Origin of the sequence: Chitinophaga sp., assembly GCF_039596155.1 — a bacterium.
Classification (GTDB): domain Bacteria; phylum Bacteroidota; class Bacteroidia; order Chitinophagales; family Chitinophagaceae; genus Chitinophaga.
Genome location: NZ_JBCNKF010000003.1, coordinates 230,687 through 288,357, shown reverse-complemented (window position 1 = coordinate 288,357; position 57,671 = coordinate 230,687). Strand labels below are relative to the sequence as shown.

Sequence of the window (57,671 nt, the reverse complement as noted above, 5' to 3'; positions counted from 1 at the left end):
TTAATCTCTCTGCCAATTATGTAAGTGAATATTTCAAAAAGAAAACGGGAGAAAGTCTGAAAGAGTTTATTCTCAAATCCCGTGTAAATGTAGCTTACAGCCGGATCCAGCATTCCGGCAAGTCGATGAAGGAAATAGCCTGGGACCTGGGCTTTACAGATGCAAGCCACCTGTCCAAGATGATTAAAAAATATTTTCCACCAGACCCGCAACAAGCTACCGGCAATACAACCAGCTGTATATCATCCTTATAAAAGGAGCTTTCTGGCAGCATCCAGGTGATCAGGTTTACCTGTAGTTATAATTCTGTCAATGCAGATAGCAGGTCCAGTGCTTTCTTGATCACATCCTTTTCTGCTGGTGTATATTTCTCCGATACCATGAGTGCCAGCCATTCTTCTCTTTCCCTGCGGGATAGCTCTACTTTTTGTTTGCCTTGTTTGGTAAGGGTCACCAGTGTTTTGCGGCCGTCAGAAGGGGCGCTTTTCCTGGAGATGTATTTCAGGCCTTCCATCCTGTTGAGGATCTGAGACATGAATTGGGAGGATATGTTCAGCTGACCACCCAGTTCGGAAGGAAAAGCTTCTTTCTGTGTCATGAGAATGCTCAACACATTGAATTCAGCGATAGATAATTGTTCCGGGTTGCTTATCTGCTTACGCAGGCGCCTGTTCATGATAGTGACCAGATTGCGGATTCCGTAAGCAATTTCTTCGTCCTGATTAGTAAACATAGCCTATTAAGTTAACTTTGCAAAGTTACTTTGGTACTATCATATAAACAAGGGAATTACCTACCTTGCAGCATCCAATTACTCAACTCAAATACTATCACATGAAATTCGCACTTGGAACCTTGCTTGCCATACCGGCAGCAGCGCTCTTTATGACCGCATGTAACAATCACTCGTCGTCGAACACTGATGCCACCCAAGACAGCACAAAAACACCTACTGTACAGGTAACGGATGTTACCATCGACGCCAGTGGTGTACCTCTGAAAAGCGTTGTCGCATTTAATGACGACACGGCTACCAAAAAACCGGTGATTGTAATCGTTCCGGAATGGTGGGGCCTGGATACACATGTAAAAAATGTAGCACAGCGACTGGCTGACCTCGGCTATTTTGCAGTGGGTCTGGATATGTACGGTAATGGTAAACTGGCTGACAATCCTGATTCTGCAAAAGCATGGGCAACTCCTTTTTACGCTAATCCTAAGATGGCGTATGACCGTATTGCAGCAGCTATTGCAAAAGCAAAGACGTATGCACAGGTAGATACTTCACGTATTGCAGCCATCGGCTTCTGCTTTGGTGGTAGCTGTGTACTGAATGCAGCACGCCTGGGTATGCCACTGAAAGGGATCGTGAGTTTCCACGGAGGCCTGGCTACTTCCCTGCCTATTACCAAGGAGTTGTTCACCGCATCGGCACTGATCTGCCATGGAGGTGCTGACAAATTCGTATCTCCTGAAGAGGTAGCTACTTTCAAAAAACAAATGGACTCTGCAGGAGTAAAATATGTATTCAAGGAGTATGCAAATGCAACACATGCATTTACCAATCCTGCGGCAACAGCTACCGGTAAGAAATTCAACATGCCAATTGAATACAATGCTGCGGCTGATACAGCCAGCTGGAATGACATGAAGGCTTTTCTGGGTGCTGAATTGAAATAATCTTAAGGGGCCTGTATCTTATATCCGGATACGGGCCCTTTTTCTCGTGAACTTGTTTTCATTCCCCGCTTTCCTTTTCATATCATTGCCGCCCTTCACTATAGCATTGATTATCAACATAAAATAAAATACTCCATCGCCAACACATCATTATGCCCTAACTTTGCAAAGCCAATTAGGACTTAAAGATCAAATTCATGCGCGATAAGATTATCAGGGTCAATTACTATAAATTGGTGATTGCCTCGTGTTTTGCTGGTTTACTTTCGGCCATCCTGGCCAGTGTTTTGAAGCATATTACAGAGTATTACGAAGACCATTTCTTTGAATCGATCAGACCTTACTCCTTCCTCTTTATTATTTTTCCGCTGATCGGCCTGGTGCTGATTCATGTATTACGCAAATACGCTTTCCGAAAGAAACCAAATAAAGGTATTAAAGAGATTTACCTCACAATTGATACCCGCCGTAATGAACTTCCGGCGTATAAGATCCCATCTCACTTTATTAATGGTTTTCTGACAGTCATCTTTGGAGGTTCAACCGGTGTTGAAGTGTCTACAGTTGTATCTACTGCTACCATTGGTGCCGTAACCAGACAAAAAGCAGGCATTGCTAACAGGTATAAAACAGAATTAATCTGTGCAGGTGTTGCAGGCGGCCTCACGGCTTTGTTCGGTAGTCCTTTTGTAGGGATGCTGTTTGCCCTTGAAGTGATCGCTAAGAAAGTTTCCAAAACAATTTTGATCAGTACGGGTATTGCAGTAATAGTAGGATGGGGATGGTTACTTTTATTCCATGAGCACGCTTTATTCGGTTTAAGTGCATTTCCATGGAGATGGCAGGCGGTGCCTTATATGATCGGCATGAGTGTGATAGCAGGAGCCATTTCTGTATTTTTCACCAGGACAGTAATCGGCATCAAGCACCGTTTTGCTGTTATGAAAAGTGAATATGTGCGTATCGGTCTGGGGGCAGCCATTGTCGGTCTGGGGATCTTTGTATTCCCTCACTTGTTTGGAGATAGCTATATGGGAGTTAAATCAATGATCGAACAATCCAGCCATGCACCGCTCTCCTTTACCTTCGCATTGACCATTCTGGGTATCGTGATCCTGAAACCGATCATCTCTTCAGTGACACTGGGTGCCGGCGGTGATGGGGGGGTGTTCGCGCCGAGTATCGTCGTTGGCGCTTTGCTGGGTCTGCTGGTCGCCCTGACATGTAACCAGTTTTTACATACACAACTGGTGGTGAGCAACTTTATCATTCTTGGTATTGCAGCAGTGTTAAGTGGCGCCATTCATGCACCACTTACATCTTCTTCGCTGGCAGTACGCTTGTCGGGCAGTTTTATACTGACATTTCCTATTTTAATCGCCAGCCTGGTAGCCCGCTATACTGCCGGGAAGATATATCCTTATACTGTTTACAGCTATAAGGACCAACATTAATAACCGTAGCCTAGCTGATCGGAACGCCGCTCCCCAAGTACACGGTAATCCATTTTGTCCAACGCATCGGTTACTTTAGGTCTGTCTTTGTAGATGGATTTGTGCTGGAAGTTGTAAAATGCCAGTCCGGTGTGAAAGAAGAATCCACAATAGACAACCACCCTTAAGACTTTCAGCGCCACTGCCTTTTTTGAGATCAGCCATTCGTAGCAATAGAAGCTGTAGATCATGGGCAGTGGCAATAAGATGTAGAAGGTATGTGAAGAAGGCCCTTTGATAGAAAAGAAAAAGCTGCAGAACAGTAACCCATAGGAGCAGATATTCAGCCAGCGCAATTTTTTCCACTCCTCGTTCTCTGTTTTAATAAAGAACCCGATAATTAACAATCCCACCTGTAGAAAACCAATTACCAACAGGAATACAATAAAAGGAATCATCCAGTAATGGGATTGGAAAATGACTTCTTTGTCATGAGAATCGCCCAGTACATAAGGCACTTCGTACGTAGCAAAGGACAGGTAACGTAGTAAAATGGTAACGATATTGCCGAAATTACTCCAGTTGAAAACGATATTCTCCCCTACTTTACCAGCCATCGGATCGGGGTGCAACCAGGTTGGAATGAGGGTGAGTAAGCCCATCAATCCGCCCAGCAGATAAAAAAGGATTGCCTTTTTATTGGTAGACTTTACCGTATAAGCCATAGCCACCAGGGTATATGGTACCATCAGCACCCATGACATATGCAACTGCATGATGAAGGTAGTAGTGATCCCCATAATGAAATAGGCCAGCCCTGGTTTGATCAGCTTTTCAGTATAAATAGGCAGCAATTCCAGCACGGCAATGAAGAAGGGGATAGAGAAAACCAGTACGTAGGAAGGATTCACGACCCTGGTGCTATAATATAATGTCCAGGGAGTGGTCATACACAGGATCCAGACGATCCATTCCGGCACCCCTTTCACTCTTTTGGTAATGTACCATGCCAGCATACATAAGCTACTGAACGATAAGACATTCAAAATAAGGGTAGGCAATTCCGGCAGTTTCCAGAGATAAAATGGTAATGCGACTAACAGGCCCTGCAGGGCACCGGGAATCTGTGTGTGAGTATATACAACGTCAGGGCCATAAAAGGGCCAGGTGCCGGTAGTATAAGACTTCAACCCAATCAGGTAGATCTGCAGTTCATCTGCAAACCAAAATTCCGCACATAGGCCATAAATCAGCCTGAACATAAACAAACCTGCCAGCAGCAGATACAATTTCTTTTTCTCCATTATTAAGTATGACAGCGTAGGAGAACAAAAGTTAAATGGATGACATAGGGATTTCAAAACCGGGATAGCCAGTTTTTTTTGATTTCGTATCAAAGTAACACATTTCTACGATGTCATTATATAGACCATATTAAAAAAACCACTTTTTCCTCATCAAAATAAACCATCATGAAGCACACATTCATGACACTGGCAGTAGCAATGATCGCTTTGACCAGCTGTAGTAAAGAATCCACGCAACAGGCAGCGACCCCTGCCTCCGCAATCGCTGGCAGTGCGGAAGCAAACGCAGCAGCATCCACTATTTCGTTTAGCGGGTATACCTGGACGGTAAGAACCGAATCGGGCACCTCTGGTCCGGGACCTAATTACTGGAGTAATAGTTCCAGCAATGTATGGGTAGATAGTAATGGCTTTCTCCACCTGAAGATCAGAAAAGATGCCAGCACGGGCAGATGGCTTTGTTCAGAAGTAACGACTAACCAATCCTTTGGTTATGGAACGTATGTATGGCAGGTAGAAGGCCGGGTAGATTCGCTGGACAGGAACATCGTTTTCGGTTTGTTTAATTACAATGCCGGAGATGACGGGCACCATGAAATGGATATTGAATTTGCCCGTTGGGGAAATAATGCCTGGCCTAATTATAACTATACCGTGTATCCCCAGACGGGTAGCGGGAATGCCAATTATACTGCCGAGCTGAAGCTGAATGGTACTTATAGTACGTATCGATTTGTACGGAATAGTAAAAGCGTTTCTTTTACCGGGTTTCATGGTCATACACAGGCAGCTGTGAATGCCTTTTTTCCATGGACGACACCAGCAGGGTATAATGTGAGTACCATAGCGATGCCGGTGCACATGAATCTTTGGTTGTTTAATGGCAATGCACCGTCAAATGCCAAAGAAGTGGAACTGATTGTCCATTCATTCACTTTTACAGCGCTTTAGTAGTAATAGGATCAAAACCAGGGCCGGCCTTCAGACAGCCGGCCCATTTATTTTTCAAGAAAATAGCTGGCTTGTTATAAGGGGAAACTGTTTCTTTATTCAGAAGTGTCAGCAATCATTTCGTCTGGTATTAGTACCTCCGCTTTATCGAAACGACACTATCTACACATTATAGATCTCCTCGATGATCTCCTTGTACTTTTCCAGTACCACCTTCCTCTTCAAACTCATTTTCGGTGTCATCTCACCCCCCTCCACGCTCCACTCATCTGGCAGCAAAGCGAATTTCCGTACCTGCTCCACGTGATTAAACCGGGCATTATATCCTTCCAGCACTTCATGGTACTTTTCCAACACTTTCGGTTCTTTAATAGCTGCTTCATTGGTTGTAAAAGTAATCCCCTGCTGCTGCATCCATTGTTTTAAATAAGGGAAAGCAGGGACGATCAGGGCACTTACAAACTTTCTGTCAGCGCCTATGACCATCATCTGTTCGATAAAAGGATCTTCTTTACATTTATTTTCAATCGGCTGAGGTGCTACATATTTTCCCCCACTGGTCTTAAATAATTCCTTTTTACGGTCTGTAATCTTCAGGAACTGGCCTTCCTGGAGGATACCAATATCCCCAGTCAGTAACCAGCCATCTTTTACCACCTCTGCGGTCAGGTCGGGTCGCTTGTAATAACCGACCATTACAGAATCGCCTTTAACGCAGATTTCCCCGTCTTCAGCAAGTTTTACCTGAAGTCCTTGCAACACAGGTCCTACGGTGCCAAATCTGACCTCCTTTCGGGTATTTACGCTAATGACAGGACTATTCTCTGTCGGACCATATCCCTCGTATACGGGGATCTTAGCGGCCCAGAAAATGCGTAGTAATTTTTCCTGGCAGGCAGCACCGCCTGTCACGATAAAATCTACTTTGCCACCGAGGGCAGCCCTCCATTTACTAAAAATGAGTTTATCGGCCAGTGCGAGCTGGAGATTGTACCAGGCGCCGCCGCTTTTTATATTATCATAGCGGGTGGCCAGGCCTACAGCCCAGAAGAATAAAGTCTTTTTGATACCAGTGAGTTTATTCCCGGTAGCAAGGATCTTATCATATACTTTTTCAAGGAGACGGGGTACGGTAGTAAAGCCGTCCGGTTTGATTTCTCTGAGGTTATCGGCGATGGTATCCAGGCTTTCAGCGTAGTAGATGCTGGTACCACTGTAGAAGTAGATGTAAGTGACACACTTCTCGAAAATATGGTTCAGCGGAAGGAAACTGAGTGCTTTTTTAGCGGGATCGTCGTTGAAAGGGAACGAGACCTTGCCCATAAAGGCATTACTCACAATGTTATGATGACTCAGCATGACTCCTTTGGGCGTACCGGTGGTACCGGAGGTATAGATGATGGTAGCGAGTTGCCGGGGCGATATTCCTGCTTTGACGGTCTGGACTTTCTCCAGCAGTTCGGGTGTCGCCATGTTGGTGACAGCCGACCAATGCGACACGCCGGGTACCTGGTCGAAGGTATAGATCCCTTTCAGGTAAGGCAATTGGGGGCGTATGCTATTGATCTTATCAAATAATTCCTGGTTACCGATGAAAATGTACTTCACTTCGGCGTCATTGAGGATAAATTCCAGTTCCAGGAGGCTGGTGGTGGGGTAAAGCGGTACGAGGACCGCTCCGGTTTGCTGAACGGCCAGATCGGTAAAGATCCATTCTGGCCGGTTGGAGCTGATGATAGCAATTTTGTCTGCTCCGGCGGCAGAGCCATCGTTGCCACTCACACCCAGTTGCAGTAACCCGGCACTGAATTTATCGGAAATTTCTCTTACGAAAGCGGTGCTGTAGCGGGTCCAGGTGCCATTCACCTTGGCGGCCAGCATGTCTTCTTTAGGGAATTTTTCCAGTTGATAGTCTACGGCATCGAACAGCCGGTCCTTACGTGAATGCATCATAAACGTGAAAATGCGAAAATACCCACAAGTTTTTTGAAAAAAATTTTGAATTATTAAATAATTGTCTACCTTTGCAATCCCAATCGCGAAATGCCGCGTTGGTCAATCGGCTAAGACGCCTCCCTTTCACGGAGGAATGACGGGTTCGACTCCCGTACGCGGTACAATAACAAAAAGGAACATCTTTCGATGTTCCTTTTTCTATTTAATATCTCTGCTTTATAAATCTTAATCCCCTTTATTACTTATCCAGCAAATCTTGCATAAGATCCGGCAGAGAGATAGCAATCACCCCTTCACTTAGCGTGAACCTTTCATGACCTGAGTAAATTACATAACGCTTATCTGCCTTTATATCTTCACAAGCAATATAAAAGCCTTTCGATAGAGTAGGTGCGGAACTACGTTTAATTTCTATTGCCCATTTCTCATTGCCGGAAAAATCAAGAACTAGATCAATTTCCGCACCATTGGATGTACGATAGAAAAATGGTAATGTTCCTGATGGTATTACTGATAAAATATTTTCAACAACAAAACCTTCCCAGCTACCGCCAGTAACCGGATGGCCAAGCAAATCATTATAGGCGGAAATATTAAGTAAGGCATGGGTAATACCACTGTCACGAATATAAACCTTGGGGGCTTTTACAAGACGTTTACCGATGTTTGAAGTCCAGGGTTGTAGACGTCTGACTAGTAAAAGATCGCACATTAAATCAAGATAGCGCCCGATTGTTGTAACAGAAACTTCCAGATTATTAGCTAGTTGAGAAGCATTAATAATACCAGCCTGATTATGAGCTAACATGGTCCAGAACCGCCCTAATGTTTGCGCCGGAATGCGGGGGCCTAATTGCGGTATATCACGCTCAAGGTATGTTTTGATAAAGTCTTGCCGCCATTCAATACTATCAGCGTCTGATGTTGCTAATAGACTTTCGGGAAAACCACCCCTTAACCAAAGCTCATTAATTTTCTCTGGCTGCCGGTTTGCATATTCCAGTACATCAATGCCCTGCAGTTCTATATAAGCAATTCTTCCTGCAAGTGATTCACTGGATTGTTGCAGTAAGTCAATCGAAGCAGAACCTAAAAATAGAAATTGCCCTGCTTTGTTACCTTTTCGTCTCTCTTTGTCAATAATTCCACGTAAAGGAGCGAAGATATCTGGCTTACGCTGTACCTCATCCAAAATAATAAGGCGATCCCTGTTTTCTGCATGAAACACAGCTATATCATGAACTTTTACCAGATCAAGAGGATTTTCCAGATCGAGATATACAGAAGATATTGACTCAGCAATATCTAAGGCAATGGTTGTCTTGCCCACCTGACGTGGCCCCATTAAAGCAACTGCGGGGCTTCGCTTTAATGCATTTTGGATTTTGACTTCTAATCTCCTTTTAATCATCCATGCAAATTTAACATTTAATGTTAAATTTGCATGGTAAAAATTGAAATCAAACAGTCTTTATTTTTTCTAATATCTCTACATCCACTTTATCAACACAATAAATAACAAAACGCCAAAATATCAAATTGTTCTGTTTTGTTTTTCAAGCTCAAATTGTTCATTTTCCAGTCCACAATACAGCATCATGTTGGCTCATCTATTATAAATAATCCTGAAATTGTACATCCAACAGTTCGACTTCCGTCTCCTTCCCTGTACGAAGTTAGAAAGGTCACCTAATGGTGACCTTTTTGATTTTTATTCCCTCCCAAATCTCACCAGTGTTATATCCTCTTTTATTCCAATTAAAAACAATATCTTCCTCTTTTTTATAGCTCACTTGTTAAGAAATCCATCAGGTTTTTTTGAATTATTCCATTATTATCCTGACCAATTAATAAATCATTCAACGTAATCACATACTTAGGATAATTGTCTTCTATTTTTAACAGATTCCCGAATTCTCTGTTGGCAGTACTTTCATCCATAATAGTAAGACAAACCTGAACATAGATTTTAGCCCCATTTTTATCTGCAACAAAATCTATCTCTTTATCACCTAACTTCCCAACAAAGACTTTATAGTTTTGCTGTATTAAAAATAAGTAAACAGCATTCTCCATAAGTTTATGAATATCCGCACGTTGATTAAAACCAACAATTGCATTACGCAGACCCAGATCTTCAAAATAATACTTCTCACCGATTTCAAATATTTTCAGTCCCCCAATTTCTGATCTTACCACTTTATGTACAAAGAAGGTATTGCACAACGCTCGCAGATAGTTAATAGTTAACTGCGGAGAGATATCAACTCTTTGGGATTTAAGATACTTACTGATATTGCTGGCAGAAAATAAACTGCCTGTATTGTCTGCGAGATAAGTTACCAGATTTTCTAAAAATGAAACATTCCGGATATTCTCACGGGCTACAACGTCTTTTAACAAAATAGTGGAATAAACATTTCGCAGATATTCATAAGGTAGATCTTCCTGCAATCCGATATTGCTTAAAAAGGGCATTCCTCCATACCTGAGGTAAAGTATTAATGATTCGAATTTATTCTCAAGTTGGTGAAATTGCAGAAACTCCTGATAACTGAGACTATGGATATTAAATACTAAATATCTGCCAGACAAAAATGTAGCCAATTCACCTGATAGCATATTTGCATTACTACCCGTACAGTAAATATCACAAATACCCTTTGCCAGCAAACTACGAAGGGTTCTTTCAAATTCCTCTACTTCCTGTACTTCGTCTATGAAGAAATAATTATTGCCGCCAACTATAAATTTATCTTCAAGATAAGTGCTTAAATCAACATGGGTTTTAATGTGGATATAGTCATCCAGTTCCATATTAATGTAAATAATGTTAGCATTCTGATCAGTATTACGAATATGTTCCATTAATTGGAGCATCACATAACTTTTGCCCACCCTCCTTTGACCAGTCAACACTTTAATTACCTGCTTGTTAATGAATGGAATTACCCTTTCAGTATATAATGGTCTCTGTATAAGTTTCATGTATATCGTAAACTTTATACAAAATTACTAAAGTTTCATGTATATCGTAAATACAAATTATTATCTCAGCAAGCATTAAATAAATTGACCATTTTTTCACATTATTATATATATACAAATTACCATTCAAAAATCAAGGAATTGATAAACAGACAGTTACGATAATTACATAAATGTATTTTGCTTGCAAATCGAACATTTTGTGTAATAGTTCCAAGGAAGATAGCATGTTCAAACAATAATAATATCCACTCTATCCAAAGGATTGCTTATAGATTAAGGGATATTCAGCCCACAAATAGATTCAAGCTCTATCTGGAACAGAGCATTACTCAGGCCGCTAACAATGTGGTTGTATTCGCGGATGAACTGATAAATTCATAAAATCCCCCATCCAATAGTTCGACTGCCGTCTCTATCCCTGTACGAAAGAAAAAGGTTGTCCAATTTGAGCAACCTTTTTTATTTCCATTCACTCCTACCAGTCTCTAATTGTTAATGGGCAGATTTTTTGTTTAGAAACATTTCTTCCCAAATATCCAAATCAAGTGCAGTTTCCTCTTTTTCATCATCGAAGACAATCCAACACCCACATTTGCGAGCTAAAGACCACAACTGGTCAATTTCTTCCTGCGTAAGAACATGATGTCCATAACGTTTATCACCTCCATTTATAATATGCCAAAGCACATGAATAACCGGCGCTTGCTACCTGCAAATCTAAACCTGTCGCTGCTGTTATATCTAAGTTCACTTTAAAACACCCCGATACACCAAATCTCCATACGTATATGTAACAATTGTTACAGTCATTCTCATTTTCATACCGGATTTTTACATCTAGCTAATGAGAATATGATGAATAAAATAACAAAAAACTGGAACCTCTTCAGGATCATCCGGCTGATCGCCGGTATATTGCTAATCGGTATCGCAATACTGACAAAACTTGTGATCCTCGCCATATTTGGCGTTATGATCATTATCCAGGCATTGGTCAATACTACCTGCTGCGATAGCTGTAACAATGGATCTTGCAATACCCGGTAAGGCACTCCTTTCGGGTTTTCCTGGCCACAAACCTGGTCTATCTGACAATCCTCCGGTAAAGTTTCCAGAACATCTTTTTTTGATGCAAAACCAGCTGCATGCCCAGGCTGCTTGTTTACGCGATCGGAAAAGAATTTACGTATTTGGGAACTTGTTCCATATCCCTAACGGATAGTTTCCCTCTTTGTAAACATCTCCTTCCAGGTATCTAAAGCAATCGCAGTTTCTTCAGTGTCGTTATCGAAAACAATCCAACACCCGCATTGCCTGACCCAATACCGTAACGCTTCAATTTCTGCCTGTGTAACATCATGATGCCCATAACGCGTTTCTCCTCCATTTATAATCCGCCAAAGGTCATACTCAAGATCCTGCATCCATCCTGCGTAAAACCCCTTTTCCGAAATGCCACTCATGACTTCAGCCAACAACAACTGGTTCATATCTAAATCTGTCCGCATCACCTAAATTTAAAAACAAAAGGGGCAATACAACCGTATTCCCCCTTCTTTATTTCCAGCCCTTCCAGGCTTATCATCCATATTAAAAATGATACAAGAACACCACATCCCCTACATAAGCAGGCTTCTTCTTATCCTTTATATTCAGCGTTGCTGTAATCACCACCTTTGTCACCCCCCTCAAATCTACGATCGACTTCAATTTCGCATTCAACTGTACTTCATCATTCACTAACACCGCCTGCCCAAACTTAAAACTCTCAATCCCATAGTTTATCTCCATCTTCACATTGCGGATGTCTGCAATCTGCTTCCACAAATAAGGAATTAATGACAAAGTCAGGTAACCATGCGCAATAGTCGCTTTAAATGGCCCCTCATTCTTTGCCTTTTCCTCATCGCAATGAATCCATTGATGATCAAGCGTTGCATCGGCAAATCGATTGATCTGTTCCTGATCTATTTTATGCCATTCCGAATTACCGATTTCTTTACCTTCGTACGCCTGATATTCAGCGAAACTATTGACGATGACCATAATTTTTCTTTAGTTATTAAAGTTAAAAGAAACTGGCGATTCACAGGATGTCACCAGGAAACGCGAATTTATAACTTACAACGCATATTTTCATAATACCTTTATATTGGGTGATCATCCCCCCCGGAAGACAACAAAATAGAGCTTCCACGCAATCACATTTGAATTAATTATCATAACTTATTGATCTTTAACGAGCTCATGAAAATCTACTTACCTTTACGCCAGGTTTTAAAAATACCGGGCGCCTTTTATGAGCTTCGTCCAAGTCAAAAGAACAGCACTCAGAACATTGAAGATTGCAGGCATTTCTATTGTATCTCTTTTCCTTTTATTATTCCTGCTTCCCATTCTCTTTCCATCAACTGTTTCCAATAAAATTAAAACATGGACAAACAACAGTATTACCGGTGATCTCAACTTTTCCAAAGCAAGATTGTCCTTCTTTAATCACTTCCCATCGCTGACCCTCACCCTCTACGATTGCAGCCTCAAGGGTGCCGCTCCTTTCGAGAAAGACACACTGATCGCCGCTGACGAAGTAGCCCTCGGCGTTAACCTTGCCAGCATTTTCTCCAGTGCCCTCAGCATTGATGAAATCTACCTGACCAAAGGGAATATCCACATAATGGTAGATGCTGCAGGCCATCCCAACTATAACGTCTACCAGGCCCGCCCTTCGTCTGATACAGCTAAAACAGATACCGGCAGCGCCTCTCTGAAAATTGCCCGCATCCAGCTGGAACAATGTAATATCATTTACGATGACCAGTCCCTCCCTCTCTATATCAAAGCTCAACAGGTGGACTACCTTGGGAAAGGCGACCTCAGCAAAGCCCAGTTTGATCTCTATTCCCACCTCCGGGCCTCGTCCTTCGATCTGGCCTATGGCAACACCCCTTATATCCAGAACAAAAAACTGGACGGGGAACTGATCACCCGGGTCAATACCAACTCGCTGGACCTGGTCTTTGAAAAAAATGACCTGAAAATAAACGAACTCCCTGTTCAGCTGAATGGGAAATTCGGATTCTTAAAAAATGGCTATGCCATGGATTTTAAACTCATCTCCAGGGAATCCAGCCTTAATGCCATCTTCAGCGCACTGCCACATGAATACACTACCTGGCTCGAAAAGACCCACATTGAAGGAGCCGCAGATGTAAATGCTACCCTCATTGGCCAATACATTGCGGGAACGAATACCATGCCTGACCTGACCTTTAATGTGCAGATCAGGAACGGAAGCATCTCCAATGAAAAAGCACCCGCTCCTGTAAAAAATCTGTTCCTCAACTTCCAGTCACAATTACGCCAACTGAACACCGATAGCCTCATTGTGAACATCGACTCTATTTTCTTCAATATCGACAAGGATTATTTCAGTGCTATCATGAAGTTAAAGGGCCTGACAACACCAGATGTGCATGTAAAATTGAATACTGATATAGACCTGGAAAAATGGAGCAAGGCCGTTGGCTTACAATCCTTCGAAATGAAAGGTCGCCTGCAGGCACACCTGCTGGCAGATGGCAGGTATGCAAAAGGTGTCGTATACCATGGCCTGCGCAAAAAGGCGGACACTGTTATTACCAGCATCCCGACATTTATGTTCCGGTCTTCCTTACATAATGGGTCTGTCAGGTATGCCTCCCTGCCCAGGCCTGTGGATCATATCAGCTTCGATATGCAGGCCTCCTGCCCCGATAGTAATTATGCACATGCAATATTTGCCATCAGCAATATCAATGTAAATGTGCTGAGTAACTATATCAAAGGATATTTCCAGGTCAGCAATGGCAACAGCCCTCTTGTCGATGCCAGCCTGGATGGCATCCTTCATCTGGACGACGTAAAACAATTCTATCCACTGGATAGTACCTCCCTGGCGGGTGACCTGCGTATCCACATCGTTACAAAAGGTAGTTATGTACCTGCAAAGAGATTATTCCCAGTCACCACCGCGACCCTGACGATGAACAATGGCGTGGTGCAGACAAAATACTATCCGGCCCCACTTGAAAAAATTAATATCGACGCAGCTATTACCAACTCCACAGGTACTTTCAAATCTTTAGATGTACAACTTAAACCTGTTTCCTTCGAATTTGAAAGACAACCATTTGTATTGAAAGCAGACCTCAATAACTTCGATAACCTGCGCTATAATATCACTTCCAATGGCAATATCGACCTGGGTAAGATCTATAAGGTATTTGCACCAAAAGGCTATGATGTAAAGGGGTTGATCAAAACCAACCTGTCACTCCGCGGTACGCAAAGTGATGCGATGGCGGGGCACTACAACAAGCTCTATAACAAAGGCTCCCTTATTGTAAAAGATATTACCTTATCATCAGACCTCTTTCCACTCCCCTTATATATCACGAATGGCGTATTTCGATTTGATCAGGATAAGATGTGGTTTGATCAGTTCAATGCTCGCTATGGCAAATCTGCCATTCAGCTGGATGGCTATTTAAGCAATGTGATCGGGTATGCCATGCTTAAAGATCAGGTGCTGCATGGCACCTTTGACCTGAAAAGTAATTATATACTGGTAGACGAGCTGATGGTTTACAATAGTCCATCTGCACCCACTGCCGCCCCTTCAGGGGTAGTGATGGTACCGGCTAACCTGGCACTTACCTTCAACGCCAACGCCGCACGTATCGAATTCAACGGTATCGGCATCAACGGCTTCCAGGGACAGCTGGTGATAGACAGCAGTTATCTCCAGCTGAACAAAACCAGCTTTAACATCATCGGTGCGCCTGTAGAGATGGATGCTAAATATACCAGTATCAATCCCCGAAAGGCAACTTTTGACTACCATATCAGTGCCGGTGAATTTGATATAAAACGCGCCTACAACGAGATCAGGCTCTTTCATGATATGGCTACCTCCGCAGCCAATGCGAGCGGGATTGTAGGTCTTGACTATCATTTAAGCGGGAGACTGGATGAAAACATGCACCCGGTTTATCCCTCCCTGAAAGGTGAAGGTGTATTATCGGTCAAAAAAGTAAAAATGAAAGGCTTCCGGTTATTCAATGCCGTAAGCAGCGCTACAGGAAAGGAAGATGTGAGAGACCCGGATCTTTCAAAGATCAATATCCGATCCAAGATCAATAATAATATCATTACGATTGACAGAACAAAGATGCGGGTAGCCGGCTTCCGCCCAAGGTTTGAAGGAGAAGTAAGTTTTGATGGGAAGTTAAACCTGAAAGGCCGCCTGGGACTGCCACCATTTGGGATACTGGGAATACCGTTCAGTATAACGGGTACACAAAGTAATCCAAAGGTTAAGTTGAAACGGGGAAGGGATAAAGATAAACTTGAGGAAACTGAAGACCCCGACGACCAGGATGAAGATTATCAAAAATAAAAAAGAGGAGTTATCATACCTGCGCATTTGTAAAATCTCCGGATAACAAGAGCCTGTATCAATAGAATGATACGGGCTCTTTTGCTTTTATAACCGGTACCATCTGCCAACCGCGCAATTTCATTACTAACCGTGAATTATTCCTACTCTTCTAGCGCATCCCTTCCACAAAATCCCTCCAAATACCTGCCCGTCCTCCATGGCATATATTTTTCCCTTCTACCAGTAACCTAAACTATCAATTATATGGGAAAAGATAAACATGGCAAATTCATACCACCAAAAGAAAAACCCACAGGCAATGGAGAGGGAACCGGTGTTAGCTATATGCTCGAGCCTGACGAAGATCTGGAGATCTCTGACAAATATCTGGAAAATGAAGAAGAGCTGCCTGCTGAATAATGTGATCATTCAAACCCTGCAACACAGGGGCGAGGTATTCCTCCCGGATAAAACACAAATGCTGGCAGCTAACTTAAGATATGCTTAACCTTAAAAATTTATCAAATGGAACTGCTTAAAGGATCTATGATCCATTCCAAACTGGACGATTTCTTTGCCACTATGTTATCTGAAATGTACTGGTCAGAAAAAAACCTGATCAATGTATTGACCACAATGGCCAATGCCGCTACAGAAACTGAATTGCAGGAAGCTTTTAATGCCCATAAAAGTGAAACAGAAACACATGTCCGGCGATTGGAGCAGGTGTTTACATTATTGGGTATTCCTGCCGAGCCTGTACCCAGTATAGGGTTACAAGGCCTGTTCGACGAAGGCTGGCAGGTAATAGATGAAACAGATGAAGGCTCCGCACAGCGGGACGTAGCACTGATCATCGCGGCACAAAAAGTAGAACACTATGAAATGTCCTGTTACGGCAGCCTGGTTACCCTGGCCAGAACCCTGGGACAAAAAGAAGCCGCAGACCTGCTGGCAGAGACATTGCAGGAAGAAAAAGAAACTGATGCCAAACTGACCATCATCGCTGAATCTCATATTAATGAGGAAGCAAGTCAGGAACCCGCTGCTGCAGGGCACTAAATGAGCTTGTATCAATGTAAAATGCCCCCCGGTATTGTCTAATATCCAGGGGGCATTTTTTTTGAACAAGAGAAACAGATCCATACCTCCTTTACGTGATAAATACAAATCTCTCAAAAGGAGAATGAATCGTGGATCAATTTATAATTTCTTAATAGAACTGATGCTAATCCCTCTAAAACAATCATCTGCACATTTCCTTTCTACATATCCCGCGTTTGATATCATTCCACTATTCTTCGCCTCAAAATACACATCAGCATCCTCCCTCTTCTTCAACCATTCCTTTTGTGCCCGCTCATACACATCATCCAGGGTCAACATCGTAGCACCATCAACGTGCGTTCCCAGGCTATCTGCCCCCTCTGTCCACTCCCTGACCACTACGGGCGAGCCGCCACTGGTGATGATCTGTTTAGCTACATAAGAACGCCCCACTACCTTACCATTCTGAATAGTCATTGTCGTGGCGGTACTTGACCCAACCCAACTACTGGTGATCACCACATACTCATAATTGTTCTTCGATGATGCCTTAAAAGCAACATAAACGTCCTTACTCCTGGTAAACTCATCACCATGCTCTATTTTACTACAGCTGGTAAACAAGAAGAGGGTCAATAAGAGGATAACCGGGTATACATTTCTCATTAATATAGGTTTAGAGATAAAACGGTGCACCAGCCACAGAAGTTACACCCCGGCCCGAAGCCTGATATTAACCTTTATTAAGATTTTCTCATATTTTTGCCGCTATGAAAAACGTACCATACATCCTGCTCTATATCCTGCTCGTCATTTTATGGAGCTGCCTGTTCTATAATTATTTTACAGTTGAAAAAAGTGGCTTTGCCATGTTGCTGTTATTTGGTGCAGCTGTTTTCTTTAGTGGAATATGGGCAGTACTGGCTTCACTCTCTCACAAGTGGATTGGCTGGAAAGGATATGGTATGCTATTGCTCCCTCCGGTTATCCTGGTTGTATTCATCTTAGGCGTAGATCAGACTACGTTCAAGTATGCATTGGGACTTACTGCCATCAGTGAACTCGTCTCTTTGGTAAAAGTCTACTTTCACAGGCGAAAGCTCCTTCGTAACTAATTTATATAGGAATTATTGCCAATTTTGTTTATTACATCCGTAAATCATACGCTGCAAGACGGTATCCGGATACTTACCTGCTTTACGGAACTTCTCTTTACCTGTTCCTTATATGAGGTCATGGACTATCTGTAGGTTTTAAACAACCTGTCCCAGATACTGGTATAAAAACCAAAATTATGCTTTACATCCCGGTGGTGATGATGATGAAATGTAGACGTTCCTAAATATTTAATCACCGGCCAGTTCCTCACCCGCCCGGGCAGCGGCTCTATGCCCAGATGCCCCGTCAGTCCGAAGATCACATTCACTACCAGGTAAACAATGATTGCATAAATATTAAACCCATATACCATCAGCAACAACAACCACAAACTACCAAATCCCATCGTCTCTACAGGATGCAATACAAACAGGTCTATCGGCTTCGGATCTATCGCTTCATGATGTAATTGGTGCACCGCTTTATACAAAAATGTCCGGTGTATGAAAATATGAAACACATACATCAACAGGTCCATCGCTATAAACAACGAGACAAAGTCAATCATCATCTCCCATGAGACCTGCATCCCAATCTTGATCCAACCATGCTCCCACAACCAAAACCCGCTATATGTTACCACCGTATTCAACACATTCGTCACCACACACATCCCCCATTCCTTTGCTGTATACCCTCCTTTATAAAAGAACTTCCCTATCACCAGCACTACACAGGTGATCATCACATTTTCAATAAAGAAAATAAGCCATACCCAGCCAATTGGCATATGCAACAAATATTGTAAAACGTTATTGATCATCTTCATTTCATCTCTTAGTGGATGGGTTGCCTTTAATTTACCGGGGGTAAAACTATTTCAAATATAAAATCTTTAAATTTATTACATGAAAAGACACCTGTTATACCTCTGCCTCCTGCTGTCAGCACACACTGCTTTCGCAGCCACACCCGCCGATACTACCGGCACCTGGATCGACCAGCTCAGAATCCTCCGGGATGCTATCTATCACCGGGATAAAGCAACCACTAAAACCTTTTTTACCTTCCCCTTCAAAGATGATCAATTCTGGGCATTCACCGCAACAAACCTCTATGATAAAAAATCGCCCGTCACCGAACAACTGTTCGATCGCTACTTCGACAAGATCTTTCCTAAACAATTCATCGACGCATTCCTGAAAATAAAAACAAAACAACTGTACGAAACCGGCGAGGATCAGACAAGACTCCAGACCGACGACCAAAAAGAATCTTATCTCCTGACCGCTAATTATGATAAAACGGAACAAACCGTATCCTTATCCTACATCGTCAATATCAAAGACAAAGAAGAACCTATCGAATATGCCATCACCTACATCTTTAAAATTGTAAAAGGAAAACTCAAATTCGACCATTCATTCATGGCAGGCTAACCCCCATGCCCACACAAATATTTTATCTAAATTTACCACATGAAAAAAACCATACTTTACCTCTGCCTTCTGCTGTCTACCCATACAGCACTCGCACCCTCCGACTCCACCGGTACCTGGATCGACCAGGTACGCACCCTTCGCGATGCCATCTACAAGAAAGATAAAGAAACCGCCAAAACCTTCTTTACCTTCCCTTACAACAACCCCGAATTCTGGTACATCTTCGACGTGCCTAAACTCGCCGAAAAAGAAGCACCACTCACCGGGGAATACTTCGATCGCTACTTCGACAAAATATTCGATAAGGCGTTCATTACCTCCTTCCTGAAAATAAAAACAAAAGACCTCTACGAAAAAGGTACCGCCCAAACAGCCGAACTGACAGACGATCAGAAAGAATTCTATAACATGGAAGCCACTTTCGACAAGACTGCCCAAACAGTTACGCTCCATCTCAGCGGTTACAATAAAAAAGCCGACCCCGAAACGGGCGGCGGCGAATACGCTATCTTCTACGTATTCAAAATACAATCCGGAAAACTAAAATTCGATAAGGTCTACATGGCTGGCTAATCACCCAAGTCCACTAACAAAAAAGCAGACCTCACGGTCTGCTTTTTTGTTAGCCAATTTCAATCAATCTTGGCCCCTGCTTTTTCGCTTCCTCCTTCTTAGGAATAGTCAACAGCAATAACCCATTCTCATACCTCGCATTAATCTTGTCCGCATCCACTACGTCTTTGGGCAGCTGAAAACTCCGCTTGAATGACTGATAACTAAATTCCCTCCGGGTATAATTTTCTTCCTTCTTCTCTTCATTATGCTGCTTCTCAGATGAAATTGTCAGCATGGTGCCATCCAGTGTAATATTAAAGTCCTTCTTCTCCATACCAGGCGCCGCTACCTCTACTTCAAAGGCCTCTGCAGATTCCTTAATGTTTACTGAAGGAACGGTTGTGTTACTTGCAGAAAAGTTGTTATTACCCCAGTTAAACAACTCACGGCTGAAAAAATCATCAAATACTAAAGGGAACGTGTGATTTCTTTTAATGATAGACATAGTTAAACTCATTTTAAAAGTTAAACAATACCATATTTTTCAACACCCTTATTCCTTCAAACCCGGTGCCAGCAACACTAAACTGATTTTTTTGCAGGAAAACTGACATTTTTATCAAAGAAATGTGAAATTATTTCAGTCCCCACCCCCAAGGTTGTTATTAAAATCAAACTTCCTTACTTTTGAGCTTGTTAATGTTCGTAAGCAATCTTACCGTTGCCTCATTATTTAATTAAAAACGGATCATCCATGCCATCACCCATTTTCATATCCTTACTCGAAAACAGCCGACTGGAACAGCAACTAATCAATATTTATATTACCCACGCTACCCTACAGGGTGTCGTAAGCAATCTGTATCCGGACGTTGTTGAGCTTAGAACGCATGATGGTAAAAGATGCGTCGTCGACTTAAAAAAGATCGAGGCCATTATTTCATTGTAAGCACCCTTTTTATATCAGCATATCTTTTAATTGAAAACATTATGGACAAAACCCAACAATCCCTACCGGGACTGATCAGGCAGGTACTGGGTAGCCTACACGCGGAAACTGTGATCAAAGCGCAAATTCTGCAGCTGGCCAAAAGCCACCTGCATGAACCGGAAGTCATCACCGCCCTGTTGCAGGTATTACCTGATCTGAAAGACAAAAAGTTGCGGGATGAAGTCATGTTCTTCCTCTCCTCCCTGAATACCTCCCGCTTTCCACAGCCACGCGTGCTCTTCGATGCCCTGCTCCAGTTCTTCAGACAGGAAAAGGAAAGAGATACCCGCGTTGCCCTCTTATTCAGGTTACAGGATAGTATTCATCAGGACCAGCAACTGGTAGACTTCTTTATCGAACTCTCTGCCACTCCACATCTCAGTGAACCCGAAATGGTCGCCATCCAGGATACCCTGGCCAACCTGCCACTCATCACCGAAGATATGGCCGTTTCCGCCCTGGAGAAACATCGCAATTCCCCCACCCTGCTACAATCCCAGGCCCTTACGCTGGCTGAGAAATGCACCCGCTGGAGCGATAAACTATTTGCCGCCGCACAACCTTACCTCGATATCAAAAACGATCCGGACATCCGCCTGCGCGTGATGCGCCGCCTCGCCGATAATAAACAAATGAGCGATGCCCAGCTTATTACTTTGGCAACAGCACTCTCCAATACCGGTACCAATGGTATCCGTTACGAACTGCTGGAACTCATTAAACCATCTATGCGTATCCCGGAAATCAGGCTCGCTGTTGCAAATGCCTTCGCTGCCAATCCCTCCGTATACGACGATGGAGAATTTACCGCCATCACCGATATGCTGGCCCCCTACATGGGCAGAGATGTACACATCAGCAATATCATGCTGGAAAGCCTTAAAGACCTGCCTGTACCTGCATATAGAAGGAAAGTACTCGCACTCGTCACCAGCCGCCTGAAAACGGAACAAATACTTGATCCCCTCTTACACCTCTTTACCCGCGAAAGAGATGAAAGTATCCGCGAAGTATTGTTCAATCAGGTGAAAGCCCTCTCCGTAGCCCGTCATCCACAACTGGTTGACGCATTCGTTACGGAACTCACTGAACCCGGTTCTTCCTTCAGGATCACCTGTGCCGGCCTGCTGGCCAATGTAGCAGAGATCTACCCCCAGGTGATCCCCGCACTCGAAGATGTACTGCGCTACGATACCGACAGGGAACTACTGCGCCTTTGCCTCGACGGCTACCTGCGCCCGGGTATTACCCAGCACTTCGATGTACTGCTCACCGTAGTACGCAATGAACTAATTGATACACTCTCCAGGCAAAAAGCCCTGGATGCTATTGTTAAACTGGACCTGGATGCGACGCAGCAACAAGCACTCTCCGACGCCCTTTCCGGTATTAAACCCAACGTATTAAAATATGAGTAAGACCACCGATGAGATCAGGGAAAGAAGAGCGGCACACGCCTCCCAGACCCTAATGATGCTGGATATGGTGCCCCTCTCTGATACTGATACTAAATATTCTCTGCTATCAGGCGCCACCCGCTATCTCCATGACCCCGCTATTGCTGAAAAATGGCTCTCCCTGATAGCCACCGAAACCGATACCACCCTGAAAGCGGATATGATCCGCCAACTGGCGGCTACCGGCCTTCGCCAGTTGAACAATACCACTGAGCTGATCAACGTAATGATTGCCTCCCTCGCACAGGATGATGCACGCGACCTGATCCTCCCCATCTTAGGCAGATTGTCTATCACCAATCAGACGGCAAGACAACACCTGATCAAATTCTATCGGCAGCAGGAGAATGCAGATACCAGCCGGCTTATCCTCTCCTGGTTATTAATACCTGTTGATGCCGGCCCTGAAGACATTGCCTTCTACAAAGAGATCATGCACCGGGCAGACATCACAGATAAACTCGTCATTGTCAACAGATTGCTACTACAGGATACCCTGGACATAGCTACCATCGCGTCTCTATTAAGACCTGATGAACCAGTCGCCATCAAAGAAATGGTACTCCGCTTCTGCTTTGATCGCTCCTTTGTACCCGTAGAAGCCTTGTCCACACTGGTTAAAACCGACACCACTCCCTTTATCCGGACCTGGTGTATACAACTACTGGCCGTTCATGGCATAGATAGTCCCGCACTGACAGACACTATCCTGCACGCCTATACACAAGACCCTGATCAAAGTGTAAAGCAGGCAGCCTTAAGAGTGTTTGAATACAGCCTGCAACTCACACCGGCCATCATTGAATACCTGTGTGCACAACTCGCTACTGCGCAAAACCTGCAACTGCTATATCTCTTAGCTCCTTACACTGCCAAGCATGAAACACTCATGAATGCCCTGCTCACATTGTCTACCCAAAACGTACGGGTAGACCTCGCAGTCGCTATTTATAACATTCTTGGGAAACTCATTGCACAACGCCCTGCCCTCTTCGAACGCTTTGTACAGGCATACGAACTGGAACAGAAAGAAGAATGCCGCACCGCTATCCTGCAGGCTATTACCAGTTTTACGCCCAATGATGATAGCCTGAATACCTTCTACAGCAAGGCCTTACAGGCACCATCACCGGCTATCAGGGAAGCGGGTATCAAAGGTATCCTCCTCATTCCCCTCACCAAAGCAAATATCGATGTGGTACAAGCAGCTGCTCCCGTATTACTGCATACTCAACTGAACCGGGAACTGCGTCGCCTGCTGGCAAAAAAGATCAGCACAATCCCACAACTCAGTGCTGATACTGTAAAGGTATTCAGTCAACTGGCAGATCACGAACAAGACCAGGCAATCAGAGAGATTTGCAATAAAGTCCAGGAAACTGCCATATCACAGGCTGGCAGCTCCAGTATTAACTGGGAACAGTGGTTACACAAAGCAGATGTGGAACACCAATTCTCCGGCATCTTTCCACACATCTGGATGTATTATGACGAAAACCCGGAAATGGCCAACCGCATTCTCTGGGCCGCCCTCACACCGGGCAACAGCAGCAGCCTGTATCAGGAAGGTGTCAGTGATATCGAAATACTGCGCTTCCTAGCCGTTCACAAAGGTATGGACGATAACCTGAGCAGATACGCACTCACACAGTTATTGACCACTGATCTGGGCAATGAGTCGAAATTCAATCACTACCTGCTCGCATTGAAAGGCAATCCCGGCTTCGCCGAACTGCGAGAGGGACTGTGGCAGCTCCTGGAAAAAAGAGGCCGCTACATCAACCTCATTCTGCTGGACGAAGTACTACGGCCTACAGCAGCTGAATTCAGGGAACAGATTGACAGGCAATCTACCGCTGCCGGTATCCTGCCCTACATCACTTACCTGGATAAAAACTGTAGCTGGGAACCCGTTCCGGAACTGCTGCAGACGATTATGGCCAAACCATTTGTTCCACAGGACAACGATGCCATGAGAGCAATGAAAGATGCCTGCCGCAATGCATGCATAGATGCAGAAGCCCTGCAACGTAGCGTAACCCCCGCCGCCAATGATGACGGACCCGGATTTGCTGATTAACCTAAACTAATTTTGAAGATGTCAGAAGCACTTGCTTTATTCGATATATTAATATCCGCTGAACGATCTGAATACGAAAGACTGGATGCACTCAATAGCCTGCAACCATTCCTGGAAACTGATGAAGCAGTTGAAAAACTGGCCGCTGCTGCCAGAGAGGAAAATACCCTTTCTGTACGCGCACGCATGCTGGAATTACTGGTGAACATCCCCGTTACCCGACTCAGTCAGCGGGAACACCTGATTGATACGCTGAGCTGGTTTGCCTGTCTTGAACCCGAACGCCCTTTGCGCAGCCTGGCTATCGAAGCCCTCGCCGACCTTGCAGATCACCTGGACAGCGTACAGGAAATACTGGCAGACACACTGGTCAACGACCTCGATCCTGTCATTCAGCAACTATGCCTGCAAGGATTAAATCGCATCGTCAACATCACTGCCGATACGATCACCAAGGTTGGTGAGTTCATTGCGCTCGCACCTGCCAGCGTAAAACCCGCTTTATTAGCGCTGGTAAAAAGATTCCCTACTGATACCGCTGCCACCCTCGCATTACAGTTCCTCTCTCCGCTGGAAGACAGGCATACACGGGAAGCCGCCATTGCATTCCTGGCAGGTTTACCCGCACCTTCGGCCAGCGTGATCGAAAACCTGTCTGCACGATTTATGGCAGAAACAGACCTGTATGTAAGAGCTGCCATCATCCAGCTCCTCTCCAGCCTCCGCGAGATTGACACTACTTTATTCAGCGGGATCTTCGCTGCTTTACAAAAAGCACCCGATCAACCAGAACTACTGGCATTGATCAGAGACAGGCTGGTAGCACATCCTGAACTACAAACTGAATTGACACAGTTGTTTGCACAAACACCTTCTGCCGGTCTGAAAATCCGGGTGCTCTCACTACTGGAGCATTGTGAAATACCAGCACTACTGATCTCAGCATTGTATGACAGGAACCCCTATGTAAGGGAAGCCGCCATTCCATACCTGGAAAAGAAATTCGTACAGCACCAGCCACTGCTGGAACCTGCACTGGCGGATGCTATCAAACAGGAACCGCTACTGGCACTACGTGGAGCACTTATCAACGTACTGCTGAATAGCGGTCGCAAATCAGCGACTACCTTACAACTAGTGACTGAACTGGCCGTAGCTGAAACAGATCACTACCTGAAAACACAGTTGATCAACGCTGCGCTCGAAGTACCCGTTACACCTGAAAACAGAGATGCTTTAACACAACTATTCAGAGAAGTACTGGAAGGAAACTGGTACCCCGATCAGACACGACATGCCGTCATCGAACGATTGAAGACTTTCTCCTATAGCGATTCTCCCGACCTGAAACGTAGCCTGGGATTGCTATTGGAGCAATCAAAAGATATCCGCGAACTGGCGGCGACCTATTCTCTGCTCAAAACACTGGAAGTAGATTTCAGCCAGTTGGCTCCCGCCATCATCACTGCTCTGTACAGACATATTGCCTATTATCCACAGTCTCCACTGGATGAATGGGTACAAATGCTAGGCAAACAGGCAGCTACCGACCCCGGTGTAAGAGCGCAGCTACCACATATCGTATCGCTCACGAAAGCCAACTGGCTGCTGAGCGATACCGACAAAAGCGATCAGACAGGTGCCTTCCTGCCTGCCTTCAGGCAAACCATGATGAAGAAGAATGGGATGCAAACCTTCATGGAAGCAGAAAGAATGCTGCAGGATGCCTGGCAGAACAGGACCATCAAAAAGGGAGAAGTCATCGAACTGTATAAACAGTTACTAAGCATGCCTAAACCCGGTGGTATTCTTCACCAGTTATTACAGATCATGCAGACAGGTAAACTGGTAACACCGGAACTGGTGCAGATCAGCCTTGACTACCTGCAAAACGCTTCTGACAAGGATGCACAATACATGGTAAGGAAATACCTGGAGGGTACCGGCTTTATCGATCCTGAATACAGGGCACAACTGGACAGCCTGTTCACACCGGAGAACTATGCAAAGCATATTGCATTCAGCATGCCGACGCTGCATGCAAAGAGACGATATGCTACCTTGAATGACTGGGAATACCAGGGCTGGGCAGCATTATACAGCCAATGGCCCATTGCAGAATTACTCTTTGCACTGGAACCGGGCAATCTGGTTGAACAGGTATTCACAGATCTCTCTGATACCCTTCAACCAGCTGCCACACTGCCTTACCTGGTACTGGAGCACCTCTTCAGGCAGTCCGGTGGTAAATGGGCGAAGGCGATCTATGGCAACGTACAACAGCTGGAATCATTCCTCACGCTGTTGTATCACAACATCCAACAATTGCCGGAAAGAAATGCCCTACGCGATAGAATGGTATATGTATTCTGGAAGAAATGGAATGACTACGCCAGGCAGATGACAACGAACCCGATACCACAGGAACTGGCTGTAGCCGCAGCACAGGTCTACCTGGCCGTCTGCAAAGTAGTACTGCGCCTGGAACCGGCATTTACGGGTAAGCAATTCCCGCTCGTGCTGAACGGGATGGATAGAGAAACACTGGAGCGCCAGTGGCCCTGGAGCCAGGAAATATGGGAACTTTTTGCCGCCAGATTACCTAAACAATAAAAAAGCAAAGACGCTTTTGCCAACTGTGGCAAAAGCGTCTTTGCTAAGAAAAATACCTTAAGCTATCGGAAATAACAACGTAAATACAGCCCCTTCATCCGGCTTCCCTTCCGCCGTTATCATTCCTTTATGATTATCCATAATCTTTTTACAAATGGCCAGTCCAATCCCCGTTCCCTCAAACTGATCCCGCACATGCAACCGCTGGAATACCTGGAAAATCCTTTCGCTGAACTGCGGTTCAAATCCAATTCCATTATCCGAAATCGTGATCTTATGATAAGGAATGCCACCAACTAACGTATACGTATTGTCTTCCATCTTCACCTTTATCAGGGGTGGCACATCCTTTCTCGAAAACTTTAGTGCATTATTCAACAGATTGGTAAATAACTGTTCTATCTGGTAAGGAATTGCTGACAATACCGGTAGCGGATCATATTCTACCACAGCCCTCTTCTTGTCTATCAGGTCGCCCAGTTGCTCTTTCACCCGCAATAACACCTGTGTCAGATCCACGTACTCAAACAACTGATCCCCATTATTACTTGTTCTTGAAAAGGATAACAGGTCCTCTATCAGTTGCCGCATTCTCTGTGCGGCCGCCTGCATACGGGTGAAATAATCCCTTCCCTTCTCCGAAATGTTATGATACTCTGTTTCCAGCAACCGGCTTGTAAAAGTCTGAATCTTTCTCAGCGGCTCCTGTAAGTCGTGACTGGCTACATACGCAAATTGCGCCAGCTCCTCATTCGAGTTCCTTAGCTCATCATTTGATCGCTGTAGTTCTTTTGTTCTTTCCTGTACTTCCGCTTCCAGTTTATCTATGAACATTTTGCCCTCGTGAATGTCAGTCGTAGATCCAACCCACATCTTCACATTCCCTGCAGCATCTTTCTGTGGGACTGTACGTGTCATGTGCCAGCGGTATGTACCATCCGATTTTTTCATCCTATGCTCAAGCTGGTATTCCACATTCCTCACTACAGCATCCTTCCATATAGGCAAGTTCTTTACTAAATCTTCCGGATGAATCACGCTGATCCAACCAGTTCCACTCAATTCTTCGAGCGTCATCCCGGTAAATTCGAAATACCGCTTACTGGCATAATTCAAATTACCCTGTGCATCTGTCGTCCAGATCATCTGCGGTAACGTCTCTCCCAATACCCTGAATTTTTCTTCGGAAAGCCGCAATGCCATCTCCTGCTCTCTTCGCTCTGTCAAATCATATACGGTGGCCATAATCCCATAGACATTCTTTTCCAGATCAAACAGCGGCGAGTAGTCAAAATCAAGATAAAACGTCTTCATCCCGTCCGGACCATCTACATGGGCAACTGCTCCCTTTTCCTTATGAGGCAGTCCACTATCGAATACCTGTTCAAGTAAACTGGGAAATTTCTGCCCTTCCAACTCTGGAAATACCTCGAGTAATGTACGTCCCATCACATCTCCAGCTGATCTGCGCCACATTGTTTTCAGCATGGTTGTATTAGCCATATCAATCACCATGTTCCTGCCTTTGAAAATAGCCATGGCAATAGGCGATTGCATAACCAGGTTACGGAACTGGTTCTCACTTTCTATAATGGAATGCCGGGCCTTCACAGCTGCTGTTACATCTGTTGCAGCCACCATGACACCATCGATCTCACCGTTGTTATTTTTGAGTGGCTGATAAACAAAATTGAAGTATACCACTTCCGGCACTCCATGCCGGACAAGGGTAACGGGAAATTCATTGCCGTAGTGCGGCGTAACGGTATCCCACACATTGTCCAGCAAGGGTTTTACCGATTCCTTTACTTCCGGCAGCACATCGTAGAGAGACCGGCCCACGACTGTCTCTACAGGGCGGGTGATCAGTTCCAGGTACATCGCATTGGCCATTTCAAACACCATCTCTCTCCCTCTGAAAATGGCAATACCGATAGGTGCCTGTTCCAGGCTTTCCCTGAAACGGCTCTCGCCGTTAATTGCACCCATTTGTGCTTGTATCCTGATATATTCATCAGAATCTTCCACGGACTTCCGCAGTGATTGTAGTGCTTCGAAGTGTTGTTCTAAGTTGTCCACGACCAGGTCGCCGTTATTATTTGCTGATAAAATCTGTTTTTCAATACCGGAAAGTAAACCTGCCAGTTGCGCCGCAATATCGTCCATTTCTGTCAGCCCATTCCGGGCTGCATCTATATTACCGGCATCATACAAACCTATAAGTTTTCCTGCACATCTGTGAATTTCAGTATGCACATGATCCAGCTGCTGCATTTCCGGTATATGACTGTAGTGTGGTAACGCATGATCATGCATCCATTTCCCTAACGCACACGCATGTTCAGATATAAGCGGAGCACTTTCTATTTTAGCTCCGTTAAGGATAGCCTGCAGCTGCGTTTTAAAATGCAGATGCATCATTCTTGCCTGTTCAAATTCAAGCCTGTTCAAATTCATTGTAATCGCCTGTTGTAAGCGTTGTTCTCTTAAAAGGAAATAAAGAAATTATCCCGTTTAGGGAATTTTTCACTGGTATCCCAATCAATAGACAACATTTCTGCTATTGCTTTCATCAGCTCCGAAAAGGAAGAAGGCTTCCTGATATATCGGTTAGCTCCTGAAATGTACACCTGTTCTATAAATTCCGGTTGTGAAGAAGTAGAAAAGATAATCACCGGAATGGACTTGAGGCGTTGATCTGTCCTGATTTCTTTCAGGCATTCAAAACCATTTTTACGTGGCATATTCAAGTCCAGAAAGATCATGTCGGGAGGCGGGGGGACGCGCTCGTCTAACATGTCCATCAATTCTATGCCGTCAGAAATTGTAGTGAGTGTAATATCTGTCGAGACCTCTCTGAGAGCATCCTCAAAAAGCAGACAATCGTCGGCGTCGTCATCGGCTAAAAATATATTCTTTCCACTTTTTGACATCGTCTTACATTTAACACTAAAACAATTACTTAGACATAAATTTGTGCTTTTATAGGTCAATAGGGATGAAACGTGCGTGTATATAATTTAAACATACGCAAAATACACCAAAAGCAATAGCTAAATTCAATCAAATGAAGTATTTAATGTAATTATAAGGCAAATCGTTATATTTCTCCTTGTATATTTTATCGCTTCTCTGGTCGATCCTTTCCGGAACGGCTTTTGTGCTCCTCCATAGGGTAAATTATCTTTAACTTTAAGGTTATGGTCAACATTTCCACCGAATGGCTGCAATCCGTCGAGGCGTTCAAAGACGTACCCGTCTCTCAACTCCAATGGCTGGCCGACAACAGCGAACCTAAAACACTTCAAGCCGGGGAATTCATGTTCAAAACAGGAGATCCCCTCAATGCTACCTACATTCTTATTTCCGGGAGACTACGTCTGTACTACCTGCAGAACAATGATCCCGTCGAAATACTCATCATGGAGGCCGGTACCATCAGTGGCTACCTGCCCTTCTCCCGCGGCCTGAAAGCCACTATTTACAGCGAAGCCATCGAGGAATCACAACTCATGTGCTTCCCCATTGAGAAGATCGATGAAATGATTCATACCCAGTTCGAACTCACACAGGCTTTAGTGCATGTGATGACAAACAGGGTGCGGGATTATACCGCCATGATGCGACAGAACGAAAAAATGATGGCATTAGGCAAACTTTCCGCCGGCCTGGCACATGAACTGAACAATCCCGCTGCTGCCATTGTCCGTGGCGCTTCGTCTCTCCGCAAACACCTGCAGCTAATGCCCGATACCTTTCAGGACATCATGGCCATCCAGATGACCCCGGAAGACGTCATCTTCGTAAAAGACAAAATGTTCTCCCTTCTCCAATCTGCCGACAGACCCAAACTCTCCATGATGGAAAGAGGTGAAAAGGAAGATGAAATTGCAGCGTGGCTGGACGACCACAATGTGGCCAACAGCATGGAAATAGCCGAAAACTTCGTGGAATTTGGCTTCACTGTCGATATCCTGGAAGAATTCAGATCGCATATGTCTCCCGATTCTTTAAGCGCCGTAATCAACTGGATCGACAAAAACCTCGTGACAGAAAGAATGGTGCTGGATATCGAAGAAGCCTCTGCCCGCATCGTGAAACTGGTAGGCTCGGTGAAGACTTTCACACACATGGACCAATCCCATGATAAAAGATCTATCGACATCCGTGACGGGATCAGGAATACCCTCAATATCATGGAATACAAACTACGCAAAGGCAACGTTCAACTCATCGAAAACTACGACCCAACCCTCCCTCCTGTCAACATTATGATCGGGGAAATGAACCAGGTATGGACCAACCTGATCGATAATGCGCTGGATGCCATGCAGGGCAGGGAGAACAGTATCCTGGAAATAAAAACAGAGAAAGACGGAACCTGCGTAAAAGTCTCCATCATCGACAATGGACCCGGTATTCCTGAGAATATCCAGTCCCGGATCTTTGATCCATTCTTCACGACCAAAGAAATTGGGAAAGGCACCGGCCTTGGTCTGGACATTTCCATCCAGATTGTGAAGCAACATCATGGAAATATTAAAGTAAATTCAGTTCCGGGAAGGACACAGTTTTCCGTGTCTATTCCCATCCATTAATTCACTAAAAAAACGGTGCGCTTATGCCTGATAAAGACACTGAGAAAAATACAAATCAACCGATCATTCTTTGTATTGATGATGACCCGCAGGTGTTGCGGGCAATTGTGCGGGACTTAAAAAACAAGTACAGACAGCACTATAAAATAATCAGCACAACCGATGTACAGGAGGCACTCAACAGCCTGCTGGAACTGAAGAATAAGGGAGAAACCATTGCCATGTTCATCAGCGATCAGCGGATGCCCGTGATGGATGGGGTGACCTTCCTGGAAAAAGCCCTCAAGTTCTACCCGGATGCAAAAAGAGTATTACTCACCGCTTATTCTGACACTGACGCAGCTATCAAGGCGATCAATACCGTACAACTGGATTACTACCTGGTAAAGCCTTGGGATCCGCCAGAAGATAAACTCTACCCCGTCATTGACGATCTGCTGGATGACTGGAAAAGTGATTATCATCCGGAATTCAAAGGTATCAAGGTCGTTGGGTACCAGTACTCACGCTCCTGCCATGCGATCAAAGATTTCCTGGCAGGGAATCTCATTCCCTACAAATGGCTGGATGTACGCACTACACAGGAAGGTTGTAACCTGCTTGCCCTGAATGGACTGAGTGAAAAGGATGTACCGGTGATCTTCTTTGAAGATGGCAGTTATCTTTCCAACCCTTCTATCCAGGATACCGCCCGCAAAGTAGGATTGAACCCACAGATCAAGCACGAAGTATATGATGTAGTGATTATCGGTGCAGGACCGGCAGGCCTGGCAGCTGGTGTATATGGCGCTTCCGAAGGGCTGAAAACCCTGCTGATAGAAAAACGTGCCCCCGGCGGACAGGCTGGTACCAGCTCAAGGATTGAAAATTACCTGGGATTCCCAAAAGGTTTAAGTGGGGCGGACCTTGCACGCAGAGCCATTTCACAGGCACAGCGATTAGGTACTGAATTCATTACTCCCCAATCCGTAAAAGCCATAGAACAGAAAGACGGTTACAACAAAATCATCATGGAAGACGGCACTTTTGTAAACAGCAGAAGTGTGGTGATCACGACGGGTGTGGATTATCGCACGCTGGATACAAAAGGCGTAGCCGACTTTACCGGTGCTGGTATTTACTACGGCGCGGCAATGACAGAAGCCCCTGCCTGCAAAGACAAAGATGTCTTTATCGTAGGTGGTGGTAACTCTGCCGGCCAGGCAGCCATGTACCTTTCCAAATTCGCCAGGAATGTAAATATCCTGATCCGGCGGGAAGATCTGTCGAGCACCATGTCGGCATACCTGATAGACAGGATTGTAGAAGCCCAGAATATTCACGTGCGCCCATTTACTGAAGTAGTGGAAGCCAGAGGCTCTGACAGGCTGGAGTGCCTGGTTATATCCAATATCAAAACAGGTGAGCAAACACAGGAACATGCAGATGGATTGTACATCTTTATTGGTGCAAAGCCTTTTACAGAATGGCTGGAAATGAATATCATCAAGAACGATAAAGGATTTATAGAAACGGGAAGAGACCTGTTCACACATCCTGAATTTGAGAAAATCTGGAAACAGGAAAGAGACCCTTACCTGTTAGAAACCAGCTGCCCCGGTATCTTTGCGGCAGGCGATGTAAGAGCCAATGCAATGAACCGTGTGGCGGCAGCAGTAGGTGAAGGATCAATGGCAATCAGTTTTGTACACAAATACCTCGCAGAGGTGAAATAAATAACTATGGCAGAAATCTGTTCACATATTACATCCATCAGGACACTAAAAGTGGACGAAGAGCATGTATGCGAGGAATGTGTTAAAACAGGCTCCGACTGGGTACATCTTCGTACCTGTCAGACCTGTGGGGCTACTTTGTGTTGCGACCAGTCGCCGGAGAAGCATATGACGAAGCATTTTCATAAAACACAGCACCCGGTAGTAATATCGGCGGAACCGGGCGAAAGATGGCTGTGGTGTTATGTAGATGAGCAATTTGCAGAATACTGACCTTTATTGTATAGCTACACCCGCGAAAAAAACGATTCCACCGGCGTTGGAATCGTTTTTTTCGCCCGCTATCTCATGCGCATTTTCCCTACATTTGCTTCCCTTATCAGGGGATGTAATTTATGAAGGTTTGCATTGCAGAAAAACCCAGCGTCGCCCGCGACATTGCTGAAGTAATCGGCGCTAAAACACGCAAAGACGGATACTACGAAGGAAACGGGTACCAGGTAACCTGGACCTTCGGGCACTTCTGTACCCTCAAAGAACCCCATGATTACTCCGAGCAATGGAAATTCTGGCGCCTCGAAGACCTCCCCATGATTCCCTCCCATTTCGGTATCAAACTCATCGAAAACGGAGGCGTTCAAAAGCAATTCAAAGTCATAGAAACCCTGGTGCAAGCCTGTGATGAGGTGATCAACTGCGGGGATGCCGGGCAGGAAGGAGAACTCATTCAACGCTGGGTATTACTCAAAGCTCAATGTACCGCACCAGTGAAAAGACTGTGGATTTCCTCCCTGACAGAACAAGCCATCCGCGATGGTTTCCAGAAACTAAAAGATGCCGGCCAGTACGATAACCTTTACGCCGCCGGCAGTGCCCGTGCTATTGGCGACTGGCTGCTGGGTATGAATGCTACCCGCCTCTTTACCAAGAAATTTGCTATCGGCAAAACCGTCTTGTCCATAGGCCGCGTGCAAACTCCTACCCTCGCCATGATCGTACAAAGGCAAAAGGAAATCAATGCCTTCGTATCAGAAGAATACTGGGAACTCAAGACCATCTACCGCGAAACAGAATTCACGGCCACCATTGACCGTATCAAGAACCTGGACCGGGCTAATAAAGGACTGGAATACCTGAAACAGCACCCTTTCGAAATCACCAGCTTCGAAAAGAAAGAAGGGAAAGAAGGAAACCCGCGTCTTTTTGACCTGACCGGCCTGCAGGTAGAAGCCAATAAGAAATTTGCGTTTACTGCAGACGATACGCTGAAATATATCCAGAACCTGTATGAGAAAAAACTGGTCACCTACCCAAGAGTAGACACCACCTACCTCTCAGAAGACCTGCATCCTAAAGTTGCCGGTATATTGCAGGACCTGAAACCATACGCCAACCTGACGGCACCGATCCTGGCCCACCCTATTCCTAAACTCAAAACCGTCTTCGACGATAAAAAGGTAACAGATCACCATGCCATCATCCCGACAGGTGAGTATCCCAGCAACCTGCCACTGGAAGAAAAACGCATCTATGACCTGGTAGCCAGACGCTTTATCGCTGCGTTCTATCCCGAGTGTAAAATTTCAAATACCACTGTATTGGGAGTAGTAGGCCAGGTAGAATTCAAAGTGACAGGTAAACAGATCCTGGAACCGGGCTGGAAAGAAGTGTATGCCAACGATGCACCTGCTCCAAAAGAATCAAAAGACGGAAAAGAAGAAGCCGAAGAAAAAGTGCTGCCTGTATTCGTAGTAGGAGAAAGCGGTCCCCATACCCCAAGGGTACACCAGGGTAAAACGACCCCGCCCAAAGCATTTACTGAAGCCACCTTGCTGCGCGCCATGGAAACCGCCGGCAAGCAGGTAGACGATGAGGAAATGAGAGAACTGATGAAGGACAACGGCATCGGCCGCCCTTCTACCCGCGCCAACATCATCGAAACCCTCTTCAGACGTAAATACATCGAGAAAAGGAAAAAGAACCTGTTCGCCACCCAGACAGGGATCGACCTGATTGATACCATTACCTCCGATCTGCTGAAAAGTGCTGAATTAACCGGCCAATGGGAACGAAAGTTAAGACAGATAGAAAAAGGCGAATACCAGCTGGACACCTTTAAACAGGAATTGATCCAGATGGTGGTCGATCTGACCCGGGAGGTAAAAATGGCTTCCTATAAAACCATTGTAGCCGTACAGGCACCACCACCAGCACCCGAAAAGGAAAAAGAAGAAAAAGAGAAGCCGAAAAAAGCACCTAAGCCCAAACAGGAAATTGCCAGCCTGCAATGCCCGAAATGTAAAGAACATCCTTTGCTCAAAGGAAATACTGCGTATGGCTGCTCCAATTTTAAAGTATGTGGATTCAAAGTACCTTTTGAAACCCATGGTAAAAAACTGTCCGACAAACAGCTGACCGACCTGCTAACAAAAGGGAAAACCACTAAATTGAAAGGACTGAAACTGCCCGACGGGACAGAGGTAGAGGGGAAACTGGTACTGAATGCTGAATTCAATATTTCAGTAGAAAATTAACCTATATTCACATTACAATTTTAAATTATGCAAACCTCAATTAAGGCCACGAGCTGGCGCCTCTTCCGCTGGGGGGTGGGAGTATTCATTGTGCTGTTTATTTTCAGGTTGGTGTACGGGTACATGGCCTCTAATACAACTGCCACAGGCGACTATGGTGAGAATTACTTTGACCAGGTGAACGACCTGAGAAAGAACTATGCTTCCGCCAAGACAGCCATGTCCGCTCCATCGGCAGGAAGTACTGTACAACCCGATTTTTCTACTAACCAGAAGTATGAGAAGACGGCTACTGTACGCACAACTACCAGCGATTTTCCAAAAGACGAGTCAGATGTACGTAAGAAAATCGAAGCCTATAAAGCGATGATACAATATGAAAAAGCACTCGGTAAAACGGGTCATCGTGAATTGCACCTGATGATCGGGGTGAATCCTGAAAAGTTTGATTCGTTCTATCATGAGATCCAGCGTATAGGAACCATTAAGTCATTGTCTATTACCAAGGTAGATAAAACGAACGAATACAGGCAACTGAATGCAAAGAAGATTTCACTTGAAAAAACAGTGGCATCACTGGAAGCATTGAAAACAAATCCACGTACCAATACAGACCTGCTGCCAATTTATGACAGACAATTAGAACTGGAAGACAGGTTGCAAAACCTCGGCGTTGATTTAGGAAATTTCAATACGGAGAATGAATTCTGTACGGTGAAGTTGTCATTATATGAGGGAGCTACTGTGCAATCCATCTCGTTTATCCACAGGGTAAAGGTCGCATTGCAATGGACCATCCATTATTTTACCTACACGGTGATTGCCTTTACGATGCTGGTAGCTTTTATCTTTATCCTGTTGCTGATAATAGACAGGCTCAACATACCAGGGTTATTTAAATAAAAAAAGCGGGTGTATCAAAAGTATGATACACCCGCTTTTTCCTAGATCTTCAGGAACAACTTATTCCTGTACAAAACATATAACAGGCATAACTGTACAAAAGTTACCGACATGGCCGCAAACACTGGCTGCCACAACAACGGCGCATACTGTATCACCCCATTAAACACAAATCCGGCTGTATGCCCGAAATCTACCATCCCCTCTGCCGCCATATATATAAGGATCGAATTAGTCCCGATAATCACAAACGGGAACGCCCATCTTCTAAAACCCCATACATCTATGACCAGGTAGAATACTGCTAAGAACAACACACTGAATCCACCTGCATACAATACAAAGGAACTTGTCCACAAACGCTTGTTGATCGGGAAACTGAATCCCCATAAGTAGCCTAACAGCACCAATACCGCTCCTGCCAGCAGGATCATCAGGCCTTTTCTCAACGGTGCCTGTGTACCCCGCTGTATAAATGTTCCTACCAGGGTACCCAGCAATGCCGTTCCAATCGCCGGCAATGTAGACAACACGCCTTCCGGGTCATGTACCTTATCATGCAATCTACCCGGTACCAGTACCCTGTCTATATAAGATTCCAATGATCCATCCATGGTCAGCACACCTGCTCCATACCCGGGTACCGGCACCCACATCATCAGTGCCCAATATCCCAGCAGGATACCCACCAGCCAATACACCTGCCCTTTCACAGAGAAATTCAAACTGATCAATCCTGCAAAAAACCAGGCCAGGCCGATCCTTCCCAGTACACTCGGAAACCGGGTATTCTCCAGTCCGTTAAACTTCAATAAACCATTCACAATAAAACCCAGCACGACCAATATTAAAGCCCGTTTCAGCATCACCTTATACAATTTCCGCTTCTCCTCTCCCGGTAATAAATAAGTATACTTCACCCCTGCTATATCCATCTTTTTCTGCAGCGACAACGGCATCGTTACCCCCGCAATAAAAAGGAACAGCGGAAAGATCATATCATAAAAAGTAAACCCGTTCCAATCCGTATGATTCAATTGTGCGGACATCCACTCTACCGGCGCCCATTTAGTAGCCTTTGCCAGTGTATGAATAATATGCTCCCCACTCATGATCCAGAACATATCAAAACCTCTCAGCGCATCTAATGACTGCAATCGTTGATTATCTTTCATAAGCGGCTATTATTAGGTTGTGATATTTTGTGTACATCTGTTGTGCAACTGCAACCGGGTCTCCACTGGTAGTCAGCGGATAATTCTTCTGTGTCTTTACAAATTTCCACTCCCACTCACTGATCTTCTTATCAAATGCTTTGAAATCAGGTTGCTCTGATGTCATCAGGTAATCAAAGAACTGCTCCCAGCGTACTTTATAAAAGTCTTTCAGCAATCCGCTCCACTGCCTGTTTGCATACTCATGCAATGGACTTTCTGCGTCTCCCCACAAGGTAATCAGGTCTCTTGCATTTTGTTCATACAGCGCTTTTTCCGCTGGCGTTGTGCCCCAGTTTCTTGCACTCGCAATCCAGGGTCCCAGCAGGAAATCTTTCCTGGTAGCCAGTAACCGGTCCATATCATCTATCAGCTCCAGGTATGCTTTGCTATATTGCTGGAAGCTCTTCATATCACGTGCCTTATAAGCCCTGACCCATTGCTGTTGCAAAGGAGTGGCATAATTCGCCATCACCTGCCTGGTTACATCCACCAGGTCATAGGTAAATCCATCTGTACGCACACCTTTCTGAGCAGCATGTATAAACAGGTCCCATGCCGGTATTAAATCTAATGGTGCATAATTCAGTTTCGTTCTCGTCCAGATAGTCGTACTATCAAATGTAGGTCTGCCGGTAATGATAGATTCTGCCCCATCCCGAATGGTCTGTCCGTTATAAGCTGTCTTCTTCAATACCTGCCAGGCCTTTACCAATGAATCGTTGTCCACACTATAACGGTTACGTGCATATTTTCTCAGCCATGCATCCAGGTCTATCGGCTCCGTTTGCCAGGTGTGTTGCATAGTCAGTTCATACATCACCGGATTATTCTCAATGGCCTCCATGGTCAACCCGATCCCTTTCAGGTTCTTTGAATTCGGATCCTGCAAAGCGAGTGCGGGTCCGGCAGCTACACCTTCCAAACGACCAAACAGGTTCACATTACCACCAAAGTTATTCAGCTGATTCCAGATCCATGGCTTACCATAAAATGCATCTGTTCTTTTCCACACCGGTTCTATTTCGGCCGCCAGGTCTAATAAGATCATCTTATTGTCCGGCACCGCTTTCAACAATGCCTCAATCTGCGGCGCCTTCCAGAACTTACGATCACTATAAAATAACCATCCCTGCATCACCCATACTGCACTGGTATCAGCCTGTCTCATACCCTCATAGATCCTGGCACTCAGTTTAGAGAGAAACTCCGGATCATCAGAAGGAGGTTCATTTTCATTGAAAGTATCCGCTGAATACAGGTGATCTGTTCCAAACAGCTTAGTCTGCGTTTCGAGGAACTGTTTACCAATCTTCGCAAACAAAGGATCTTCTGAATCCAGGATATATGTATCTGCAAAACCATTGTTCCAGTTAGTGGCTTTCAGTTTCGCATTGGGGTATTTCTCTCTGAAAGCAGCCGGTACGTGTCCTGTGAAGGCCGGTAATACCGGCGTCATGCCCAGTTCCCGCTCCTGCTTCACAATCTGCTGTTGCAGTGTTTTATGACTCTTCATCCAGCTCAGTGGCAATGGACCACCCCAGCCATCTAAATTGCCCATCCAGAACCAGGAGAAGTAAGCAGGCCCACAGAAGAAACCTTCCAGTTCCTTGTCTGTAAAGCCCATTTGCCTGTATACTTCGTACCAGGTATACTCTTCACCAGTAATAGCCAGCGGCATATTGATGCCATGCATTGCCATCCAGTCTATTTCCTTTTGCCAGCGTTTCCAGTCCCACCAACTCATACTGTAGTTGAAGGTGCAATAGTTCAGGTAATACCTGTATTGATAAGGCGTCGTTTTCTTTACTGTAGTAGCCGGTACCGGCAATTTCGCAGGCAATTTCAGCTGCGTGCCATTCCAGGTGATCTGGGCATGACAATATTCCGTGAGATAATAATACAAGGCAGATGCGACTGCTACCCCGTTGTTTCCCTTTAATAAGATCTTTCCCTGGTGTGGTGTAATTTCAAATGCATCTTTGGCTGCTGAAGCAGGTAATTCCCCAACTTCAAAAGAAGATGCCCTTTCGGGCAATACACGCTTGATGAGCGCCAAAGCTGCCGGCTTATTCAATTGCGCCGACACGGTCGAATGTGCAAACATGACGAACCCACAGATACTAAGGACCCTGCTAATAACTTTCATAGACACTGTATGCTTGTTTTTTAATGTATACGCGGTGGTTTTAAAATTTCATTACGACGGCATTCCCCTTACTGTTTCCATTGTCTGTCTGTTCCGGTTGAATACATAACGGAAATTCATTGCATGATAGTTCGGTATAAATATAAACTATAAGTGTCACAAAGACAACCGTTACAGGAATTGATCTTACCTGCTGGTCCTGAAGATATTAAATTTTCTCTCTTGTAGGGTAGAATCTTTCCCGCATTTTGTACGCCAGCCAGGAATATCAATCTTTAACGCAAACTATCCCGACCTTTAATGGTAAAAAGCGGTTACCCGTATTGAATAATTTTGTTTTCAAATAACAAACCACTATCTTCGTAAAATACTTGACATGTCAAGTATTTTACAATTAAACACCATGACCACTATTAGCCCGTCACTAAAACTTATACTTAACCTCTCAAAGGCCCATGTCATTCTTTCCAGGAGGTTGGAAACCCGCCTGTCCGGCCATGGCATTGGCTATACGGACTTTGCCATCCTGCTTATATTACACGAAGCACCGGGTCAAAAGCTCCGCCGGGTGGACCTCGCCGAGAAAATAGGCTTCACTGCCTCCGGTGTTACCCGTATGCTGATTCCTTTAGAGAAGATTGGCCTGGTACAGCGCGAAGCCTACGAAAGAGATGCCCGTGTCAGCTATGTAGGACTGACCGATACCGGCAGGCAGATCTTCGAAGAAGCCCTCGCTTCTGCCGAAGGCATCGCCCAGGATATTTTTTCCACAGATACTATTACCACTGCCAAAGCCAAAAAACTGGATGCTTTCTCTGACATGATCACAGAACTTGGCGGCAACATCATTTAATGTATGAACAATTCCCTACTCGCTATTTTGCCCCCGCATAAGCTGCCGGCAGTAGAAAATGCCCTGCAACAAACTTTTGGGACAACCACCGTTGCATCCATTGAGTTAATGACAAGGGGGCTATCACCTGCGTTGGTATACAAGATCGGGGTAAACGATAAAGCCTATATCTTACGGCTTGTAATGGCAACAAATGAACTGGTAGACCCAGCACGTGAATACGCGTGTCTTCGCATGGCCGCAGATGCAGGCATCGCTCCACCGGTACTGTATGCCGATGCAGATGCCGCTGTTTCTATCTGTGCGTTTATTGCCGGTCCTCCTATCTGGGAAGGTCTCCCCGACAAAAATGTTCAACTGAAACGCATCGCCGAAAAAGTAAAAGATATTCATAGCCTCCCGCTCTTTCCCCCACTGATCAATTTCCTGGAGGGCATGACGCATTTCAGGGATCGCTTCCTGGAAATGAAAATGTTCCCTGAAAGTACGACGGCAGAACATTTCAGGCATTTCGACAGGATTAAAGCTGTTTATCCGATCCATGAGGACCTGGTGTCTTCACACAACGACCTGAATCCTGCCAATGTACTTTTTGACGGGGAAAAGATCTGGATGATCGACTGGGAGGCCAGTTTCAGGAATGACCGGTATGTAGACCTGGCGATTGTAGCATTGTACTTTGCAGCAAATGAACAGCATATCGATACGTTCCTGACAGCATATTTTGGAGAAACACCCACAGCCCTGCAAAAGGCAAAGTTTTACCTCATGAGACAAGTAGTGTTCCTGTACTATGGTACCATCTTTTTAAGAATGGCAGCTGAAATGCAGGAAACGCATGACCAGGAGATGAAAGTACCGACACTGATAGAAGTGAAGCAGATGATGAGTAAAGGAAAAGTGAACCTGGGTAGCTATGAAGGGAAGATCATGTATGGTAAAATGCTCATGCAGGAGGCATTAACAGAAATGCGGCAGCCTGCCTTTGAACAGTCACTGGCGTTGTTCTGTTAATTGCTTTACCGGATGCAAAAGGGCGGCCTTTACCGGCCGCCCTTCGCTTTATCATGGATTTGTGGACCAGATGCCTGCCTCTTTTACAAACACTCTCCTGTTCAGCTTCAGCTGGCTCACTATCAACTCTGCAAAGTCTGCTGCCTGCATCACCTTCTCTGGATTACCATCAGTCAGTTTCAGATCTATCGCCATATCTGTAGCAATGGTGCTGGGTGTCAGCGTTGTCACACGGATGTTAGACTTACGCACCTCCTGCATCAGTGATTCTGACATGCCAATCAGACCAAACTTAGATGCACTGTAAGCACTGGTCACGGCTGCACCATTCTTACCAGCTGTAGATGAAATGTTAACGATATCTCCGGTCTGGCGAGACAGCATTCCCGGCAATACCGCACGCACGGTGTAGTAAGCACCGAACAGATTCACCTTTACTATGTTTTCCCATTCTTCTGGTGACAGATCCAGGAATTTACCAAACTTACCTACACCTGCATTATTGATCAGGATATCAATTGTACCCAGTTCAGTAGTCAGTTTTGCAATAGCAGTTTCTACTGCCTGCCTGTCTGCTACATCTGCCGTAGCATATACGATCTTTACACCTGTACCTGCCAGTTCAGCAGCTACTGCCTGCAAATCTTTTTCTGTACGTGCAATCAGTGCAAGGTTCGCACCTTCTGCCGCAAGCTGTTGAGCCACTGCCTTTCCTATCCCTTTACCTGCGCCCGTGATCAACGCATTTTTACCTTTTAATGATTCCATACGCTAGCTGATTTTATTGTTGCAAATATAAGCAACACTCCCCTTTTCATTTATCACAGCCTGCTCAATCATCCCCCGGGTGCTACTCCCCTCCCGGCCGCTATCATTGCCTGCTGATGATATTTTTTTTACTTTCACCCCTGCTAAAATATCCACAATCATGCTTAAAACAGGTCTCCTGCTGTGCAGTCTCATGTACTGCCAGTTCCTATTTGCCAGAATTACCACCGTCAATGACACTACCGACCTTGTGAAGTACGTCAATACCCTCCAGGGTACCAATTCCAGTTTTACTCTCACCAGGGGCAATACTTACCCCACCACCGCCCTTCCCTTTGGTATGCACACCTGGACACCACAAACAGGTGTGAATGGTGATGGCTGGAAATATCAGTACGAAAAAGACAGTATCCGCGGCTTTCAACAGGCACATCAATGCAGTTCATGGTCCAATGACTATTGTGTATTCTCGCTCATGCCAGTGACCGGCCAGCTGGCTGTAGATCAGTTCCGGCGTGCTGCACGCTTTAGTCATAAAAATGAGGTGGCAAAGCCCAACTATTACAAGGTGACCCTCGACAACCACATTACCACAGAAATTGCACCCACCGAAAGAGGCGCACACCTGCGTTTTACCTTTCCCCGCTCCGGCGATGCATGGCTGGTGCTCGATGGATATACCCGTATCAGTAATGTACAGATCATTCCTGCCGAAAAAAAGATCATTGGGTATATCAACAACGGTCACCAGTTATCCAGAGAACTGCGTAGTTATTTTGTATTACAGTTCGACCAGCCATTCACCGCTTATGGCGTGTGGGATAGCAAGACAGGCACGATCACCGCTGATACGCTGAGCGGAAAAAATGCCTATATCCGGTTCAGGAAAGGCGCAGTGGTACAGGTGAAAACAGCGAGCAGCTACATCAGCCAGGATCAGGCAGCACTGAACCTGCAAAGGGAATTGGGCAGCTTCTCCTCTTTTGAACAGACAAAAAATGCTGCCTGGAAAATATGGAATGACTACCTCGGCAAAGTAAAAGTGGAAGGTGGAACGCAGTCACAGAAAGCTACCTTCTACTCCTGTTTTTTCAGGGCCAGCCTGTTCGCCCGTCAGTTCTTTGAATATGATAAAAATGGATCGCCCTACTACTACAGCCCATACGACGATAAGGTACATGCAGGCTATCTTTATACCGATACAGGATTCTGGGATACGTTCCGCGCACAGTTTCCACTCAATGCATTGCTGCACCCTGCCATGCATGGGCGTTATGTAGCAGCATTGTTAGATGCGTATGATCAATGTGGCTGGTTGCCTGCCTGGTCATTTCCGGGCGAAGGCGGGAGTATGCTGGGAAACCATGCTATCTCTCTGCTGGCAGATGCGTGGGCGAAAGGACTACATACCTTTGATCCGCAAAAGGCATTGAAAGCATACCTGCACGAGGTAACAAACAAAGGTCCATGGGGTCCTGCAAATGGCCGTGATGGCTGGAAAGAATACTTTACTTTAGGGTATTGCCCTTACCCCGGCGTGCGGGAAGCCACAGCGAAAACACTGGAATATGCATACGATGACTTCTGTGGCTATACATTAGCCCGGCAAACGGGGAACAGCTTTTATGAAGGTGTATTCAGCAGGCAGATGTACAACTACAGGAACGTGTACGATAGTGTGACCGGGTTCATGAGAGGCAGGCAGGCGGATGGTAGTTTTAACCCAGCCTTTGATCCGATCGAATGGGGAGGTCCGTTTACCGAAGGGAATGCATGGCACTGGCAGTGGTCTGTGTTTCATGATATACAGGGATTAATTCACCTCATGGGTGGGGATAGTAATTTTGTGCATCAGCTGGATGCTGTGTTTACTTCCCCCAATACTTATAAAGTAGGCACATATGGCGGACCGATACATGAGATGACGGAAATGGTGATGGCGAATATGGGACAGTATGCACATGGCAATCAGCCGATACAGCACATGGTGTATTTGTATAACTATGCCGGGCAACCATGGAAGGCGCAGTACTGGGCGAGAAAGGTGATGGAGAAATTGTATAATGCGACAGAGAACGGCTATCCGGGAGATGAAGACCAGGGGCAGACATCATCGTGGTATGTGCTGAGTGCAGTAGGATTTTATAGTGTGTGCCCAGGCACAGATCAGTATGTGATGGGAAGCCCGGTGTTCAATAAGACCACGATCACGTTGGAAAATGGAAAGCAGTTTGTGATTGAAGCGAATAATAACAGTGCGAAAAATGTATACATCAAATCTGCCACCTTGAATGGGCAGCCGCTCTCAAAAAATTGGCTGTCTCATACAGATATTACCAACGGAGGTGTCTTACACCTGGAAATGTCTGACCAGCCAGACAAGTCAAGAGGTACAGCCATCAGCGACAGACCCTTCTCTTTGACCAGCAAATAAAGCACATAAAAAAAGAGCGTCACTGGGACGCTCTTTTTTTACATGTAGCCGGTCTGCATGTATGCTGGCAGTATATGCAGACCGGCATTTTTATCTTTTATATCGTTCGCCCCATTACCGGGTCAGTGATGCTCATCGCTCCCGTTTCCACTCTGCCCGCATACCTCTTCTCACACCCGTCAACTACCACACTGAAATCATACCATCCACCATGATCTGCCAATGCATATACCACCTGCTTACCTGCATTTGCCGATAACACATGTTGCTGCACTCCTCTCTTATACCCATTATCCCTGATTACGACTTCATGTTTTTTGGATGTATCCACATTCTTCAGATCAAAGGCAATTTTCCCCTTTGCCTCATACTTACACACACATTCTACCAACGGATCATGTGCAGTTCCCTTAAATTCTCTATAAAACCCATTGGGCCCATACACCCTCAGATGATACTTCCCATTTGCAAATTGAGATAAATTCCAACGGTCCTTTAATATATCACCCTTAGCGACTGTATATGCCCATGTCTGTGCATGGTCCGGTGCATACACATGAAAGGGTGCACCTATTCCTTTTCCTGTACCAAAACTGATCTCAAAGTGCTGCTTTTCCTTACTCAAACCACCATTCACATGCAGATCGTACGGCAACGGCGAAGATGGTTTCGTTCCCTTCTCCTGTTTTGCCATATACGGAGCATTGGCAGGATCCGCATTGATAGCTGCAATTTCTGTTGGTGTCAATAACTTAAACCCGGCAGGTATTTTCTTAAACTTCGCGGCATGTATCGTCTGGATATATTCATCGCGCACGATTGGCGTCAATGCCGCCGGCTTATCTGTAAATGGCTGGAATACCGAACTCAAATCCCCGCACACAGTACGTCTCCAGGTACTTATATTTGTCTCTGTTACCTTCTTTCCTGTCTTATGTTCCAGGAACTTCTCCAGGAACTGTAACGTAGATGTATGGTCAAACACCTGTGAATTCACCACACCACCTCTACTCCACGGCGACGCTACCACCAGTGGTACACGGTAGCCTAATCCTATTACACTCTCCCTGATATCCGCTTCTTCCATACCTTTCTTCTTCATCTCCTGCTCACGTGTCACAAATTCTGTCGCCAGATCAATTCCCTTAGACGCTTTGCCATGGCCTTCTCCATGTGGAGGCACAAACGGCGGCACATGATCAAAATCGCCATCATTCTCGTCATAAGCCAGGATGAAAACAGTTTTCTTCCACACTTCCGGATTCTGGGTAAGAATATCCATCACCTCTGAAATATACCATGCCCCATACCAAGGTGAACCCGGGTGGTCGGAAAACGCCTCCGGTGCCACCAACCAGGATACTGTAGGCAAAGCCCCTGTTTTCACATCTTCCCGGAACTGGTACAATACATCTCCTTTAGGTACCCTCACCTCTCTTTCCTCATTTCCGTCATGATAACGTAATGGGGTGAGCTGATGGTAATCCGGATCTTTCTTATTCGTTACAAAAGCTTTCTCATGCAGGTTCTTCTCCCGCTGTGACAAAGCCGCAAATGCCGCTGCATTATATTTTTCCTGATGCTTCTTCAATTCTGCCAGTTTCTCTTCACGGTCTGCTCTCTCATCGTGTGGCAATGTTGTATCGGCTAACTCCTTTTGGTACCGCGCAATCTGTTGCTGTACAAAATGCAGATGTGCTTCTGACAACTGCGGTTTGTACTGTGTAAAGAACTCCAATGGATTGTCTGTAAAGTTCGACAGCCATGCATCTTCCTCTCCGTCAAACCCTACCCCTACACTCAGTTCATTCTGGTACACCTTCCAGGAAATGCCAGCATCTTCCAGTCTCTCAGGATACGTGGTCCAGCTACCAGGTTCGGGATAATCACATTCATTGTTGCGCACCGCCGGCATCCCTTCCTGGTTGCGTAACGTGCCCGTCCAGAAATATAACCGATTCGGCGTGGTACCTGTCAGCGATGAGCAGAAGTTCTGGTCACAGATCGTGAAAGCATCTGCCAGTGCATAATAGAAAGGAATATCCTCTCTTGTATAATACCCCATGGTCATGGGCAGATGTGCATATTCTTTATTGCCGGAACGCTTTACATCCAGCCATTTATCATACTTTCCACCATTGCGGGCATCCACCTGGTTCTCCCAGCTATGCGGCAATGAGCTCATCCACGTAGCCTTTGAATCTTTCAGGTCAAGCCGGAAAGGTGCATACGTCTCTCCTTCTTTATTCGACTGCAACCATACCAGGTTTTTATTCGGCAACTGTATTGCACGCGGATCATTGAAACCACGCACACCGCGCAGCGTACCATAGCAATGATCAAACGACCTGTTCTCCTGCATGAGAATGACAATATGCTCGGCATCCAAATAAGTACTGCCCGGAGCAGGATCAATAGCCAATGCTCTTTGAATGGCAGGTGGTAATACGCCCGCCAGTCCGGCGCTGCCTGATAGTATGGCAGCTTTTTTAAGAAAGTCTCTCCTGGTATCCATATGCCTGACAAGTTATTATAGAACTTACAAACTACTAAGAGGATTTGAAAAGATTCATACTTTTTTAATAATGGCGAACAGATGTATGACCCTGTTACTGTTATTTCGGGCCTGGCTACCGGAAATGCTTATCCAGGCAAGAAATTATAGCTGGTTCTCCGTGAAGTAAAAAAGTTTAAAAAATCAGTATCCTATTGCTTCCCCAGACAGCAAAAAGGGTGTACCATATACACTGCAACCACCCTGCGACAGCAATTAAAGATTATGATTATCTTTCGGGTGATAGACTTGTTGTTTGACAAATAAAATTGTGACTATGCGAAAGAAACTGTTATTATACCCTGCCATCATCGGCATATTCGGTGGACTTACCTGGCTGGTGATCAGACAGGGTAACCACCTGCCGCTGAAAAAAGGCGTAGCCGGCCTTATCAACAATGCTGCTACACCGGCTGCTCATAGTACAGGCATTGGAGCCACCTTACTCCATAACATGCAACAGCCTCTCTCTTTATTATTATTCCAGGTACTGATCATTGTACTTGTAGCAAGAATATTTGGATGGCTGGCCAATCGTATCGGCCAACCTTCAGTGGTAGGCGAAATCATTGCAGGCGTATGCCTGGGCCCCTCCCTTTTCGGTATGCTGTGGCCCGCAGGTAAAGATTTTCTCTTTCCGCCTGACAGTTTTAAAAACCTGCAGTTCCTGAGCCAGATAGGGTTGGCGTTCTTCATGTTCGTAGTCGGGATGGAACTGGATGTAGCCAAGGTGAAGAATAAAGCACACGATGCTGTGATGATCAGTCACGCCAGTATTGTACTACCATTCTTCCTGGGGGTTTTGCTGGCGTATAATCTATATACACAATTCTCCATGCCGAATGTAAGTTTCCTGTCATTCGCACTCTTCATGGGTATCGCTATGAGCATTACGGCCTTCCCGGTACTGGCACGTATTGTACAGGAACGTAAACTGACTGGTACGCCCCTGGGTATACTGGCTATTACCTGCGCCGCTGCCGATGATGTAACGGCGTGGTGTATACTCGCAGTGGTGATTACCGTAGTAAAAGCAGGTTCTATCTGGAGCGCCCTGATCACGCTGGTAATGGCACTGGCTTTCCTGGGTGTGATGCTGAATGTGATCAAGCCTTTCCTGGCTAAGAAGATCCCACAGCTGATGGCAGCAGGTAAGGAAAAAACCACCGTAGCAGTTGCGTTCTTCCTGATGCTGCTGAGTGCATTTATAGCAGAAACCATTGGCATCCACGCATTGTTTGGTGCATTCCTCGCAGGCGTGATCATTCCAGCGGAAGCATCTGTGCAGAAACTGCTGACTGATAAGCTGGAAGATGTAAGTGTATTGCTGTTATTACCGATCTTCTTTGCCTTTACGGGATTGCGTACACAAATCGGTCTGCTGGGCCAGGGACACCTGTGGGCAGCCTTTGGCCTGATCATGCTGGTAGCTGTCGGTGGCAAACTGGGGGGTAGCGCACTCACGGCCAAACTAATGGGTCAACCCTGGGCAGAATCAATGGCCATCGGTGCGCTCATGAATACCAGGGGATTGATGGAGCTGGTAGTACTGAATATCGGGTACGACCTCGGTATCCTTTCTCCTGAAGTATTTGCTATGCTGGTATTGATGGCACTGGCTACTACATTTATGACAGGGCCACTGCTGGATCTTATTAAAAAAGTATCTGCCAATAAACTGCGGGTAAGCAATGCCTGACACTGAAAGTCGCATTGGCTGATAGGGCCATACCAGATATTGAAGCGCCTGTATCAAAAAATGATACAGGCGCTTTTTTTGAAAATAGTTTTCCTTCCCGTTAGCCATGCAGGAGTCCTTTCAGTATCAATGAGCAGCCCCCTTCATGACTGTTTTATAACGGTACCTGATGAGATACCATCCACCGGAACATTGTTCTATTTTGCGATATCCCCTCTTTTCCTGTACAACCAATAAGAATAGATCATTGCGTAAGCAGTACACGACAGGGGTAAGATGATCAATAACCTGGGCAGCCATGCTATGGGCAACACTATGCTCAGTACAAAACCTGTCAGTGCACTGATGAAAAACCACCTGGAGCAAACCTGGTGGGTTTTTCTCCATACCCCTTCATCGGCCAGTGTCCAGGGTGTACGTATACCGATAAAATGATTGGGTTTCACACTATTCGTAAGATTGGAAATTACCGCGATGAACAGGAAAACGGCTTGTACAAGTGTGCGTTCATTTCCCCATTGCCGGGCTGCGAAAAGGGTTAATATGAGTGGTAATGAACTGATGAAGTGGGTACCTGCCCAGATAATATTGTAATACTTTTCAGAAATGGGTTGCTTCCCCGATTTCTTTCCTGCTCTAAAGATCCAAAAGACAAACCCGTTGATGATCAGGCAAAGGGCCGCCATGACCAGGTTTGAAAAAGTATCCGTGCCCATATTCATCCCGGTAAGTGTACCGATGCAGAGGAGATCAAAAAAAATGATGAGGACCAGTTTGAAATAGTAAAGCCAGGTGGCTTTGTCGGTAGCGGTGCCGGCTGACAATGTCATTACCAGGTAAATGAATGCAGATACGCTGCTGAATATGGTGACGAATGCGGCAGGACGCATATAGCTATCCACTACCCAGCCGTTAGGGCCAACGGAGTAATGAGCGGGAACGGTGGCTGGCAGCTGGTCTTTTACAATGAAGAATACAATCCAGGGGATGGCGATGAGCAATGCAAACGGCAGCTCTCTGAGCCATTTATTTGTTTTCATATGCAGGGCTTTGATTGAAAGAAGGTGTGAATTGCATTACCCATTTCAACAGTTCGTCAACCACGGTAGTATTCAGGGAGTAGTAGACGAACTGTCCCTTTTTCTCACTGGTGAGTAGTTCGGCCTGCCTGAGCAGGTCGAGATGATGGGAGATAGTGGGTTTGGAAAACTGGAAGTGATCAGCGATGTCGCCGGCAGTTTTATCCCCGTCTTTGAGGAGTTCCAGGATGTCACGGCGGGTCTTATCGTTGAGCGCTTTGAAGACAGTATTCACGGGTTATATATTTAGACAAATATCTAAATACTTAGGGAGAAAAACAAAAAACAGTCATGAGCTGGGGGATAGCATACATTCAGGGGGATAAACTGCCGGCAACCGACCGTTTTACTAATGGGTGAGAAACCCACTATAAACAAAAAAGCCGCTCGGTGAGAGCGGCTTTTTCTAAAACGAATAACTTATTTCTTGTGAGTAGTTTTCTTCTTGGTAGCTGTCGGCTTTTTAGCAGCAGATGCTTTCCTGGCCGTCGCTTTCTTTTTCGCGGCTGCGGTTGCTTTTTTCTTAGCAGCCGGAGTTTTCGCTTTTGCTGTCGCAGCGGGCGCTGGATTTGCTTTTGTTTTGGCGGTCTTTGATTCCGGCATCGGCGCTAACTTGGCCGGCGGCGGAAACTTAGACTTATCTACACCTGCAGCTTTATCGTCCAGCATGAGGGCGAGGGATTCTTTCAGGATCTCTTCCTTTTCAGCCTGGAACTGCTTCATTTTATCTTTAGGAATACGCAGGTCATAGCTATTTTCTGGTCCTGCCATAATTCTTGCGAAATCGGGATTCAGGTGTTCCAGCTGAGCCTGTTCGATATTCAGTTTCCTGGCGATTGCATCAAGGCGGTACTTACCGGTGATGTTGAACTCAACAGTATTGTACATCTCTTCTTCTGACAGTTCAGTTGAAGCGTAGTTTACTGAAGAAGCAGGCACATTGATAGTGGCTACGCCAGGATTGTCACTGTTGTCATCATTCCCCACACCGAAGAAGGTATTGAACCTATCGAGGATGTAACCGGTCGCGATGAATTTGTACACATGGTTCCTGGATTCAGCAGGCAGAAAATATTGCATGCCCCAGAAATCGCTGCGACCACTTGCTGCCATAGCGCGCTGAACGCCGCCGGGACCGCAATTGTAGGCTGCAACTACCAGTAACCAGTCGCCGAACTGATTGTACAGTTCATTGAGGAACTTCGCTGCTGCTACAGTGGATTTGTAGAAGTCTTTACGTTCATCTACCTTCTTACCTACGCTCAGACCGAAGATGCGTGCGGTACCTGACATAAACTGCCAGGCGCCTACAGCGCCTACACGGCTACGGGCGTTGGTGTTAAAACTAGATTCAATAACTGCCAGGTATTTCATTTCTTCAGGAATACCATGTTCTCTAAAGATCTTTTCTACCATGACGAAGTAGGGTTGACCTCTGGAAATCATCACCTGCAGATGTTGGCTATACCTGCTGGCAAAGTTATTGATGTATCCAGCTACAATGTTGTTGTTGATCTGTTCATAGACCTTTGGACTGCTGATGCTGGACGGCAGGCTTTGTGCATTTTGACGCACAGCCTGAGAGGTTACGGAAGGCACAATCGTTGTGTCCTTAGGTAACCGAACTTTGTGGTTCAATACCGTAGTATCTGGGCCCCCTATGGGAGTAACCACCTTCTTAGGTACGCCGTTGCCACCAAACGCTTCATAATGCCATGCACCCAAGGTCGGTAACAGCAGTAGTAAAAAGATTTTCCTCATACACATATTTATTTTAAACAGGAGTGACCTGCCTCAATTGCATGACATTTTCTGCAATATCTAACAGGCCTGCTTCGCTAAATTGCTTTGTGATGATCTGTACACCATATGGCATCCCATTTGAATGCCGCTGCAAAGGTACGGAAATTGCCGGAACTCCGGCGAGGTTTGCCAGTACCGTGTAGATATCTGCAAGGTACATAGCAATAGGGTCATCTGTCTTCTCCCCTATTTTGAATGCTGTAGAAGGCGCCGTTGGCATCAAAATCGCATCATAAGTTGACAGGATTTCTGATAATTTATTAACTACCAGCCTTCTTACCTGCTGCGCTTTCGTGAAGTATGCATCGTAATATCCTGCGCTCAACACGAAAGTGCCCAGTAAGATACGACGTTTAACTTCTATGCCGAAACCTTCCGATCTGCTTTTCTTATAAAAATCTGTTAAATCTAAATTTTGTAGCGGTGTCCTATGTCCATATTTTACCCCGTCGAACCGGGAAAGATTGGAAGATGCCTCTGCTGTAGTCAGCACATAATATGCGGGAACTACATAATCCAGATAAGCAAAATCGACCGCTGTGACTGAATTGCCTGCGGCTTCCAGTTCTTCAAAAAAGCTTTGGTACTCACCTTTCATCTCGGGGTCTAATCCCGGGTGAAACAATGCATCCTTTAAATACGCGATTTTCCAGGATTTATTGTGTCCCCTCGTCTGATAATCAGGAACTTCTTTCGAAGAGGCTGTACTATCATAGCCATCGGGCCCTGCTATTTGCTGTAATACACTAGCGACATCTGCAACATTCCTGCCAAAGATGCCTATCTGATCGAAGGAAGACGCATAAGCGATCAGCCCGTAACGGGAGATGCGCCCATAGGTTGGTTTTAACCCTACAATACCGCAGAAATCGGCTGGCTGACGTACGGATCCACCAGTATCACTACCCAGGCTCACCATACACAGATCTGCCTGCACAGCTACCGCCGAACCGCCGGACGAGCCTCCGGGTACACGGCTGGTATCCAATGCATTGAGTACGGGTCCATGTGCCGAATTTTCATTGGTAGACCCCATTGCGAACTCATCGCAATTGAGATTACCGATCAAAATAGCATCTGCCTCCAGCAATCTTTCGACTGCAGTGGCAGAATACATAGATGTAAACCCTTCCAGCATCTTCGATGCCGCACTTATTTTATGCCCTTTGTAGCAGATCACATCCTTGATCCCGATCACAACGCCCCCCAGCGACCCCAGCTTTTCCCCATTTTGTAGACGGGCATCCAGCTCGCGCGCTTTTTGAAGGGCTTCCTCTTCCCAAACCTCCAGGTATGCATTCAGATGTTTTGTCTTTGCTATACGGTCCAGGTAATATTGTACCGCTTCCGTACAGGTTGTTCTGCCGGCGTATAATGCTTCATGAAAAGCCGATATACTGCTGTATTCAGACAAAGCCAAACCAGTTAAATTGCTTGAAAAAATAAAATTCAGGTCAAACTTGTAAGCCAGACGTAAAAAGTGTTACGTCCAGGTTGTGGCATACTTTAGGTTCTATGACGTGGAATGCTAGTCTATGACTATCATAGGCACACGACTTCTCCTTGCGTTTGAATATTCAGTTCTGTAAAATACAGGGAAGGAATTAAGCTCCTTTCTGATCGGTAGTAGAAGGTGTTTCTTTCATACCCTCTTCGATCTCCTTGCGTACATTGTTCTTGGCATCGTTGAACTCACGGATACCTTTACCCAGTCCACGCATGAGCTCAGGGATTTTTTTACCACCAAATAACAGTAATACAACCAGGGCGATCAACAGCAGTTCGCTCATACCCAGATCCTGGAACAATAACAGTGGTGATTTCACAATAACGGCAGTCATTTTCTCTGTTTTAGAATGTTAAGCTAACAAAGATAGGTAATTAAATCCGGGATTCAATTGTACCGTTCGAAGATCAGAGAAACTTTAATTTTATTTTAAGAGGAGGACAGACGGGGTCAACCAGGGCATTTTGCCTGCAAATAGTCAGATCAAGGTAGGTAGAGGTTGGCAGTACCGGGAAGTGACAAAAAAAACGGGAACCGGAACGGTCCCCGTTATCACTAATTTCCCTGTATTTATACTAAACCCTTTTCTCTTTAATACGAGCAGCTTTACCAGCACGTTCACGCAGGTAGAACAGTCTTGCTCTTCTTACTTTACCAACTTTATTCAGTACGATACCATCAATGTTTGGTGAGTACAGAGGGAATACTCTCTCTACACCTACTCCATCAGAGATCTTTCTTACTGTGAATGATGCAGTGAAACCAGTACCCTGGATCTTGATTACATCACCTTTGAAGGACTGGATTCTTTCCTTGTTACCTTCAACAATTTTATAGTTTACAGTGACATTGTCACCGGCTTTAAACTTAGGGTAGTTTTTTGTATTACCTGTCAGTTGCTCGTGAACAAAAGAAATCGCGTTCATCTTTCAAATTTATTTATCGGACTGCAAAGGTAATTGAGAAATCCACAACTTCCAAATAACAGTGACCGTTATTAAAGAATAATTTTTTAACTAATTGATTATGAGTCAAATTTTGGCCTAACTTTTTTAATGGATGAAGTTGCTGGAGAATAGCTGTGATACAGATACCAGTACAATTTCCGGGTGCCCACAGCATGCTGTTGAATGCCTGAAATCGCCCGCTGTAGGCCGATACCTGCTATTTATCCAACAAGTCGGGCCTGCGTTGCCTGGTCCTTTCCAGGGCCATGTCATGCCGCCACTCGTCTATCTTTTTGTGATCTCCGCTCATCAGCACTTCCGGTACCTTCCAGCCCCTGAACTCCTCCGGTCTTGTATATACCGGTGGTGCCAGCAGGTTATCCTGGAATGAATCCAGCAGGGCAGACTGCTCGTCATTCAACACGCCGGGAATCAGTCGACCTATGGCATCAACCAGTACTGCTGCCGCCAACTCACCGCCAGACAATACATAATCGCCAATAGAGATCTCCTTCGTCACGAAATGCTGCCGGATCCGCTCATCAATTCCTTTATAGTGCCCACACAACAGGAGCAGGTTCCCTTTTAGCGACAGCTGATTGGCAATCCCCTGATTCAGGGTCTCCCCGTCCGGCGTCAGGTAAATCACCTCGTCGTAAGTAACCTTCTCTTTCAGGGTCTCTATCGCCCTTACAACGGGCTCCAGCATCATAACCATACCTGCCCCTCCCCCAAACTGATAATCATCTACCTGTTTTTGCTTCTGGGTAGAATAATCCCGGAGATTGTGGGTATATATTTCCAGCAATCCTTTCGTCTGCGCCCGCTTTAAGATCGAGTGCGAAAAAGGGCTTTCAAGTAACCCTGGCTGTACGGTAATAATATCGATCCTCATGTGTTGTTAATTCTACAGATAAATATCCAGCAATCCTTCAGGCAGGTCTACATGTACGATCTGCCCTTTCTTATCCACTTTTACCAGTGATTGTTCATTCAAAGGCAACAGCACTTCTGTTTCCTTATACATGATCTTCACCAGTACCTGCATCGGCATTTCGATCACTTCTTCGATCACACCCAGTTCGCCCAGCTCCTTGTCATGCACGGTAAAGCCCAGCATGGCCAATGGTGCAGAAGATGCTGCCTGTCCCTTGAAATCAGCTTCCAGGAGGTAAACAGGCGTTTGTACCAGTTTACGGGCATCTTCCTTGGTGTCTATGCCTTCCAGCTTCACAAAGGTATGTTCATGATCTTTCACACTGGCCTTCTGTACGAAATAAGGTATGAAACTGTTCTTACGCTCTTCCAGGAAGATGGCTTCCACCCCTTGCAGGGAGGTCCTTTTTCCCAGGCTGTGCTTCAGAACAAACTCCCCCTGTAATCCGAATACAGATACCAGTTTGCCTATGCTAAAGTAGTTATTCATTATCTGACGACTAATAAGTAAAAAGGGAAATACCCTTGAGTATTTCCCTTTCAGTATGTTATTTGAAAGCCCAATTAAGCTTCACCACCTTCCTGAGAAGCAGAAGCATCTTCTACTCTTCTTACTACTGGTGTAGCGATTCTTGCTTTCTTGTGGCTATCACGACGTGCAGCAACTTTCTGCTCGTGTTCAGCCTGCCATTGTTCGAATTTCTGGAAAGCGGTAGGCTCATCAAACAGACCGAGCTTCACACCTCTCAACAGGTGTTTCAGGTACAGTACACCTTTGAAAGAAAGGATTCTTCTAACGGTATCTGTTGGCTGAGCACCTTTCTGTAACCAACGCAGTGCCTTTTCAGTATCAATGTTGATAGAAGCAGGAACTGTCAGTGGATTGTAAGTACCGATCTTCTGGATGAATTTACCATCTCTTGGCGCGCGAGCATCGGCAACTACGATAAAATAAAAAGGTCTTTTCTTAGCGCCATGACGTTGTAATCTGATCTTGACTGGCATAAATAATTCGAATTATTTTTTTGCGAGTTGTTAAAAAATATTATTCAATTGGGGCAGCAAAAGTAATCCTAAAAAGAATTAGTTCAAAATATTTTCTGTTAAAAATTACCAATGCTGCAAAAAGTTTATTTTCCAGTTTATCTGGTTTTGGATTGAAAGCTGGTTTCAGAGTAGTACCAGCGCGGATTTCGCCAGCTGCACTCCTCTTCTCTCACCGATCTTACCGGCCCATTGCTCTCAGCCCTCTGCCACCTGCGCCAAATTTATTCATTTGTTTCATCATCTGGCGCATTTGTTCGAATTGTTTCATAAACTGATTCACATCCTGGATATCCTTTCCGGCGCCTTTCGCAATACGGCGACGGCGGCTGCCATCAATCAGGTCTGGATTGCTACGTTCTGCAGGGGTCATAGAGCCGATAATCGCCTCTATACCTTTGAATGCATCGTCGCTGATATCAATATCCTTGATAGCCTTTCCGATACCCGGGATCATTCCCATCAGGTCCTTCAGGTTACCCATTTTCTTAATCTGGTTCAGCTGCTCACGGAAGTCATCAAAGTCAAACTGATTCTGACGGATCTTCTTTTCCAGCTTTTTCGCCTGCTCTTCGTTGAACTGTGCCTGCGCGCGTTCTACCAGGGTCGTGATATCACCCATACCCAGGATACGCTGTGCCATACGTTCAGGGTAGAACACATCGAGGGTATCCAGTTTTTCACCCATGCTCACGAACTTGATGGGCTTCTCAACTGTGTATTTAATCGTTAATGCAGCACCACCACGGGTATCACCATCCAACTTTGTGAGTACTACCCCACTGAAGTCCAGGCGTTCATTGAAGGCCTTAGCCGTATTCACGGCATCCTGACCCGTCATGGAGTCCACAACAAAGAGGATCTCGTTTGGCTTTACTGCCGCCTTTACATTGGCGACCT

At 45.3% G+C, this 57,671-nt stretch carries 50 protein-coding genes and 1 tRNA gene (2 of these 51 running past the window's edge); 25 read left to right on the top strand and 26 right to left on the bottom strand.

Going from position 1 to position 57,671, the window contains the following annotated elements; genetic code table 11:
* Positions 1-254: the 3' end of an AraC family transcriptional regulator gene (locus tag ABDW33_RS04815; protein WP_343688926.1), read on the top strand. The gene continues 610 nt to the left of window position 1, outside the view; the window shows 254 of its 864 coding nt (coding positions 611-864); the start codon falls outside the window, past its left edge; its stop codon occupies positions 252-254.
* Between the two features lie 44 nt (positions 255-298).
* Here the strand turns inward: ABDW33_RS04815 and ABDW33_RS04810 are convergent, their stop codons facing one another.
* Positions 299-733, bottom strand: coding sequence for a MarR family transcriptional regulator (locus tag ABDW33_RS04810; protein WP_343688925.1), 435 nt, complete (start codon positions 731-733; stop codon positions 299-301).
* Positions 734-834: 101 nt separating this feature from the next.
* Between ABDW33_RS04810 and ABDW33_RS04805 the strand changes: the two genes are divergently transcribed.
* Both ABDW33_RS04805 and ABDW33_RS04800 read left to right on the top strand, forming a co-directional pair.
* Positions 835-1,680, top strand: a complete 846-nt coding sequence (locus tag ABDW33_RS04805) for a dienelactone hydrolase family protein (protein WP_343688924.1) — start codon at positions 835-837, stop codon at positions 1,678-1,680.
* 197 nt (positions 1,681-1,877) lie between these two features.
* Positions 1,878-3,134, top strand: coding sequence for a chloride channel protein (locus ABDW33_RS04800; protein WP_343688923.1), 1,257 nt, complete (start codon positions 1,878-1,880; stop codon positions 3,132-3,134).
* Here ABDW33_RS04800 and ABDW33_RS04795 read toward each other — a convergent pair.
* Positions 3,131-4,417, bottom strand: coding sequence for a hypothetical protein (locus tag ABDW33_RS04795; protein WP_343688922.1), 1,287 nt, complete (start codon positions 4,415-4,417; stop codon positions 3,131-3,133). The two genes, ABDW33_RS04800 and ABDW33_RS04795, sit on opposite strands and share 4 nt — an antisense overlap.
* A gap of 168 nt (positions 4,418-4,585) precedes the next feature.
* On the opposite strand from ABDW33_RS04795, the gene ABDW33_RS04790 reads away from it, so the two are divergent.
* A complete protein-coding gene (locus tag ABDW33_RS04790) occupies positions 4,586-5,371 on the top strand; it encodes a glycoside hydrolase family 16 protein (protein ID WP_343688921.1) in 786 nt (261 codons plus the stop codon).
* A 162-nt stretch (positions 5,372-5,533) separates the two neighbouring features.
* On the opposite strand, the gene ABDW33_RS04785 is transcribed toward ABDW33_RS04790, so the two are convergent.
* Positions 5,534-7,324 carry a long-chain fatty acid--CoA ligase gene (locus tag ABDW33_RS04785; protein ID WP_343688920.1) on the bottom strand — a complete coding sequence of 597 codons (1,791 nt, stop codon included), beginning with the start codon at positions 7,322-7,324 and terminating at the stop codon, positions 5,534-5,536.
* A 92-nt stretch (positions 7,325-7,416) separates the two neighbouring features.
* Between ABDW33_RS04785 and ABDW33_RS04780 the strand changes: the two genes are divergently transcribed.
* Positions 7,417-7,488: transfer RNA gene (locus tag ABDW33_RS04780), tRNA-Glu, on the top strand.
* A gap of 77 nt (positions 7,489-7,565) precedes the next feature.
* Here ABDW33_RS04780 and ABDW33_RS04775 read toward each other — a convergent pair.
* Positions 7,566-8,738: an ATP-binding protein gene (locus ABDW33_RS04775; RefSeq protein WP_343688919.1), complete on the bottom strand. Its 1,173-nt coding sequence runs from the start codon at positions 8,736-8,738 to the stop codon at positions 7,566-7,568.
* A gap of 371 nt (positions 8,739-9,109) precedes the next feature.
* Positions 9,110-10,315 carry an ATP-binding protein gene (locus ABDW33_RS04770; RefSeq protein WP_343688918.1) on the bottom strand — a complete coding sequence of 402 codons (1,206 nt, stop codon included), beginning with the start codon at positions 10,313-10,315 and terminating at the stop codon, positions 9,110-9,112.
* Positions 10,316-11,170: 855 nt separating this feature from the next.
* On the opposite strand from ABDW33_RS04770, the gene ABDW33_RS04765 reads away from it, so the two are divergent.
* Positions 11,171-11,365, top strand: a complete 195-nt coding sequence (locus tag ABDW33_RS04765) for a hypothetical protein (RefSeq protein WP_343688917.1) — start codon at positions 11,171-11,173, stop codon at positions 11,363-11,365.
* 164 nt (positions 11,366-11,529) lie between these two features.
* Here the strand turns inward: ABDW33_RS04765 and ABDW33_RS04760 are convergent, their stop codons facing one another.
* On the bottom strand, positions 11,530-11,826 hold the full coding sequence (locus ABDW33_RS04760) for a hypothetical protein (RefSeq protein ID WP_343688916.1): 297 nt from the start codon (positions 11,824-11,826) through the stop codon (positions 11,530-11,532).
* 82 nt (positions 11,827-11,908) lie between these two features.
* Entirely contained in the window at positions 11,909-12,364 is a 456-nt protein-coding gene (locus ABDW33_RS04755; protein ID WP_343688915.1) for a MaoC family dehydratase, read from the bottom strand.
* A gap of 253 nt (positions 12,365-12,617) precedes the next feature.
* Between ABDW33_RS04755 and ABDW33_RS04750 the strand changes: the two genes are divergently transcribed.
* From ABDW33_RS04750 to ABDW33_RS04740, 3 genes are all read left to right on the top strand, one after another.
* Complete coding sequence (locus ABDW33_RS04750; RefSeq protein ID WP_343688914.1) at positions 12,618-15,755, top strand: AsmA-like C-terminal region-containing protein; 3,138 nt, start codon at positions 12,618-12,620, stop codon at positions 15,753-15,755.
* Between the two features lie 246 nt (positions 15,756-16,001).
* Positions 16,002-16,157, top strand: coding sequence for a hypothetical protein (locus ABDW33_RS04745; protein WP_343688913.1), 156 nt, complete (start codon positions 16,002-16,004; stop codon positions 16,155-16,157).
* 105 nt (positions 16,158-16,262) lie between these two features.
* Positions 16,263-16,799 carry a DUF892 family protein gene (locus ABDW33_RS04740; protein ID WP_343688912.1) on the top strand — a complete coding sequence of 179 codons (537 nt, stop codon included), beginning with the start codon at positions 16,263-16,265 and terminating at the stop codon, positions 16,797-16,799.
* Between the two features lie 141 nt (positions 16,800-16,940).
* Here the strand turns inward: ABDW33_RS04740 and ABDW33_RS04735 are convergent, their stop codons facing one another.
* Complete coding sequence (locus ABDW33_RS04735) at positions 16,941-17,450, bottom strand: hypothetical protein (RefSeq protein ID WP_343688911.1); 510 nt, start codon at positions 17,448-17,450, stop codon at positions 16,941-16,943.
* A gap of 104 nt (positions 17,451-17,554) precedes the next feature.
* Between ABDW33_RS04735 and ABDW33_RS04730 the strand changes: the two genes are divergently transcribed.
* The gene (locus ABDW33_RS04730) at positions 17,555-17,899 is read left to right on the top strand and encodes a hypothetical protein (RefSeq protein WP_343688910.1); all 345 of its coding nucleotides are present in this window, start codon (positions 17,555-17,557) and stop codon (positions 17,897-17,899) included.
* 125 nt (positions 17,900-18,024) lie between these two features.
* Here the strand turns inward: ABDW33_RS04730 and ABDW33_RS04725 are convergent, their stop codons facing one another.
* On the bottom strand, positions 18,025-18,711 hold the full coding sequence (locus ABDW33_RS04725) for a sterol desaturase family protein (RefSeq protein ID WP_343688909.1): 687 nt from the start codon (positions 18,709-18,711) through the stop codon (positions 18,025-18,027).
* 79 nt (positions 18,712-18,790) lie between these two features.
* Here ABDW33_RS04725 and ABDW33_RS04720 point away from each other — a divergent pair, with 79 nt between their 5' ends.
* Entirely contained in the window at positions 18,791-19,321 is a 531-nt protein-coding gene (locus ABDW33_RS04720; protein WP_343688908.1) for a hypothetical protein, read from the top strand.
* Positions 19,322-19,360: 39 nt separating this feature from the next.
* Positions 19,361-19,897 (top strand): hypothetical protein, encoded by a 537-nt coding sequence (locus tag ABDW33_RS04715; protein ID WP_343688907.1) that lies wholly within the window; start codon positions 19,361-19,363, stop codon positions 19,895-19,897.
* A gap of 49 nt (positions 19,898-19,946) precedes the next feature.
* Here ABDW33_RS04715 and ABDW33_RS04710 read toward each other — a convergent pair whose 3' ends face one another.
* Positions 19,947-20,384, bottom strand: coding sequence for an Hsp20/alpha crystallin family protein (locus tag ABDW33_RS04710; RefSeq protein ID WP_343688906.1), 438 nt, complete (start codon positions 20,382-20,384; stop codon positions 19,947-19,949).
* 249 nt (positions 20,385-20,633) lie between these two features.
* On the opposite strand from ABDW33_RS04710, the gene ABDW33_RS04705 reads away from it, so the two are divergent.
* The 4 genes from ABDW33_RS04705 to ABDW33_RS04690 are packed head-to-tail and all read left to right on the top strand — an operon-like array spanning position 20,634 to position 27,020.
* Entirely contained in the window at positions 20,634-20,828 is a 195-nt protein-coding gene (locus tag ABDW33_RS04705; RefSeq protein ID WP_343688905.1) for a hypothetical protein, read from the top strand.
* 41 nt (positions 20,829-20,869) lie between these two features.
* Positions 20,870-22,288, top strand: coding sequence for a hypothetical protein (locus ABDW33_RS04700; RefSeq protein ID WP_343688904.1), 1,419 nt, complete (start codon positions 20,870-20,872; stop codon positions 22,286-22,288).
* Positions 22,281-24,407, top strand: a complete 2,127-nt coding sequence (locus ABDW33_RS04695; protein ID WP_343688903.1) for a hypothetical protein — start codon at positions 22,281-22,283, stop codon at positions 24,405-24,407. The genes ABDW33_RS04700 and ABDW33_RS04695 overlap by 8 nt, the downstream gene beginning before the upstream one ends.
* An 18-nt stretch (positions 24,408-24,425) precedes the next feature.
* Positions 24,426-27,020: a hypothetical protein gene (locus ABDW33_RS04690; protein WP_343688902.1), complete on the top strand. Its 2,595-nt coding sequence runs from the start codon at positions 24,426-24,428 to the stop codon at positions 27,018-27,020.
* 57 nt (positions 27,021-27,077) lie between these two features.
* Here the strand turns inward: ABDW33_RS04690 and ABDW33_RS04685 are convergent, their stop codons facing one another.
* Positions 27,078-29,477 carry a PAS domain-containing protein gene (locus ABDW33_RS04685; RefSeq protein ID WP_343688901.1) on the bottom strand — a complete coding sequence of 800 codons (2,400 nt, stop codon included), beginning with the start codon at positions 29,475-29,477 and terminating at the stop codon, positions 27,078-27,080.
* A 29-nt stretch (positions 29,478-29,506) separates the two neighbouring features.
* Positions 29,507-29,953, bottom strand: a complete 447-nt coding sequence (locus ABDW33_RS04680; RefSeq protein WP_343688900.1) for a response regulator — start codon at positions 29,951-29,953, stop codon at positions 29,507-29,509.
* Between the two features lie 267 nt (positions 29,954-30,220).
* Here ABDW33_RS04680 and ABDW33_RS04675 point away from each other — a divergent pair, with 267 nt between their 5' ends.
* From ABDW33_RS04675 to ABDW33_RS04655, 5 genes are all read left to right on the top strand, one after another.
* Positions 30,221-31,618 (top strand): ATP-binding protein, encoded by a 1,398-nt coding sequence (locus tag ABDW33_RS04675; protein ID WP_343688899.1) that lies wholly within the window; start codon positions 30,221-30,223, stop codon positions 31,616-31,618.
* 23 nt (positions 31,619-31,641) lie between these two features.
* Positions 31,642-33,333: an FAD-dependent oxidoreductase gene (locus tag ABDW33_RS04670; protein ID WP_343688898.1), complete on the top strand. Its 1,692-nt coding sequence runs from the start codon at positions 31,642-31,644 to the stop codon at positions 33,331-33,333.
* Between the two features lie 6 nt (positions 33,334-33,339).
* Positions 33,340-33,606 (top strand): UBP-type zinc finger domain-containing protein, encoded by a 267-nt coding sequence (locus tag ABDW33_RS04665; protein ID WP_343688897.1) that lies wholly within the window; start codon positions 33,340-33,342, stop codon positions 33,604-33,606.
* 122 nt (positions 33,607-33,728) lie between these two features.
* On the top strand, positions 33,729-35,867 hold the full coding sequence (locus ABDW33_RS04660; RefSeq protein ID WP_343688896.1) for a DNA topoisomerase 3: 2,139 nt from the start codon (positions 33,729-33,731) through the stop codon (positions 35,865-35,867).
* 27 nt (positions 35,868-35,894) lie between these two features.
* The gene (locus ABDW33_RS04655) at positions 35,895-36,770 is read left to right on the top strand and encodes a DUF4349 domain-containing protein (protein WP_343688895.1); all 876 of its coding nucleotides are present in this window, start codon (positions 35,895-35,897) and stop codon (positions 36,768-36,770) included.
* A 41-nt stretch (positions 36,771-36,811) separates the two neighbouring features.
* On the opposite strand, the gene ABDW33_RS04650 is transcribed toward ABDW33_RS04655, so the two are convergent.
* Together ABDW33_RS04650 and ABDW33_RS04645 are read right to left on the bottom strand one after the other, a co-directional pair.
* On the bottom strand, positions 36,812-37,945 hold the full coding sequence (locus ABDW33_RS04650) for a DUF5009 domain-containing protein (protein WP_343688894.1): 1,134 nt from the start codon (positions 37,943-37,945) through the stop codon (positions 36,812-36,814).
* Positions 37,935-40,133: an alpha-N-acetylglucosaminidase gene (locus ABDW33_RS04645; RefSeq protein ID WP_343688893.1), complete on the bottom strand. Its 2,199-nt coding sequence runs from the start codon at positions 40,131-40,133 to the stop codon at positions 37,935-37,937. Before ABDW33_RS04645 ends, ABDW33_RS04650 begins: the two co-directional genes overlap by 11 nt.
* A 376-nt stretch (positions 40,134-40,509) precedes the next feature.
* Here ABDW33_RS04645 and ABDW33_RS04640 point away from each other — a divergent pair, with 376 nt between their 5' ends.
* The gene (locus tag ABDW33_RS04640; protein ID WP_343688892.1) at positions 40,510-40,986 is read left to right on the top strand and encodes a MarR family transcriptional regulator; all 477 of its coding nucleotides are present in this window, start codon (positions 40,510-40,512) and stop codon (positions 40,984-40,986) included.
* A gap of 3 nt (positions 40,987-40,989) precedes the next feature.
* Complete coding sequence (locus ABDW33_RS04635; RefSeq protein WP_343688891.1) at positions 40,990-42,000, top strand: phosphotransferase; 1,011 nt, start codon at positions 40,990-40,992, stop codon at positions 41,998-42,000.
* Positions 42,001-42,051: 51 nt separating this feature from the next.
* On the opposite strand, the gene ABDW33_RS04630 is transcribed toward ABDW33_RS04635, so the two are convergent.
* Positions 42,052-42,768 carry a 3-ketoacyl-ACP reductase gene (locus ABDW33_RS04630; protein WP_343688890.1) on the bottom strand — a complete coding sequence of 239 codons (717 nt, stop codon included), beginning with the start codon at positions 42,766-42,768 and terminating at the stop codon, positions 42,052-42,054.
* Between the two features lie 160 nt (positions 42,769-42,928).
* Between ABDW33_RS04630 and ABDW33_RS04625 the strand changes: the two genes are divergently transcribed.
* On the top strand, positions 42,929-45,202 hold the full coding sequence (locus ABDW33_RS04625; RefSeq protein WP_343688889.1) for a GH92 family glycosyl hydrolase: 2,274 nt from the start codon (positions 42,929-42,931) through the stop codon (positions 45,200-45,202).
* A gap of 97 nt (positions 45,203-45,299) precedes the next feature.
* Here ABDW33_RS04625 and ABDW33_RS04620 read toward each other — a convergent pair whose 3' ends face one another.
* Complete coding sequence (locus ABDW33_RS04620; protein WP_343688888.1) at positions 45,300-47,717, bottom strand: phospholipase C, phosphocholine-specific; 2,418 nt, start codon at positions 47,715-47,717, stop codon at positions 45,300-45,302.
* A gap of 316 nt (positions 47,718-48,033) precedes the next feature.
* On the opposite strand from ABDW33_RS04620, the gene ABDW33_RS04615 reads away from it, so the two are divergent.
* The gene (locus ABDW33_RS04615; RefSeq protein ID WP_343688887.1) at positions 48,034-49,455 is read left to right on the top strand and encodes a cation:proton antiporter; all 1,422 of its coding nucleotides are present in this window, start codon (positions 48,034-48,036) and stop codon (positions 49,453-49,455) included.
* Between the two features lie 197 nt (positions 49,456-49,652).
* On the opposite strand, the gene ABDW33_RS04610 is transcribed toward ABDW33_RS04615, so the two are convergent.
* The 10 genes from ABDW33_RS04610 to ffh form a co-directional block, all read right to left on the bottom strand.
* Complete coding sequence (locus ABDW33_RS04610; RefSeq protein WP_343688886.1) at positions 49,653-50,495, bottom strand: SdpI family protein; 843 nt, start codon at positions 50,493-50,495, stop codon at positions 49,653-49,655.
* Entirely contained in the window at positions 50,482-50,769 is a 288-nt protein-coding gene (locus ABDW33_RS04605) for an autorepressor SdpR family transcription factor (RefSeq protein WP_343688885.1), read from the bottom strand. The genes ABDW33_RS04610 and ABDW33_RS04605 overlap by 14 nt, the downstream gene beginning before the upstream one ends.
* A 185-nt stretch (positions 50,770-50,954) precedes the next feature.
* Positions 50,955-52,295 (bottom strand): transglycosylase SLT domain-containing protein, encoded by a 1,341-nt coding sequence (locus ABDW33_RS04600; protein ID WP_343688884.1) that lies wholly within the window; start codon positions 52,293-52,295, stop codon positions 50,955-50,957.
* Positions 52,296-52,308: 13 nt separating this feature from the next.
* Positions 52,309-53,751: an Asp-tRNA(Asn)/Glu-tRNA(Gln) amidotransferase subunit GatA gene (gene gatA / locus ABDW33_RS04595; RefSeq protein WP_343688883.1), complete on the bottom strand. Its 1,443-nt coding sequence runs from the start codon at positions 53,749-53,751 to the stop codon at positions 52,309-52,311.
* 190 nt (positions 53,752-53,941) lie between these two features.
* Positions 53,942-54,178 carry a twin-arginine translocase TatA/TatE family subunit gene (gene tatA, locus ABDW33_RS04590; RefSeq protein ID WP_116857021.1) on the bottom strand — a complete coding sequence of 79 codons (237 nt, stop codon included), beginning with the start codon at positions 54,176-54,178 and terminating at the stop codon, positions 53,942-53,944.
* 241 nt (positions 54,179-54,419) lie between these two features.
* A complete protein-coding gene (gene rplS / locus ABDW33_RS04585) occupies positions 54,420-54,770 on the bottom strand; it encodes a 50S ribosomal protein L19 (protein ID WP_116857020.1) in 351 nt (116 codons plus the stop codon).
* A gap of 238 nt (positions 54,771-55,008) precedes the next feature.
* Positions 55,009-55,686 (bottom strand): tRNA (guanosine(37)-N1)-methyltransferase TrmD, encoded by a 678-nt coding sequence (gene trmD, locus ABDW33_RS04580; RefSeq protein ID WP_343688882.1) that lies wholly within the window; start codon positions 55,684-55,686, stop codon positions 55,009-55,011.
* 12 nt (positions 55,687-55,698) lie between these two features.
* On the bottom strand, positions 55,699-56,217 hold the full coding sequence (gene rimM / locus ABDW33_RS04575) for a ribosome maturation factor RimM (protein ID WP_343688881.1): 519 nt from the start codon (positions 56,215-56,217) through the stop codon (positions 55,699-55,701).
* A 74-nt stretch (positions 56,218-56,291) separates the two neighbouring features.
* The gene (gene rpsP, locus ABDW33_RS04570) at positions 56,292-56,732 is read right to left on the bottom strand and encodes a 30S ribosomal protein S16 (RefSeq protein ID WP_343688880.1); all 441 of its coding nucleotides are present in this window, start codon (positions 56,730-56,732) and stop codon (positions 56,292-56,294) included.
* A gap of 220 nt (positions 56,733-56,952) precedes the next feature.
* Positions 56,953-57,671, bottom strand: partial view of a signal recognition particle protein gene (gene ffh, locus ABDW33_RS04565; protein WP_343688879.1) — the 3' portion only. Its footprint extends 607 nt past the window's final position; 719 of the gene's 1,326 nt are visible here — the last part of the coding sequence; its start codon lies beyond the right edge, outside the window — the gene reads right to left on this strand; its stop codon occupies positions 56,953-56,955.

Bases quoted from the DNA above. Each gene is read 5' to 3' on its own strand.
- ABDW33_RS04810 (WP_343688925.1), bottom strand. From the start codon at position 733: ATGTTTACTAATCAGGACGAAGAAATTGCTTACGGAATCCGCAATCTG.
- ABDW33_RS04805 (WP_343688924.1), top strand. From the start codon at position 835: ATGAAATTCGCACTTGGAACCTTGCTTGCCATACCGGCAGCAGCGCTC.
- ABDW33_RS04800 (WP_343688923.1), top strand. From the start codon at position 1,878: ATGCGCGATAAGATTATCAGGGTCAATTACTATAAATTGGTGATTGCC.
- ABDW33_RS04795 (WP_343688922.1), bottom strand. From the start codon at position 4,417: ATGGAGAAAAAGAAATTGTATCTGCTGCTGGCAGGTTTGTTTATGTTC.
- ABDW33_RS04790 (WP_343688921.1), top strand. From the start codon at position 4,586: ATGAAGCACACATTCATGACACTGGCAGTAGCAATGATCGCTTTGACC.
- ABDW33_RS04785 (WP_343688920.1), bottom strand. From the start codon at position 7,324: ATGATGCATTCACGTAAGGACCGGCTGTTCGATGCCGTAGACTATCAA.
- ABDW33_RS04775 (WP_343688919.1), bottom strand. From the start codon at position 8,738: ATGATTAAAAGGAGATTAGAAGTCAAAATCCAAAATGCATTAAAGCGA.
- ABDW33_RS04770 (WP_343688918.1), bottom strand. From the start codon at position 10,315: ATGAAACTTATACAGAGACCATTATATACTGAAAGGGTAATTCCATTC.
- ABDW33_RS04765 (WP_343688917.1), top strand. From the start codon at position 11,171: ATGATGAATAAAATAACAAAAAACTGGAACCTCTTCAGGATCATCCGG.
- ABDW33_RS04760 (WP_343688916.1), bottom strand. From the start codon at position 11,826: ATGCGGACAGATTTAGATATGAACCAGTTGTTGTTGGCTGAAGTCATG.
- ABDW33_RS04755 (WP_343688915.1), bottom strand. From the start codon at position 12,364: ATGGTCATCGTCAATAGTTTCGCTGAATATCAGGCGTACGAAGGTAAA.
- ABDW33_RS04750 (WP_343688914.1), top strand. From the start codon at position 12,618: ATGAGCTTCGTCCAAGTCAAAAGAACAGCACTCAGAACATTGAAGATT.
- ABDW33_RS04745 (WP_343688913.1), top strand. From the start codon at position 16,002: ATGGGAAAAGATAAACATGGCAAATTCATACCACCAAAAGAAAAACCC.
- ABDW33_RS04740 (WP_343688912.1), top strand. From the start codon at position 16,263: ATGGAACTGCTTAAAGGATCTATGATCCATTCCAAACTGGACGATTTC.
- ABDW33_RS04735 (WP_343688911.1), bottom strand. From the start codon at position 17,450: ATGAGAAATGTATACCCGGTTATCCTCTTATTGACCCTCTTCTTGTTT.
- ABDW33_RS04730 (WP_343688910.1), top strand. From the start codon at position 17,555: ATGAAAAACGTACCATACATCCTGCTCTATATCCTGCTCGTCATTTTA.
- ABDW33_RS04725 (WP_343688909.1), bottom strand. From the start codon at position 18,711: ATGAAGATGATCAATAACGTTTTACAATATTTGTTGCATATGCCAATT.
- ABDW33_RS04720 (WP_343688908.1), top strand. From the start codon at position 18,791: ATGAAAAGACACCTGTTATACCTCTGCCTCCTGCTGTCAGCACACACT.
- ABDW33_RS04715 (WP_343688907.1), top strand. From the start codon at position 19,361: ATGAAAAAAACCATACTTTACCTCTGCCTTCTGCTGTCTACCCATACA.
- ABDW33_RS04710 (WP_343688906.1), bottom strand. From the start codon at position 20,384: ATGTCTATCATTAAAAGAAATCACACGTTCCCTTTAGTATTTGATGAT.
- ABDW33_RS04705 (WP_343688905.1), top strand. From the start codon at position 20,634: ATGCCATCACCCATTTTCATATCCTTACTCGAAAACAGCCGACTGGAA.
- ABDW33_RS04700 (WP_343688904.1), top strand. From the start codon at position 20,870: ATGGACAAAACCCAACAATCCCTACCGGGACTGATCAGGCAGGTACTG.
- ABDW33_RS04695 (WP_343688903.1), top strand. From the start codon at position 22,281: ATGAGTAAGACCACCGATGAGATCAGGGAAAGAAGAGCGGCACACGCC.
- ABDW33_RS04690 (WP_343688902.1), top strand. From the start codon at position 24,426: ATGTCAGAAGCACTTGCTTTATTCGATATATTAATATCCGCTGAACGA.
- ABDW33_RS04685 (WP_343688901.1), bottom strand. From the start codon at position 29,477: ATGAATTTGAACAGGCTTGAATTTGAACAGGCAAGAATGATGCATCTG.
- ABDW33_RS04680 (WP_343688900.1), bottom strand. From the start codon at position 29,953: ATGTCAAAAAGTGGAAAGAATATATTTTTAGCCGATGACGACGCCGAC.
- ABDW33_RS04675 (WP_343688899.1), top strand. From the start codon at position 30,221: ATGGTCAACATTTCCACCGAATGGCTGCAATCCGTCGAGGCGTTCAAA.
- ABDW33_RS04670 (WP_343688898.1), top strand. From the start codon at position 31,642: ATGCCTGATAAAGACACTGAGAAAAATACAAATCAACCGATCATTCTT.
- ABDW33_RS04665 (WP_343688897.1), top strand. From the start codon at position 33,340: ATGGCAGAAATCTGTTCACATATTACATCCATCAGGACACTAAAAGTG.
- ABDW33_RS04660 (WP_343688896.1), top strand. From the start codon at position 33,729: ATGAAGGTTTGCATTGCAGAAAAACCCAGCGTCGCCCGCGACATTGCT.
- ABDW33_RS04655 (WP_343688895.1), top strand. From the start codon at position 35,895: ATGCAAACCTCAATTAAGGCCACGAGCTGGCGCCTCTTCCGCTGGGGG.
- ABDW33_RS04650 (WP_343688894.1), bottom strand. From the start codon at position 37,945: ATGAAAGATAATCAACGATTGCAGTCATTAGATGCGCTGAGAGGTTTT.
- ABDW33_RS04645 (WP_343688893.1), bottom strand. From the start codon at position 40,133: ATGAAAGTTATTAGCAGGGTCCTTAGTATCTGTGGGTTCGTCATGTTT.
- ABDW33_RS04640 (WP_343688892.1), top strand. From the start codon at position 40,510: ATGTCAAGTATTTTACAATTAAACACCATGACCACTATTAGCCCGTCA.
- ABDW33_RS04635 (WP_343688891.1), top strand. From the start codon at position 40,990: ATGAACAATTCCCTACTCGCTATTTTGCCCCCGCATAAGCTGCCGGCA.
- ABDW33_RS04630 (WP_343688890.1), bottom strand. From the start codon at position 42,768: ATGGAATCATTAAAAGGTAAAAATGCGTTGATCACGGGCGCAGGTAAA.
- ABDW33_RS04625 (WP_343688889.1), top strand. From the start codon at position 42,929: ATGCTTAAAACAGGTCTCCTGCTGTGCAGTCTCATGTACTGCCAGTTC.
- ABDW33_RS04620 (WP_343688888.1), bottom strand. From the start codon at position 47,717: ATGGATACCAGGAGAGACTTTCTTAAAAAAGCTGCCATACTATCAGGC.
- ABDW33_RS04615 (WP_343688887.1), top strand. From the start codon at position 48,034: ATGCGAAAGAAACTGTTATTATACCCTGCCATCATCGGCATATTCGGT.
- ABDW33_RS04610 (WP_343688886.1), bottom strand. From the start codon at position 50,495: ATGAAAACAAATAAATGGCTCAGAGAGCTGCCGTTTGCATTGCTCATC.
- ABDW33_RS04600 (WP_343688884.1), bottom strand. From the start codon at position 52,295: ATGAGGAAAATCTTTTTACTACTGCTGTTACCGACCTTGGGTGCATGG.
- tatA (WP_116857021.1), bottom strand. From the start codon at position 54,178: ATGACTGCCGTTATTGTGAAATCACCACTGTTATTGTTCCAGGATCTG.
- rplS (WP_116857020.1), bottom strand. From the start codon at position 54,770: ATGAACGCGATTTCTTTTGTTCACGAGCAACTGACAGGTAATACAAAA.
- trmD (WP_343688882.1), bottom strand. From the start codon at position 55,686: ATGAGGATCGATATTATTACCGTACAGCCAGGGTTACTTGAAAGCCCT.
- rimM (WP_343688881.1), bottom strand. From the start codon at position 56,217: ATGAATAACTACTTTAGCATAGGCAAACTGGTATCTGTATTCGGATTA.
- rpsP (WP_343688880.1), bottom strand. From the start codon at position 56,732: ATGCCAGTCAAGATCAGATTACAACGTCATGGCGCTAAGAAAAGACCT.